Below are 57,404 nucleotides of genomic sequence, written 5' to 3'. Positions count from 1 at the left end.
TGAAAGTCACCGGCACCATTCCGGACTACCTGGATGGGCGCTACCTGCGTAACGGTCCCAACCCGGCCGCCGAGGTGGACCCCGCGACCTACCACCTGTTCAGCGGCGATGCGATGGTGCACGGCCTGTCGTTACGCGACGGGAAGGCGCAGTGGTACCGCAATCGCTGGGTGCGCACCGCGTCGGTGCGCAAGGCATTGGGGGAGGCGGCGGTCGCCGTCGGTACCTCGGCCGGCACATCGCTGATCGGACCCAACACCAATGCGCTCAGTCATGCCGGTCGCACCCTGGCGTTGGTGGAGGGCGGTATCGCCAACTACGAGCTCACCGAGGAGCTGGATACCGTCGGGACCTGCGATTTCCAGGGGACACTGCCGGGCGGATACACCGCCCACCCGAAAATTGATCCCGATACGGGTGAAATGCATGCCGTCTCATACTCTTTCGCGCGCGGGAACACCGTGCAGTATTCAGTCATCGACGTCTCGGGCAGGGCCCGCCGTACGGTTGACATCAAGGTCCACGGTTCTCCGATGATGCACGACTTCACTCTCACCGAGAAGTACGTCGTCTTCTACGACCTGCCCGTCACCCTGGACGCCTCGATGATCACCAAGTCGGTGCCAATGCCGGCGATTCTGCGCAAGCCCGCCCAGCTGGTCATGCAATCCCTGATTGGCAAGATCAAGATCCCCGGCCCGATCGCCGCCAAGGCGAGTCAACTCTCGGGGAAGTCGCCCTCGATTCCGTACTCGTGGAATCCCAAGTACCCGGCCAGAATTGGTGTGATGCCGCGTGAGGGAGGAAAATCCGATGTGCGCTGGTTCGAGATCGAGCCGTGTTACGTGTTCCACCCGCTGAACGGATACTCCGAGATGCGTGACGGCCAGGAAGTCCTGGTGATCGATCTGGTCCGTTACGACTCCATGTTCTCCGCCGACGTACTCGGCCCCAGCGATGCGCGCGGACTGCTTGACCGTTGGGTTATCAACCTGGCCAAGGGCACCGTCACCATGGAGCGTCGTGATGACCGCCATCTCGAGTTCCCCCGGATCAACGAGCAGCTGACGGGTAAGAAGCACCGGTACGGATATCTGCCCTGCATTGCCGGGGCATTCGAGTCCGACGGCAAGGTGGACGGCAGCCTGGTCAAGTTCGATTACCAGACGGGTACCGACAGCCGGACTGCGCTTGATTCGCTCGCGGTGGGTGAGATGTCGTTTGTGCCGAATCCTTCGGGAACTGCCGAAGACGATGGTGTGCTCGTCGGGTTCGGTCTCAGCGCCGGGACGTCCGACGGCAAGTTCGTGGTGCTGGACGCACAGACTCTGGAGCTTGCGGCAACGGTCGATCTGCCACAGCGAGTGCCGGCAGGATTCCATGGGAACTGGGACCCCCGCTAAGACCGTGGACGGCCCCTTGCCGGAGTCGTTGCGCTACACGGACGGACGGTACGTGTTCGAGCGGCGACCGGGACTGGACACCACGGCAGCCCCGCTGGCAGAGCGCCGGCGTTTCGCCGGGGCGCTGCACGCGATACACCGGCCATGGTTCGCGATCCGGGTGCCTCGCGGGGTGGGCATACTGACGACCATCGGCAGAAGATCCGGGAGTCCGCGCATCACGTATGTCAAGGCGGTGCGCGACGGGGATAGGACATATCTGGCCGCGATAACCGGTCGGCACACCCTGTGGGTCAAGAATATTCAGGCCAACCCTCAGGTAAGCCTGAGGCTCACCGACGGAACGTACTCCGGGGTGGCTCGGCCGATCGCACCCGGCGACCCGGTGTATGACGCGGCTCGCGAGCGATTCTGTGGTGTCGTACATCCCTTCGATTACGTCGAAAACATGTTCCACCGCACGGGCTTGCCATCGCGACGCAAGATTGTTGAACTGCATCGCGCCTGGTTCGAGGGCGGGACACCACTCGTCGTCGAACTCGACACACGCGCGTGACGCCGTCGGGAAATCGCCGCTGAAACCGCGCGATCGCGTCACACTCGTGACATGGAGATCACCTCGGCCATCAGCGCCATCCTCGGGGCGTTCGGGCTCTCGGGTGCCGCCGGACTGAACGCTTGGCTGCCGCTGCTCGCGGTGGGTGCCGCCGACCGATTCGGGTGGATCGAGCTCGGGCAGTCGTACGGCTGGCTGTCCTCCACTCCGGCGCTGATCGTCCTTGCGGTCATCTTCGTGCTCGACCTCATCGGCGACAAGATTCCGGCCCTCGACTCGGTCCTGCATGCGATCGGCACATTTATCGCACCGGCGTCGGGAGCCATTCTGTTCACCGCGGAAACGAGCCTTTCCGCGAATCTGCCACCGGCGGTAGGCGCGATTCTCGGCGCCATCACCGCCGGCAGTGTGCATGCCGGCCGAACGGTCGCACGCCCCTTTGTGACGGGCACCACTGCCGGCGTGGGGAATCCAGTGGTCTCGACCGCTGAAGACGGCACCTCGCTGGTGCTGACGATCCTCGCTTTGGCAGTGCCGATTCTTGCGTTTGTCGTGGTGCTGGTGCTTGCGGTCGCACTGGGATGGGTGGCCTTCCGGGCGATCCGCTGGGCGCGTGGCAGGCGCAGAACCGACTCGGCCAGCCCGTAGATAGCTCTCGCGATAACGGCTATCGCAGGACGAATGTGGATGGGGCTCATAGAGTGATCAAGACGAGAGAATGAAGGTGACATGAATCTGGCCGTACGGCACGTCTTTATCGCTTGCGCCGCGCTACTGGTGGCGCGGGTGACCATGCTGGACCATGGTCTGGCGGCGGTGTGGGGAGTGGACCGGGGTGACGACGCCCTCGGCACGGTGGAGTGGGCGACCGTCGCGGGTGACGTGGTAGCAGTGGTGACATTGCTTGTGTTCGCCCGGTTGGGAAATCACATTCGGCCGACGACCTTCCTGGCCGCCGGACTGGTGATCCTTGGCCTGTCGACGGCCGGGTCGTTGATACCGGGATCGGCGACACTACTTGCCTGGGTCATGCTGGTTTCGGCATTGGGCGCCGGGCTGACCGTGGTGGCCTCGATGCTGATCGTGCTGCATTCGACACCTAGACAGGGTCGCGGTCTGTCCTTGGGATTCTGGGTGGCCATGTATCCGTTGGCCATGCTGGCGGGTCAGGTTTTGGATATCAACTCGCCGCAGAACTGGCGCCCGATCACCTACGGGATCCTCGCGGCGACCGTCGTGGTGCTGGTGGTGGTTCTCACCCAGCCGCATCGCGAATTCGTCGGCACCTTCGACACCTTCGACCTCGTTGGCGCCCTGCTGTGGCTAGTGGGGGTATCCGCCCTGGCCTGGCTCCTGATCGACGAAGCCTCGCCGGTGCGCGCCGCGATCCTCGCGATCGTCGCTGTGGTGTCCTTCGGTGCGCTCTTCGCGCAGACGCGGCGCAGGGGCTCGGCGGCACTGATCGCCGCGGACGTGCTGACCCGTCCGGTTGTGCTGGCGGCACTGTTGGCCATCACCGTGCTCACCTTCCTGGTGCGGTTCGCCGACTTCGATCATGCGGCCATGTGGTGGTCGATCGATCGCGAGCAGGCACCCTCAGATACCCCCGCGTTCGCCCTCTTCGTCTCCGGACTGGTCTTGGCTCCGGTCGCCGGGTACCTCATCGACGCGGGCAAGCGCACGCTTGTCGCGGTGCTGGGCGTGGCGTTGCTGGTGGCCGGAGTGGTGGCGACCGTCATCGAACTGGATGCCGCGACGACAGAGGGCGGATTGTTACTGGGCTTGCTGCTATCCGGGGCTGGTATCGCGACGCTGGCCGTCTACCTTTTCTACGCGGTGTTCCATGGGGTTTCGCCGGTGCAGCTGACGGTGGTCGGGGGCCTGGCGGTCACAGCTTCTGCGCTGGGTGTAGTCCTCGGTCAGTTCGTTCGGCAGCGTGCAGAGGTGGATCTGCTGACCGGATACGGCCTCGCCCATCCGAGTGTCTTCGCCGATATCGTCGGGCTGATCGTCGTGCTCATCGCGCTACTGGCCGGGGCACTGCTCATCGTTGAGCGTCGACGGCATGCATCTACGGACGCGGAGCCCGCCGACAAGTAGTCGTGGACGCGAGGGCGGGCGGACTCGCGGAAGACCGGCAGTAGCGTGCAATAGACGCGTAGTGCCTGGTTATCACAGTTAGCCAGTCGACGGGCTGGTCTGGGCACAAACGCGATGCAGCTCCTGGGCATGCGCTAAAGTGATCCGAACCACAGCCTGGCCGGGTTGGTGGTGAAGTGTGCGTGTCGCGGAAGGATCGCCTGGTGGGTGCAGAAGTCTCCGTTGAGGGTTTGACCAAGTCCTTTGGTTCACAACGAATCTGGGAGAACGTCAGCCTGTCCCTGCCGCCGGGTGAAGTCAGCGTGCTGCTGGGGCCGTCCGGTACCGGTAAGTCCGTCTTCCTGAAGTCGCTGATCGGGCTGCTGCGCCCGGAGCAGGGTGCCATCTACGTCGACGGCACCAACATCATGGAGTGCTCCTCCAAGGAGCTCTATGAGATCCGCAAGCTCTTCGGTGTGATGTTCCAGGACGGCGCGCTGTTCGGCTCGATGAACCTGTACGACAACACCGCCTTCCCCTTGCGTGAGCACACCAAGAAGAAGGAATCCGAGATCCGCGACATCGTCATGCAGAAGCTTGACGTCGTGGGTCTGACCGGCCACGAGACCAAGTTTCCCGGCGAGATCTCCGGCGGTATGCGCAAGCGTGCCGGCCTGGCCCGCTCGCTGGTGCTGGATCCGCAGATCATCCTCTGTGACGAGCCGGACTCCGGGCTGGACCCGGTGCGTACCGCCTACCTGAGCCAGCTGCTCATCGACATCAATGCGCAGATCGACGCCACCATCCTGATCGTGACGCACAACATCAACATCGCCCGTACGGTGCCGGACAACATGGGCATGCTGTACCGCCGTCAGCTCGTCATGTTCGGCCCCCGTGAGGTGCTGTTGACCAGCGATGAGCCGGTGATCAAGCAGTTCCTGAACGGCCGCCGTATCGGTCCGATCGGTATGTCCGAGGAGAAGGACGAGGCCACCATGGCCGAGGAGCAGGCGCACCTCGATGCCGGACACCATGACGGTGGTGTCGAGGAGATCGAAGGCGTGCCGCCTCAGATCCAGGCCACGCCGGGTATGCCCGAGCGGGCCGCGGTCGGGCGTCGCCAGGCCCGGGTGCGCGAGATCATGCACCAGCTGCCGCCCAACGCGCAGGCCGCGATCCAGGACAGCTTCGCCGGCACCCACCAGTTTCGTGTGCACGACTTCGGTGACGAGCCCACCGGTGTCACCACCGCCACGCTGGCGCCGCCGCACGCCGAGCCGTCCACCCAGGCCATCGACACGAGCGACGACGACGCTCCCACGGGCCAGATCCCGCCCGTACGCGGGTAGTAGCAACCCGGCGAATGGCCGGGTTGATCGAGTGAGTGCGCCGTTGAGCGGGGGAGACCGCGACGGCCACATCGTGGTGGTGCGAGGCAGGCCGCCCACGTGACACCGACGTCTTGCCGAGGGTATACCGCATGCAGGTCATCACGGTCATTTGCCTGCGCCCGGTATGCGCTCGGCGTTGCGGAGAAAGAAACGCCGAAAATACTGGCGCTATCTCTTGACGGGCGGCGTGCGACGAGTCACTCTGTTTGGCAGCACGGACGTATGCGAATGCAGTGAGGCCGCCAGCCAGCACTGATCCGCGTAATTGACCGGGCAGTTGAAGGCTGCGCGATAGTACGCTATTGTTAGACGTTGCGCTGGCTGCCTCCTGCCCACCTTCCCTCGCCACGACGGTGTTCATTCGTGTTGTGATCGATCGGGTGTGTGTTTGGTCGTTGCTTGCGCAAAACATCGCAGATGCGCGGCAACACTGGAGGACCGATCTTGGCAGTCTCTCGCCAGACTAAGACCGATAACGCAACTACTAACTCCGTACCTGGGGCGCCCAGCCGACTTTCCTTCGCCAAGCTGCGTGAACCGCTCGCGGTTCCCGGCCTGCTGGATGTGCAGACGGAGTCCTTTGAATGGCTGGTTGGCTCACCCCGCTGGCGTGAGGTTGCGACTGCTCGCGGTGAGGTGAACCCGACCGGCGGCCTTGAGGAGATCCTCACGGAGCTTTCGCCGATCGAGGACTTCTCGGGCTCGATGTCGCTGTCCTTCAGCGACCCGCGCTTCGACGAGGTCAAGGCACCCGTCGACGAGTGCAAAGACAAGGACATGACGTACGCGGCTCCGCTGTTCGTCACGGCCGAGTTCATCAACAACAACACCGGCGAGATCAAGAGCCAGACGGTCTTCATGGGTGACTTCCCGATGATGACCGACATGGGCACCTTCATCATCAACGGCACCGAGCGCGTGGTCGTGTCGCAGCTCGTCCGTTCGCCCGGCGTCTACTTCGACGAGAACATCGACAAGTCGACCGAGAAGACCCTGCACAGCGTCAAGGTCATCCCCGGCCGTGGTGCATGGCTCGAGTTCGATGTCGACAAGCGCGACACCGTGGGTGTGCGCATCGATCGCAAGCGTCGTCAGCCCGTCACCGTGCTGCTGAAGGCACTCGGCTGGACCAACGAGCAGATCGTCGAGCGTTTCGGGTTCTCCGAGATCATGATGGGGACCCTGGAGAAGGACAACATCGCCGGTCCCGACGAGGCCCTGCTGGACATCTACCGCAAGCTGCGTCCGGGCGAGCCGCCGACCAAGGAGTCCGCGCAGGCGCTGCTGGAGAACCTGTTCTTCAAGGAGAAGCGTTACGACCTGGCCCGCGTGGGCCGGTACAAGGTGAACAAGAAGCTGGGTCTTGGCGGTGCCAACCCGGCCCTGGTGACTGCCACCACGCTCACCGAGGAAGACGTCGTCGCCACCATCGAGTACCTGGTGCGTCTGCACGAGGGCCAGACCACGATGACCGCCCCCGGCGGCCTCGAGGTCCCGGTCGAGGTCGACGACATCGACCACTTCGGTAACCGTCGTCTGCGTACCGTCGGCGAGCTGATCCAGAACCAGATCCGGGTCGGCCTGTCGCGTATGGAGCGCGTCGTGCGTGAGCGCATGACCACTCAGGACGTCGAGGCGATCACCCCGCAGACCCTGATCAACATCCGTCCCGTCGTGGCGGCGATCAAGGAGTTCTTCGGAACCAGCCAGCTGTCGCAGTTCATGGACCAGAACAACCCGCTGTCGGGTCTGACCCACAAGCGTCGTCTTTCGGCGCTGGGCCCCGGTGGTCTGACCCGTGACCGCGCCGGCCTTGAGGTCCGCGACGTGCACCCCTCGCACTACGGCCGCATGTGCCCGATCGAGACCCCGGAAGGCCCGAACATCGGCCTGATCGGTTCGCTGTCGGTGTACGCGCGGGTCAACCCGTTCGGCTTCATCGAGACGCCGTACCGCAAGGTGTCCGAGGGTGTCGTCACCGACGAGATCCACTACCTGACCGCCGACGAAGAGGACCGCCACGTCGTGGCACAGGCCAACTCGCCTGTGGATGCCGACGGCCGCTTCACCGAGGACAAGATCCTGGTCCGCCGTAAGGGTGGCGAGGTCGAGTTCGTCTCGGCGACCGAGGTGGACTACATGGACGTCTCGCCGCGCCAAATGGTGTCGGTCGCGACCGCCATGATCCCGTTCCTCGAGCACGACGACGCCAACCGTGCCCTCATGGGTGCCAACATGCAGCGCCAGGCGGTTCCGCTGGTGCGCAGCGAGGCCCCGCTGGTCGGTACCGGTATGGAGCTGCGTGCCGCCATCGACGCCGGCGACGTCGTCGTCGCGGAGAAGGCCGGTGTCATCGAAGAGGTGTCCGCCGACTACGTCACCGTGATGGCCGACGACGGCACCCGTCAGAGCTACCGGTTGCGCAAGTTCGCCCGTTCCAACCACGGCACCTGCGCCAACCAGAAGCCCATCGTGGACGAAGGCCAGCGGGTCGAGGTCGGTCAGGTCATCGCCGACGGTCCTTGCACCGAGAACGGCGAAATGGCCCTCGGTAAGAACCTGCTCGTGGCTGTCATGCCGTGGGAAGGCCACAACTACGAGGACGCCATCATCCTGTCCAACCGTCTGGTGGAAGAGGACGTGCTCACCTCGATTCACATCGAAGAGCACGAAATCGATGCGCGCGACACCAAGCTGGGCGCTGAGGAGATCACCCGGGACATCCCGAACGTCTCCGATGAGGTGCTGGCAGATCTCGACGAGCGCGGCATCGTTCGCATCGGCGCCGAGGTCCGCGACGGCGACATCCTCGTCGGCAAGGTCACCCCGAAGGGTGAAACCGAGCTGACCCCCGAGGAGCGCCTGCTGCGTGCCATCTTCGGTGAGAAGGCCCGCGAGGTTCGCGACACCTCCCTCAAGGTGCCGCACGGTGAGTCCGGAAAGGTCATCGGCATCCGCGTCTTCTCGCGTGATGACGACGACGACCTGCCCGCCGGCGTGAACGAGCTCGTTCGCGTGTACGTCGCGCAGAAGCGCAAGATCTCCGACGGTGACAAGCTGGCCGGACGCCACGGCAACAAGGGCGTCATCGGCAAGATCCTGCCCGTCGAGGACATGCCGTTCCTGCCCGATGGCACCCCGGTGGACATCATCCTGAACACCCACGGTGTGCCGCGTCGTATGAACATCGGCCAGATCCTGGAGACCCACCTGGGGTGGGTGGCCAAGACCGGCTGGAACATCGAGGGCAACCCCGAGTGGGCGCAGAACCTCCCCGAGGATCTGCAGTCGGCGCCGGCCGACACCCGCACGGCCACCCCGGTGTTCGACGGCGCCCGCGAGGAGGAGCTGACCGGACTGCTGTCCTCGACGCTGCCCAACCGGGACGGCGAGGTCATGGTGGACGGTGACGGCAAGGCACGGCTGTTCGACGGCCGTAGCGGTGAGCCGTTCCCGTACCCGGTGACCGTCGGCTACATGTACATCCTGAAGCTGCACCACTTGGTCGACGACAAGATTCACGCGCGTTCGACCGGGCCGTACTCGATGATCACCCAGCAGCCGCTCGGTGGTAAGGCGCAGTTCGGTGGTCAGCGATTCGGTGAGATGGAGTGCTGGGCCATGCAGGCCTACGGTGCGGCATACACGCTGCAGGAGCTGTTGACCATCAAGTCCGACGACACCGTCGGTCGCGTGAAGGTCTACGAGGCGATCGTCAAGGGCGAGAACATCCCCGAGCCGGGTATCCCGGAGTCGTTCAAGGTTCTGCTCAAGGAACTCCAGTCGCTGTGCCTGAACGTGGAGGTGCTGTCCAAGGACGGCGCTGCCATCGAAATGCGCGACGGCGACGACGAGGACCTGGAGCGCGCTGCCGCGAACCTGGGAATCAACTTGTCCCGCAACGAATCTGCGTCCATTGAGGACTTCGCCTAACCGATTTCTATCCCGCAAGGGGAAAGGGAGTTTACGTGCTGGACGTCAACTTCTTCGATGAACTCCGTATCGGCCTCGCGTCGGCGGATGACATCCGTAACTGGTCCTTCGGCGAAGTCAAGAAGCCGGAGACCATCAACTACCGCACGCTCAAGCCCGAGAAGGACGGCCTGTTCTGCGAGAAGATCTTCGGACCTACTCGCGACTGGGAGTGCTACTGCGGCAAGTACAAGCGCGTGCGCTTCAAGGGCATCATCTGTGAGCGCTGCGGCGTCGAGGTGACTCGCGCCAAGGTGCGCCGTGAGCGGATGGGCCACATCGAACTGGCCGCCCCGGTCACGCACATCTGGTACTTCAAGGGTGTTCCGTCGCGTCTCGGATACCTGCTCGACCTGGCGCCGAAGGATCTGGAAAAGATCATCTACTTCGCCGCTTACGTCATCACCGCCGTCGACGACGAGCTGCGTCACAACGAGCTCTCGACGCTTGAGGCCGAGATGGAGGTCGAGAAGAAGGCTGTCGCCGATCAGCGCGACGCCGACCTGGAGGCCCGCGCCCAGAAGCTCGAGGCCGACCTGGCCGAGCTCGAGGCCGAGGGTGCCAAGTCCGATGTGCGCCGCAAGGTGCGTGACGGCGGCGAGCGCGAGATGCGCCAGCTGCGCGATCGGTCCCAGCGTGAGCTGGACCGGCTCGACGAGATCTGGACCACCTTCACCAAGCTGGCTCCCAAGCAGCTGATCGTGGACGAGGTGCTCTACCGCGAGCTGGTGGACCGTTACGGCGAGTACTTCACCGGTGCCATGGGTGCCGAGGCCGTCCAGAAGCTCATTCAGACCTTCGATCTCGATGCCGAGGCCGAGAACCTGCGCGAGACCATCCGCAGTGGCAAGGGGCAGAAGAAGCTTCGTGCCCTCAAGCGCCTGAAGGTGGTGGCTGCGTTCCAGAACTCCACCAACAGCCCCGGTGGCATGGTGCTCGACGCGGTACCGGTGATCCCGCCGGAGCTGCGTCCGATGGTTCAGCTCGACGGTGGCCGTTTCGCGACCTCTGACCTGAACGACCTGTACCGCCGCGTGATCAACCGCAACAACCGCCTCAAGCGACTGATCGATCTGGGTGCGCCCGAGATCATCGTCAACAACGAGAAGCGGATGCTGCAGGAGTCCGTGGATGCGCTGTTCGACAATGGCCGTCGTGGACGTCCGGTCACCGGACCGGGTAACCGTCCGCTGAAGTCGCTGTCGGATCTGCTCAAGGGTAAGCAGGGCCGGTTCCGCCAGAACCTGCTCGGTAAGCGCGTTGACTACTCGGGCCGTTCGGTCATCGTGGTCGGCCCGCAGCTCAAGCTGCACCAGTGCGGTCTGCCCAAGCTGATGGCTCTGGAGCTGTTCAAGCCGTTCGTGATGAAGCGTCTGGTCGACCTGAACCACGCGCAGAACATCAAGAGCGCCAAGCGCATGGTGGAGCGTCAGCGCGCTCAGGTGTGGGATGTCCTCGAAGAGGTCATCGCCGAGCACCCGGTGCTGCTGAACCGTGCACCAACGCTGCACCGCCTGGGTATCCAGGCCTTCGAGCCGCAGCTGGTGGAAGGCAAGGCAATTCAGCTGCACCCGCTGGTGTGTGAGGCGTTCAACGCCGACTTCGACGGTGACCAGATGGCCGTGCACCTGCCGCTGTCGGCGGAGGCGCAGGCCGAGGCTCGCATCCTGATGCTGTCCTCGAACAACATCCTGTCGCCCGCGTCGGGCCGCCCGCTGGCCATGCCGCGTCTGGACATGGTGACCGGTCTGTACTTCCTGACCACCGAGGTCCCCGGCGATACCGGTGCGCATGCCCCGGCCGCCAAGGATCAGCCGGAGACCGGTGTTTACAGCTCGCCCGCCGAGGCCATCATGGCCCTGGATCGTGGCGCGCTGAGCGTGCGTGCACCGATCCGGGTGCGGCTGACGCAGCAGCGTCCGCCGGCCGAGGTCGAGGCCGAGCTGTTCGAAAACGGTTGGCAGCCAGGCGATGCCTGGGTCGCCGAGACCACGCTGGGCCGCGTGCTGTTCAACGAACTGCTGCCCCACGGGTACCCGTTCGTGAACAAGCAGATGCACAAGAAGGTGCAGTCGGCGATCATCAACGACCTCGCCGAGCGGTTCCCGATGATCGTGGTTGCGCAGACCGTCGACAAGCTCAAGGACGCCGGTTTCCACTGGGCCACGCGTTCGGGTGTCACGGTCTCGATGGCCGACGTGCTGGTGCCGCCGCAGAAGGCGGAGATCCTGGACCGCTACGAGAAGGAAGCGGAGCGGATCGAAAAGCAGTACCAGCGTGGTGCTTTGAACAACCAGGAGCGTCGCGACGCGCTGGTCAAGATCTGGCAGGAAGCCACCGACGAGGTCGGTAAGGCGCTGGAGGAGCACTACCCGGCCGACAACCCGATCACCTTGCTGCCCAAGTCCGGCGCGACCGGCAACATGACCCAGGTGCGCAACCTGGCGGGCATGAAGGGTCTGGTGACCAACCCGAAGGGTGAGTACATCCCACGGCCGATCAAGTCCTCGTTCCGTGAGGGCCTGACCGTTCTGGAGTACTTCATCAACACGCACGGCGCCCGTAAGGGTCTGGCGGACACCGCGCTTCGCACCGCTGACTCGGGTTACCTGACCCGTCGTCTGGTGGACGTCTCACAGGACGTCATCGTCCGCGAGCACGACTGCGGTACCGAGCGTGGTATCAACGTGACCATCGCCGAGAAGCAGGACGACGGCACGCTGATCCGCGACGCGCACATCGAAACCTCCGCGTACGCACGGACTCTGGCCGCTGACGCGGTGGATGCCGATGGCAACGTGCTGGTGGAGCGTGGACACGACCTGGGTGACCCGGCGATCGAGAAGCTTCTTGCCGCTGGCGTCACCACGGTCAAGGTGCGGTCGGTGCTCACCTGCACCACCGGTACCGGGGTCTGCGCGATGTGCTACGGCCGCTCGATGGCAACCGGCAAGCTCGTCGACATCGGTGAGGCGGCGGGCATCGTGGCCGCACAGTCCATCGGTGAGCCCGGTACCCAGCTGACCATGCGTACCTTCCACCAGGGTGGCGTCGGTGACGACATCACCGGTGGTCTGCCGCGTGTCACCGAGCTGTTCGAGGCGCGAGTTCCCAAGGGCAAGGCGCCAATTGCCGATGTCACCGGACGGGTTCGCCTGGAAGAGGGCGAGCGCTTCTACAAGATCACCATCATCCCGGATGACGGTGGCGAGGAAGTTGTCTACGACAAGCTCTCCAAGCGTCAGCGCCTGCGCGTCTTCAAGCACGAGGACGGTTCGGAGCGTCCGCTGGCCGATGGCGACCACGTCGAGGTCGGACAGCAGCTCATGGAGGGTGCGGCCGATCCGCACGAGGTGCTCCGTGTCATGGGCCCGCGTCAGGTGCAGGTGCACCTGGTCAACGAGGTCCAGGAGGTGTACCGCAGCCAGGGTGTGTCGATCCACGACAAGCACATCGAGGTCATCGTGCGCCAGATGCTGCGTCGCGTGACGATCATCGACTCGGGCGCAACGGAATTCCTGCCCGGCTCGCTCACCGAGCGTGGCGAGTTCGAGACCGCGAACCGTCGCGTGGTGGCCGAGGGCAACGAGCCCGCGGCTGGCCGTCCGGTGCTGATGGGTATCACCAAGGCATCGCTGGCCACCGACTCGTGGCTGTCGGCGGCGTCCTTCCAGGAGACCACTCGCGTGCTGACCGATGCGGCCATCAACTGCCGCAGCGACAGACTGAATGGTCTGAAGGAGAACGTCATCATCGGTAAGTTGATCCCGGCTGGTACCGGTATCAACCGTTACCGCAACATCTCGGTGCAACCGACCGAAGAGGCGCGGGCCGCCGCGTACACGATCCCGTCGTACGAGGATCAGTACTACAGCCCGGACTTCGGTTCCAACACCGGTGCTGCGGTGCCGCTGGACGACTACGGATACAGCGACTACCGCTAGATCGCAAGCAGGAGAAAGGCCCCCGGGGTTACACCCCGGGGGCCTTTCCCTTTCGCCTTGCGGCGATCCACGTGCGCCGCAAGGCACCCCCGGCCACGGCGACGAGAACCACGGGTGCGATGAGCCATTCGAGGACCGCGTCGATCGCGATGATCGGGCCGCGTACCGGGCACTGGTCGCGGAGCTCCGCGTAGAAGAAGCCCTGCACCGAGGTGAGGGCCGCCAGGCTTACCCAAAAGAGCGCCCAGGACCGACTGACGGCGAGCCCCGGGCCGTTCGAATTGAACGGAAGTACCGCGGCGAATATCGGCAATGCCACGCGTCCAATGAACTGTGGGTTGAGCATGCCAGAAGCCTATGTACGTAAGAGAAGTCGGTTCAGCGCATAAATACCTAGCCAGTCCACGCAATTCCACGCGAGTTGTGGACGGTGTGTCCGGGTTTCCCGTGCAATAAGTGTCTGCTCACGCAATGATGTTCCGATGACCGTTGCCAATTCCGAATCCGAGACGCCCGACGCCGGTTACTCACGTGGCCTATCCGCACGCACGGTGCAGATGATCGCAATCGGCGGTGCGATCGGCACCGGCCTGTTCTACGGCGCCGGTGGTGCCATCGAGAAGGCTGGTCCGGCGCTCATCTTGGCGTACCTGGTGGCAGGTCTGGCCATCTTCGTGATCATGCGGGCACTCGGTGAACTGCTGGTCTATCGGCCGGTGTCGGGCAGCATCTCCGAATACGCCGAAGAATTCATGGGGCGCTTCGCCGGATTCGCCAACGGTTGGACGTACTGGGCTGTGTGGGCCACCACCTGTATGGCGGAGATTACCGTCGCCGGGGTCTACATCCAGCGGTGGTGGCCCGGCATTCCGCAGTGGGTCACCGCCCTGGCTGTTCTGCTGATCCTGTTCGCGGCCAACCTGATATCGGTGAAGATCTTCGGCGAGGCCGAGTTCTGGTTCTCGATGATCAAGGTGACGGCGATCGTCGGCATGATCATCATCGGTATCGGTGTGCTGCTTCCCATTGCGGGCCTCGGGCCGGAGTCGGGCCCCACCGTCGCCAATCTGTGGAACGATGGCGGGTTCTTCCCGACCGGATTCAGCCAGGCGCTGCTGAGCTTGCAGATCGTTGTGTTCGCCTATGTCGGTGTTGAGCTCGTGGGTGTGACGGCGGGGGAGGCCGAGAACCCGAAAGTCACCCTGCGCAAGGCGATTAACACCCTGCCGTTCCGCATCGGGCTCTTCTACGTGGGTGCGCTGATCGTCATCCTGTCGATTCAGGGCTGGCGGAACTACCACAAGGGCGAGAGCCCCTTCGTCGCGGTGTTCGAGTACCTGAACATTCCGCAGGCGGCGAACATCGTGAACTTCATCTTGCTGACGGCCGCCCTGTCCTCGTGCAACTCGGGCATCTACTCCACGGGCCGGATGGTGCGCAGCCTGGCGCAACGTGGCGATGCCCCAGTGGGTCTGCAGTCGCTCAGTTCACGGCACGTCCCGATGTTGGCCATCTGCTTTTCCGCGCTGGCCATGGGCATTGGCGTATTCGTGAACTGGCTGTCACCGGACAAGGCGTTCGCCTACATCACGTCGGTATCGACCATCGGCATCATTTTCGTGTGGGGCTCGATCCTGGTGTCCCACTTGATTTACCGGAAGCGGGTCGCGGCCGGCGAGCTGCCTGCTTCGGATTACCGGCTGCCGGGGGCGCCGGTGACGAACATCTTGGCGCTGGCCTTCCTTGCGCTGGTCGTGGTGCTGCTGTTCTTCACGGAGGATGGCCGTACCGCGATCCTGGTGGGCCTGGTGTGGTTCGCGATCGTGGTGCTCGGGTACTTCGTGCACCACGGTGAGCCGGCCCAGCGTGAGAAACAAGACGCCTAAGCGCGGTCGGTATCGAGTCTGACCTCGACGCGCACTGTGTCCCCGGGCCCCTTGCCCAGCTGTTTCTGAATGTCCTTGCGGACCCCGAGTAGGTGCCTGCCGCCATATGGTGCCAGCGATCCCGTGTAGGTCACCGAGGCGTCGAACACGGCGTGCACCGGCACCCTGGCCTTGACTCCGAAGGTGTCGACAGCGGAGAACGGGAACACGATGTAGGCGCCGGGGTCCTCGGGCTGCTCGATCGTCGCCTCGAAGGTGATGGTGCCGGGGTCGCGGTAGTGCACCATGGCGCTTACGAACCGATGAGGTCGTCGATCTGGTTGATCGCCGACGACGCACCTTCGATGACGCCCATGTCCAGTACCTGTTGCAGCGCCTCGGCAGTCTCAAACGTGCTGACGTAGGTCGCCAGGGTGCGGCCGTCCTTTTCGGCGAAGGTGTAGAGGTTCGTCGAGACCGGCATGTTGTCAACCGGATTCAGATCTTCGTCGGAGAAGCCATCCCTGAACGCGAAGCTGTTCGGTTCATCGATGGTCGTGAGCTCCCACCAGCCCGCATACCGTGCGCCATCCGGTCCGGTCATGTAGTAATTCACCCGGCCGCCGGGCGTGAAGTCATGGTCGACGAACGTGGCCGGATAGCTTGGTGGACCCCATACCTTTTCGAGTTGACGCGGGTCGGCATAGATCTGCCAGATCCGGCTGATCGGCGCTTCGAACTCTGCGTCGATGGTGATGGTCAGGGTATCGATATCGTGAGTGACGTTGGTGACGGGCATGATTCAGTCCTTACCTGGTGTCTCGAGCGTCGATGTTGGGTATGCAATGAGTTCGTCGATGCGGGCGATCCTGCCGCGCCAGAACTGCTCAAGCTCGGTGAGCATGGTGCCGACCGAGCGAACCGCTTCCACATCGCCGCTGGCCAGCTGTTCGCGGCCGTTGCGCCTCTTTGTCAGCAGCCCGGACTTCTCCAGCACGGCGACGTGCTTTTGCACTGCGGCGAAACTCATGTCGTAGTTCGCCGCAAGCGTCGAGACCGAGTGCTCGCCGGCCAACACTCGCCGCAGGATGTCGCGTCGGGTGCGGTCGGAGAGTGCATGGAACATGGCGTCAGCCCTGTCCTCATCCGAGTCGGTCACAATTCCAATCTACAACCATTTGGTTGTATGTCAAGGGTGATGTCGGCGGGCGCGACAGGTGTCACGAGAACGGTCGAATTACGTCGTATCGACTGGTGGCCACGGTGTCGATGTTGGCATGGGCTCCAAAGGCTTTGACGCTCTCGAGCATGGCCATCGCGCGTTGGCTCAGCTGCTGTTGATCCGCGGCGCCGTACCAGGCCAGTGGGTCGGTGAGGGCCGCCGCGGGGAACTGCTCGAAGACGATGGCTGAGATCGCGGGTGCGTCGGCCGTGACGGCGCGTACGACCAGGTTCTGTTCATAGCCGATGGTCGACTGCAGCTCGAGCGCGTTGCGGGTATGCACGCCCTGCCACTGCTGACGCCAGGTGTCGAAGGGCATGTCGGCGGGCCTGCGCAGCAATGCGATGTTGGTGAAACCCGTTGACCGCGATCCCGGTTCGGGCTCGGGGGCTGGCAGCGGCACCGACTCTGTCACCAGATATCCGTGTGCATTGGCCGATGCTGCGGCGAGGATTGCCTCGATCTCGCGTATCGCCGGACCATATGACTGCTGAACCCACACGCTGACGGCGGCGGCGAAGGGCGGGTCCAGGGTTACCAGACGCAGGCTCGCGGCACGCACTGCGGCGTCATGCACGCATATGGTCAGGCCATGCGGGCCCGTGGCCCGGATCTTGTCCACAACGTTCGTGCGTAGCTGCTCAGACCACTCATCGGTGGCGGCGTCGAGCGGTTGGCGCAGCACGAAGACGACCTTCTCCACGCTTTTCTTTCTAGCGCACGAGAGGCGCACGGAATGGCATGTGAACAGATCTTGTGCGGTTGTCGTAGAAATGTAACACTGGACGCATGGCCGATACGCATGTCGTCACCAATCAGGTCCCCGCCCTGCGCGACTACAACGCCGCGACCAGTCCCGTGCTGATGGAAGCCCTCATTCGCGAAGGTGGTCAGTGGGGTGTCGACGAGGTTGTCGAGGTCGGTGCGCTCAACGGCACCGACCGCATGCAGCGCGCCGGCGAGTTGGCGAACCGGAACCGTCCGGTGCTGCACACCCACGACCGTTGGGGTCATCGGGTCGATGACATCGAGTTCGACCCGGCCTATCACGAGCTCATGCGGGAAGCAGTCGCTCACGGACTACATGGGGCACCGTGGGCAGACGACCGGCCGGGCGCTCACGTCGTGCGTGCCGCGAAGACCGGCGTATGGACTGCCGATCCAGGCCACATGTGTCCCATCTCGATGACCTACGCAGTGATACCGGCTCTGCGTGCCAATCCCGAGCTGGCGGCCATCTACGAGCCGTTGCTGTCCAGTCGTGTCTACGACCCGGTGCTTTCGGTACCCGCCACCAAGGCAGGGCTGACCGCGGGTATGTCCATGACCGAGAAGCAGGGCGGCTCGGATGTGCGCGCAGGCACCACCACGGCTACGCCGAACGCCGACGGCAGCTATACGTTGGTGGGGCACAAGTGGTTCACCTCGGCGCCGATGTGCGATGTGTTCCTGGTGCTCGCCCAGGCGCCCGGCGGCCTGTCATGTTTCTTCCTCCCGCGGATACTGCCGGACGGCACCCGTAACCGGATGCGGTTGCAGCGCTTGAAGGACAAGCTTGGCAACCATTCCAACGCATCTTCGGAGGTCGAGTACGACGACGCCACGGCATGGCTCGTCGGTGAGGAAGGCAAGGGCGTCAAGACCATCATCGAGATGGTGAACATGACGCGGCTGGACTGCACCCTGGGATCGGCCACCAGCATGCGCACCGGTGTGGCGCTGGCCATGCACCATGCTCAGCATCGCAAGGCCTTCGGTGAGTACCTCATCGACCAGCCACTCATGCGCAACGTGCTCGCGGACCTCGCCATCGAAGCGGAGGCCGCCACCATGGTCGCGATGCGGATGGCGGGTGCCACGGACCGCGCCACGCGCGGTGACGAGACCGAGTCCCTGCTACGCCGTATCGGCTTGGCCGCCAGCAAGTATTGGGTGTGTAAGCGGGCGACCCCACATGCCGGTGAGGCGATGGAATGTCTGGGTGGCAATGGGTACGTCGAGGATTCAGGACTGCCGCGTCTTTATCGTGAAGCACCGCTGATGGGAATCTGGGAAGGCTCGGGGAACGTCAGCGCCCTGGACACGTTGCGCGCCATGGCCACCAAGCCCGAGTGCATCGCGGTGCTGTTCAAGGAGCTTGCGCTCGCCCAGGGCCAGGACGAACGGCTGGACCGCCATATCAGCGGATTGCATTCGCAGCTCGGTGATCTGGATTCGGTTACCTACCGTGCCCGCAAGGTCGCCGAGGACATCTGCCTCGCGCTGCAGGGGGCGCTGCTGGTCCGTCATGGTCATCCGGCGGTCGCACAGGCATTCCTGGCGACCCGGCTTGCCGGTGACTGGGGTGGTGCGTTCGGCACTCTCCCCACCGGACTGGACCTTTCGCCCATCCTGGAGCGGGCGACCGTCAAGTCGGGTAGCTAGCCGGTGGACACACTCAAGACGATGACCTACGAGGTCACCGACCGCGTCGCGCGCATTACCTTCAACCGGCCCGAACAGGGCAACGCCATCATCGCCGAGACCCCACTGGAACTGGCGGCACTGGTGGAGCGTGCCGACCTGGATCCGCAGGTTCACGTCATCCTGGTGTCGGGCAGGGGAGACGGATTCTGCGGGGGCTTCGACCTCAGTGCCTATGCTGAGGCGAACGATGAAGGCATGGCGCAGTATTCAGGCACCGCACTAGATGGTGAGGTGCAGCTGCGCAACCACCTGCCGAACATCAACTGGGACCCCATGCTCGACTACCAGATGATGAGCCGGTTCACCCGCGGCTTCTCCTCGCTGTTGCACGCCAACAAGCCGACCGTGGTGAAGGTGCACGGGTATTGCGTGGCCGGTGGTACCGACATCGCCTTGCATGCCGACCAGTTGATCGTCGCTGCCGATGCCAAGATCGGGTACCCGCCCACCCGGGTATGGGGTGTACCGGCCACCGGGCTGTGGGCGCACAAGCTCGGCGATCAGCGGGCGAAACGTCTTATGCTTACCGGAGATTGTCTGTCGGGTAAGCAGGCATACGAGTGGGGTTTGGCGGTCGAAGCGCCGGAGCCCGATGATCTGGACGAGCGCACCGAGCGATTGGTGGCGCGGATCGCCGCGATGCCGTTGAACCAGTTGATAATGGTCAAGCTCGCATGCAACTCGGTGCTCATCAACCAGGGCATTGCCAATAGCGCCATGGTGGGCACCGTCTTCGACGGCATATCCCGGCACACCGCGGAGGCCCACGCGTTCACGTTCGATGCCATGACGAACGGTTACCGGCAAGCGGTCCGGCATCGTGATGAGCCCTTCGGTGATTACGGCCGCAGGCCCACCGATCTGTAGCGATGACTAACCCGGTCGAGCATCACCCGATGACCGCGCGTTCGGTCATCCTGAGCCTGCTGCTGGGTGCACACCCCGCAGAGCTGTCTGTGCGCGAAATACGTTCACTGACAACCTTGTTCGGAATCAGTGATACCACTGTAAGGGTGGCGCTGACCCGGATGGTCTCTGCGGGAGATCTTGCGCGAACCGAATCGGGATATCGGCTCGCCGAGCGTCTGCAGGCTCGTCAGCTGCGGCAGGACGAGGCCTGCGATCCGCACCGGCGCTCCTGGGACGGAGACTGGACACAGCTGGTTATCACCAGCGTGGGGCGCGATGCGCGTGACCGCAATGACCTGCGAACCACGTTGCGGCAAAGCCGTTTCGGAGAACTGCGCGAGGGAGTGTGGCTGCGTCCGGACAATCTGGACATCGAGCTGCCACCGTCGGTGACCGACCACGTCTGGGTGTTGCAGACCCGGACCGCGACCCCCGAAGCATTGTCCGCTCAGCTGTGGGATCTGCCCGGGTGGTCGCTCTATGCGACGTCCCTGTTGCGGTGGTGGGATCAGGCCGAGGCAATTCCTGCGCGATTTGTGCTGGCTGCGGCGATGGTGCGGCACCTGCTCGCCGACCCGGTGCTGCCGGATGAGTTGTTGCCGACGGACTGGCCGGCCGACGAAATACGTTCCCGTTACCGGGAGTTCAAGGATGAACTGGTGAAACTGCGCGACAATGCTGAGATGGAGGAGGCCTCCCTGTGAGTGAGAATGCTGTTCGCGTAGAGAAGGCAGGACCGGTGACCACGGTCATTCTCAACCGCCCTCACGCTCGTAATGCCGTTGACGGCCCGACCGCCGCGGCGCTGCTCGCGGCGTTCGCCGAGTTCGACGCCGACCCGGAGGCGTCCGTGGCGGTGCTCTGGGGTGATGGCGGAACATTCTGTGCCGGAGCAGATCTCAAGGCCATGGGCACCGACCGTGGAAATGAACTGCACCCGCAGGGCCCCGGTCCGATGGGCCCGTCACGGCTGCGGCTGTCCAAGCCGGTGATCGCTGCGATATCGGGCCATGCCGTCGCCGGTGGTATCGAGCTCGCGTTGTGGTGTGACCTTCGGGTGGTCGAGGAGGACGCCGTCCTGGGGGTGTTCTGCAGGCGCTGGGGCGTGCCGCTCATCGATGGCGGGACGATCAGATTGCCGCGGTTGATCGGGCACTCGCGTGCCATGGACCTCATCCTCACCGGGCGTCCCGTCGCCGCACCAGAGGCGCTGGACATCGGCCTGGCCAATCGCGTGGTACCTCGTGGGCAGGCCCGAGCTGCCGCCGAGGCGTTGGCGGCGGAGATCGCGGCATTCCCCCAGCAATGTGTGCGAGCAGACCGCGATTCGGCGATCGCGCAGTGGGGGATGGCCGAGGACGCGGCATTGGATAACGAGTTCGGCAGCATCGAGCGGGTGGCGGCCGAGGCGCTGGAGGGAGCCGGCCGGTTTGCCGCGGGTGCCGGCCGCCATGGAGCCGGGGTCTGAGCTGTCTGAGCCCGGGGCAGTAGTAGCGCCGACACACTCAGACTTCAGGGAGACCCACGGGATACGGACGTACTGTGGACACCGTGAGTGTGCGGATGGTTCCGGTATCGGCCCTGGTTGTTGCCGCCGTGGTGCTGGCTGGCTGCTCGCCGCGGTCCTCCGGGGGTGACGACGACGGCGGATCTCCCGATGTGCAGGTGACCACGGTTCCCGAGGTGAACAACGGGCCCGGTAAGGGTTTCAAACTCGGCGACTGCGGTGGCATGACCGATGCGGAAGTCACTGCAGCGGTGGGTAATCCAGCACTCAAGCGCGATGTGGATAGCCTGCTTGGCTGCCGGTGGTCCACCGGCCCCGGAACCGGAGATACGTCTTTGTCGCTGTACTGGTATCGGGGCAGCTCGGCACAGAAGGAGGCGTCCGTCGCGCGAAACCTCGGACATACGGTGGAATCGGTGACCACCAAGTCCTATCCCGGTTACCGCGTGAGCAATGTCGGGTTGTGTGAGCTGTCCGCGGGATCCGGGCCCGATTTCCTGCATTGGTCCCTGCAATCGGGAGACGTCAAAAACGACCCGTGCAAGGCCGTCGAGACCCTGATGGACTCACTGCTCAGCAAGGTAGGCAAGCAATGAAACGGATTGTCGGCGCGCTTGCCGCAGCGGCGCTGCTCCTCGTCAGCCCCACCGGGTGTGCGCGCACCGTCGACGGTTCCGCCGTCGCTCCGGGAGAGTCACTGAACTCCAACGAGCGAGGCGAGAACGACAAGCTGGACCCCTACGGATTCGCAAACGGCCAGTGTGGTCCGCTCGATGAGAAGACGATCGTGGAGACCGTCAAGGCTGCCCAGGTCTACCAGAATTTCTTTGGGGCACTGTGCTATTGGGTCGCAGCCGATGATGCGGGAAATCTCATCGACCTCTTGTACGCCTACTACGAGGGCGGTGACGTCGACCGCGATCGCACGTCGGCCGACGGGATGGGACAGAAGACCGCCGACATTACGATCAACGGCCGCAAGGGGTTCACCAGCACTGGCCCCGGCGGGGGCTGCGGGGTGACGGTTCCGGCCGGTACCGGTTCGTTGACCTGGTGGGTTCAGTACCGCAAGGGCGGCGATAGTTGCGCTGCTGCTCGCCAACTGGTCGAACACATCGTGCAGACGGTGTTGTGAGCGGTGGCTAGGAAGCCTTCTGAATGGTGTTGTTGCTTCCGTAGTTGTTGACCTTGGGTTCGCCCGTCTTGTAGGTCAGCTTGTTCCCGTAGCCGGTCACCGTCACTTCGGTTTTCAGCTCGTCGAACGTGACGGTGTTCGAGAAACCCGAGACGGTGACCTTGTCACAGGTGCCGGTGATGGTGAGGGTGTTGTTGGCGCCCGTGATGTTCAGGCGCTTGCCCTCGTCGCACGCGGCGGTCGTGGTTTGGCCGAAGTACCCGATCACCGTCTCATCCCCGATATCGACCTTGGCAGAGGTCGGTGTGGAGGGGCTGGACGAGGCCGAGGTGGACGGCGGAGTCCAGGTGCCGGGCGTCGGATTGCTCGAACCCGGTTTGATGGCACCGCAGCCCGTCAGTCCGAGCGCGACGAGGGCCAGGACCACATGATGGCGGGACATGACATCGATTATCCGGAGTTTTGGATGACGGCAGGGGGTTAGCCGGGAATGCGGTCGATGAAATTCATCATGCCCAGCTCGCGCCCGCGATCGATGACTGCCGGTTCACCGGACTTGTAGAGGACCTTCTGGTTGAAGCCGTAGACAGTGATGTCGTTGACCACGTTGTCGGCGATGATCGTGTTGGAGGACCCCTGCACTGAGATGGCGTAGCAGCTGCCGAGAGCGGTGATGACGTTCTGCGACCCGTTCACAAAGACGGTCGAATCGCTGCAATCGATAGTGGTCACGAGCCCGTACTGGGTGATGTGGGTGTCGCCGTTCTTCACCAGGCGAATGTTGTCTGCGAGGTCCGAACGGCCCGCCGACGAACTCGCCAACGCGGCGATGCCGGCGGTCGCCAGGACGGCGACCAGCGCTCGCTGCCCCACGGAAACTAGAACGTGTGTCATTTCAGCGTCCAGGTCACCCGATGAGAATAAGGCACCGGGCGCCACGACAGACTCGATGGGCTGACAAACACAAAGGTGACGATGGGGGAGATAGGGTCATAGCAGGCCATCTGCTCCACAAGGCCGCACCAAAGAGCACTGCACTAGAACGACTCACCCCCAGAAGGTGGACCACACGTGACGACCGAGCCCGCAACCGCGCACCGCAGGAACTCTGCGCGGGCAACACGGCTCAACCGCGACATGGTCATCAACGCCGCCTTGTCCTTCTTGGATCGGGCCGGCTGGGATGCGCTGACGATCAACGCGTTGGCCGTCGAGCTCGGCACGAAGGGTCCCTCGCTCTATAACCATGTGGACAGCCTTGATGATCTGCGCCACGAGGTGCGTGACCGGGTATTGGCCGAGATCGTGGGCATGCTGCACACCGTGAGCTCGGGGCGCACCAGCGAGGACGCGATCCTGGCGATGGCCGGCGCGTACCGCAGTTACGCACACCACCACCCCGGTAGATATGCCGCACTGACCAGGATGCCGTTCCTGGACGCCGTGAACCGTCCGACCATCGACGCACGCGAGCTGGCCAAGCCCGCGACCGAGGCCATCGGCGTCTACGGGCTCAATGAGGACACCGCCTTCCATGCGGGCGTCGAGCTGTGGGCCGCGATGCACGGCTTCGTCATGTTGGAGATGACGGGCTTCATGGCGGGCATCGAGATGGATCCCGATGTCGCGTTTACGGAGATGGTGCACCGCTTCGCGTCGGGTCTTGCCGAGCGCAAGTAGGCAAGTTGCCCGCGCATCGGTGAGTTGTCGATGACCTGCGCTTTGTCGCTGGTAGGCGAGTTTGTCTCACCGTGATCAGCCCTGGTATGGTAGGGCGCTGTGCCTGGCCGATGGCCACCACTGGGTTACCCAGCGGGGGTCAGATAGGGCGCCAGGTCAATTCGCATGCCCAGAGGGTGAAGGAGTTTTTCTTCGCGGCCGCGGTGCGTGCGACACGCCCGGCCTCGGGATACCGATACGGGCGAAAACCGCAGGACAACAGGGCCTTCATATGGGCTCGCAGTGCTAGAGCCCAGTAGTAGCTAGAGACAGAAAGCCGGTACATGCCAACCATCAACCAGCTGGTCCGTAAGGGTCGCCGGGACAAGATCGCCAAGGTGAAGACCGCGGCCCTTAAGGGCAGCCCGCAGCGCCGTGGCGTGTGCACCCGCGTCTACACCACCACCCCGAAGAAGCCGAACTCGGCGCTGCGGAAGGTGGCCCGTGTGCGGCTGACCAGCGCGGTGGAGGTCACCGCTTACATCCCGGGTGAGGGCCACAACCTGCAGGAGCACTCGATGGTGCTCGTGCGTGGTGGTCGTGTGAAGGACCTCCCCGGTGTGCGCTACAAGATCATCCGCGGCTCGCTGGACACCCAGGGAGTCAAGAACCGCAAGCAGGCTCGCAGCCGCTACGGCGCCAAGAAGGAGAAGAGCTAATGCCGCGTAAGGGACCCGCGCCGTCGCGCCCCCTGGTCAACGACCCGGTTTACAGTTCGCAGCTGGTTACCCAGCTCGTCAACAAGGTGCTGCTCGATGGCAAGAAGTCCATCGCCGAGCGCATCGTTTACGGCGCCCTGGAGCAGGCCCGGGACAAGACCGGCACCGATCCGGTCGTCACCCTCAAGCGCGCCATGGACAACGTGAAGCCCGCCCTCGAGGTGCGCAGCCGTCGCGTCGGTGGTGCCACCTACCAGGTGCCGGTCGAGGTGCGTCCCGATCGCTCCACCACCCTGGCCCTGCGCTGGCTGGTGAGCTTCTCGCGCGCTCGTCGTGAGAAGACCATGGTCGAGCGGCTTGCCAACGAGATCCTGGACGCCAGCAATGGCCTGGGCGCATCGGTGAAGCGCCGCGAGGATGTCCACAAGATGGCCGAGGCCAACCGGGCGTTCGCGCACTACCGCTGGTGATCTGACGGGCCTCACTTCACGGCGAGGCCCGCCCAGTTCGTCAATCCCCAATTCGAAGCGAAAGAGCGGAAACTTCTGTGGCACAGGAAGTGCTGACCGACCTGAACAAGGTCCGCAACTTCGGCATCATGGCCCACATCGATGCCGGCAAGACCACCACGACCGAACGCATCCTCTTCTACACCGGTATCACGTACAAGATCGGTGAGGTCCACGACGGCGCAGCCACCATGGACTGGATGGAGCAGGAGCAGGAGCGCGGCATCACCATCACGTCGGCCGCGACGACCGCTTACTGGAAAGAAAACCAGCTCAACATCATCGACACCCCTGGGCACGTCGACTTCACCGTTGAGGTCGAGCGCAACCTGCGTGTCTTGGACGGAGCCGTGGCGGTCTTCGATGGCAAGGAAGGCGTGGAGCCGCAGTCCGAGCAGGTGTGGCGTCAGGCCGACCGCTACGACGTTCCGCGCATCTGTTTCGTGAACAAGATGGACAAGCTGGGCGCCGACTTCTACTTCACCGTGAAGACCATCGAGGATCGTCTCGGTGCGCGCGCGCTGCCCATCCAGCTGCCGATCGGTGCCGAGAACGACTTCGAAGGCATCATCGACCTGGTCGAGATGAACGCCAAGGTGTGGCGTGGCGAGACCAAGATGGGCGAGAGCTACGAGACCGTAGAGATCCCCGCTGAGCTCAAGGACAAGGCCGACGAGTACCGCGCAGCGCTGCTCGAGGCCGTTGCCGAGACCGATGAAGAGCTGCTGGAGAAGTACCTGGGCGGCGAAGAGCTGACCATCGACGAGATCAAGGCTGCGATCCGCAAGCTGACCATCACGTCCGAGGCCTACCCGGTGCTGTGCGGCAGCGCGTTCAAGAACAAGGGCGTACAGCCCATGCTCGACGCGGTCATCGATTACCTGCCGTCGCCGCTGGACGTCGGTGCCACCACCGGTCATGTCCCGGGCAAGGAAGAAGAGCTCATCACGCGTGAGCCCAACACCTCCGAGCCGTTCAGTGCGCTGGCGTTCAAGGTGGCCACCCACCCGTTCTTCGGCAAGCTGATCTACATCCGTGTGTACTCGGGCAAGGTCGACTCCGGTGCTCAGGTGGTCAACTCCACCAAGGGCAAGAAGGAGCGTCTGGGCAAGCTGTTCCAGATGCACTCCAACAAGGAGAACCCGGTCGAGTCCGCCGCCGCGGGCCACATCTACGCGGTTATCGGTCTCAAGGACACCACCACCGGTGACACCCTGTGCGATCCGAACAACCAGATCGTGCTGGAGTCGATGACCTTCCCGGATCCGGTTATCCAGGTGGCCATCGAGCCGAAGACCAAGAGCGACCAGGAGAAGCTGGGCACCGCGATCCAGAAGCTGGCCGAAGAGGATCCGACCTTCAAGGTCAAGCTGGACCAGGAGACCGGTCAGACGATCATCGGTGGCATGGGCGAGCTCCACTTGGACATCCTGGTGGACCGCATGCGCCGCGAGTTCAAGGTCGAGGCCAACGTCGGTAAGCCGCAGGTGGCCTACCGCGAGACGATCCGCAAGACGGTCGAGAACGTCGAATTCACCCACAAGAAGCAGACGGGTGGATCGGGCCAGTTCGCGAAGGTGATCATCAGCCTCGAGCCGCTGGTGGATGCCGAGGACGGCGCCACCTACGAGTTCTCGAACAAGGTCACCGGTGGACGCGTTCCGCGCGAGTACATCCCGTCGGTGGATGCCGGTGCGCAGGACGCCATGCAATACGGCATCCTGGCCGGCTACCCGCTGGTGAACATCAAGGTCACCCTGCTCGACGGTGCGTACCACGACGTTGACTCGTCGGAAATGGCGTTCAAGATCGCCGGTTCGCAGGCTCTGAAGAAGGCCGCCCAGTCGGCCCAGCCGGTCATCCTCGAGCCGATCATGGCTGTCGAGGTCACCACCCCCGAGGACTACATGGGTGATGTGATCGGCGACCTGAACTCCCGCCGTGGCCAGATCCAGGCTATGGAGGAGCGCAGCGGTGCTCGTGTCGTCAAGGCACAGGTTCCGCTGTCGGAGATGTTCGGCTACGTCGGCGACCTTCGGTCGAAGACCCAGGGCCGGGCTAACTACTCCATGGTGTTTGACTCGTACGCCGAAGTTCCGGCGAACGTGTCGAAGGAGATCATCGCGAAGGCAACGGGCGAATAGTCCGCCGGAGCACCGCGCCCCTGGCGCAACACTGTAAGTAACAACAACAAGAGTCCAGGAGGACACAAGTGGCGAAGGCGAAGTTCGAGCGGACGAAGCCGCACGTCAACATCGGGACCATCGGTCACGTTGACCACGGCAAGACCACTCTCACTGCAGCTATCACCAAGGTGCTGCATGACAAGTACCCCGATTTGAACGAGGCGTCGGCCTTCGACCAGATCGACAACGCTCCCGAAGAGAAGGCTCGTGGTATCACGATCAACATCTCGCACGTGGAGTACCAGACCGAGAAGCGTCACTACGCACACGTTGACGCCCCCGGTCACGCTGACTACATCAAGAACATGATCACCGGTGCCGCCCAGATGGACGGCGCGATCCTGGTGGTCGCCGCGACGGACGGCCCCATGCCGCAGACTCGCGAGCACGTGCTGCTCGCTCGTCAGGTCGGTGTGCCCTACATCCTGGTCGCGCTGAACAAGTCCGACATGGTGGACGACGAGGAGCTCCTCGAGCTCGTCGAGATGGAAGTTCGTGAGCTGCTGAGCAGCCAGGACTTCGACGGTGACAACGCTCCCGTGGTTCGCGTCTCCGCGCTCAAGGCGCTCGAGGGCGACGCCGAGTGGGCCAAGACCGTTGGCGATCTGATGGACGCTGTTGACGAGTCGATCCCGGACCCGGTTCGCGAGACCGACAAGCCGTTCCTGATGCCCGTTGAAGACGTGTTCACCATCACCGGTCGTGGCACCGTGGTGACCGGCCGCGTCGAGCGTGGCGTGATCAACGTGAACGAGGACGTCGAGATCGTCGGCATCAAGGACACCGTCACCAAGACGACCGTCACCGGTGTCGAGATGTTCCGCAAGCTGCTCGATCAGGGTCAGGCCGGCGACAACGTTGGTCTGCTGGTCCGTGGTGTGAAGCGTGAGGACGTCGAGCGTGGCCAGGTTGTGGTCAAGCCCGGCACCACCACCCCGCACACCGAGTTCGACGGCAGCGTCTACATCCTGTCCAAGGACGAAGGCGGCCGTCACACGCCGTTCTTCAACAACTACCGCCCGCAGTTCTACTTCCGTACCACGGACGTGACCGGCGTGGTGACTCTGCCCGAGGGCACCGAGATGGTGATGCCCGGTGACAACACCGACATCTCCGTCAAGCTGATCCAGCCGGTGGCCATGGACGAGGGTCTGCGTTTCGCGATCCGTGAAGGTGGCCGTACCGTCGGCGCCGGTCGCGTGACCAAGATCCACAAGTGATCTAAAGACGCCAAGAAAACGGCGCTCACCCTTCAGGGGTGGGCGCCGTTTTCGTGTTTTCTCCTCGCCCAGAGGGAATCTGGCGAGGGCCTTGGCCGGTTTCGTCCCGTGAGACTCCCGCTCGGCGGAACTGGTCAGCGGGCGAAAGCGTGCCCGGAGGTGTTGTTGTCGTGCATCGTGTATGTCGACGCCACCTTGGCGCGCTTCTCGATCAATTCGGATAAAAGATTGTTCACCGCACTGGGATTGGGGTTGAAGGCATCCAGCCGGTGGCGCACCAAGCCGATTCCGGGCAGCCGGTCCAGCACCGCGGACGCGTTGGCATTGACCGTGGCGGCCCTGCTGAACAGCCAGCCCGAGAGCCGATGGTTGATGCCGTCAAAGGTTGTGCCCTGGAAGAATTCGTCCATTGCCGCGGGTCCCATCAGCATGGAGCCGGGTCCGGCGAGCACTTCCGCGAAGAGGCGCCGGACGGGTCCGGTACGCGCGCCGGACATGCCCGTGGCCAGTGCTTCGATCAGCTCGACGCGCCAGCGTGAGGCATCTCCGGAACGGGCCAGCAGGTAGTCGAGATTGCGCATGGCGTCGATGCCCGTGCGCGGCAGCAGGTCTTCGGTGACGCCGAACATCAGCGCCCATCGCAGCAGGTAATGCCATACGTCATCGATTTCCCTTAGCGTGCAAGATCTTCCGAGTCGGTAGTCGACAAGGAGCGCGCCGAGCATTGCCTCGATGAATCCGCACATGGACGCGTTGGAGATGGGAGCGCCGTATTCGGCGAAGTTGTCCTCGCCCCAGGCGCTGCGCAGGCCCCGCCGCGCCAGTGCGTGCACCAGACGAACGCGCATCGTCAGCTTGATCTGTTCGGAGCCGGGTACCAACCCGTCACGGTCGAAGATCATGGAGAAGAACCGATTCGTCTCTGCCAGCCGTTGGGCGCTCTGATAACGGAACCGGCCGGTGGCGCCGGTGGCTGCCGACACATCGGAGTTCATGACGGTGTCGAATACCGCGAAGGTCGCCATGACGGCGGTGGTTGCGGTGGTCACCTGGCGCGCCCGCAGCCGGCCCCGTTCCGCCTTGGCTGGATCCCACCATGGCGGCACGCGGTAGGCATCCGCGAACAGTGCACGCAGCGCCTCGGGAGGATCATCCAGGCTGTCGACGCCATGCTCGACGGCCTGTTCGAACAGTGCCCGGGCCTGAGCGGACCCGAGCTCGTGAAACAGCTCGGCGACGGCGTCCATCGGCTCGTCGCCCTGCCACATGTGATCGTCGAACAGGCGGGTCGCCGGGGTGGGGGTCACCTCGTCCTCGACGTCGAACCAGGGATCGAACAAATAGTGTCGGCAGTGGCGCCAGATCCACCCGAATTCGTTCTTGCCCTCGGGAATTGGGCGTAGATCCATGCCCGGCCGGAAGTAGTAGTCGAACGGGTGCGGATCGCCAGACAGTGGTTTGTCGACCACGGTGAGTTCGGGCATCCGGGCACCTCCTGGTTGTTGACGTCGACGTCATTGACAACGTGCATTGTCAATATTAGGCCGCGCGGGGAGAGCTCACAAGAGCGGACATCGCGGCTAGCTGGCGAAGGCATGCCCGGAGGTGTTGGTGTCGTGCATCGTGTAGGTGGAGCTGACCTTGTGGAGCCTCTCGAGAACGTTGAAGACCGGGTTGATGAGAAGGCTGGGGTTCGGTATCAGCCGTCCGTAGGTGATGCGGCGGATCCAGTTGATTCCTGGCAACCGATCGCGGATGGCGGCGGTATGCCCGCCGGCTGTCGCGACGGCTTTGACGATCGTGCCCGGGAGTCGATGGGGTATCCGTTCGAACTGGGTGTCGCGTAGGAATTCGTCCATCGCTTGCGATCCCATGAGAACCGAACCGGGACCGCCAATGACGGTCGAATACAGCAGGTCGCCTATTCGGTTCTGGAACCCGCCGGTAGTCAGCGAGGATAGGACTTCCACAAGTTCCACTCGCCATTTCGATGCTTCGCCGGATCGTGCCAGCAGGTAGTCGAGGTTGTGCATCGCCTCGATGCCAGACTTGGGGCACAAGGTCTCTGTCACGCCGAATAACAACGCCCATCGAGACATGTAGTGCCACACATCATCGATCTCCTTGAGTGTGCACGGTCGGCCGAATCGTTGGTCGAGCACCAATCCACCCAGCGCCCCGGCCTCGATGAATCCGCACATTGACGAGTTGGGAATCGGCGCACCAAATCTCGCATAGTTATCTGGACCCCATGCGGATCGAAGGCCCTTGCGGGCCAACGAATGTACAAGCCGCACGCGTAGGGTCAGCTTCATCTGTGGTGACCCGGGCCGCATGGCATCCCGATCGAACAGGGTGGCGAAGAACCTGCCGGTCTCGATCTGTCGTTGCGGACCCTGGTCGCGGAATCTTCCGGTGGCGCCTGTCGATGTCGAAACATCGGAGTTCATGACGGTGTCGAATACACCGAATGTGGCCATGATGAGGAAGGTGGGGACGGTGGTCCGATACAGCCGTTGTCGTCCACGTTCTGCCTTGGCGGGGTCCCACCATTCGGGCACTCGGTATGCGTCCTCCAGAAGGGCGCGCAGTTCGTCCGGCGGGTCGTCCAGGGAATCAATGCCATCGGTGATGGCCTGCTCGAACAGGGGGCGTGCGCGTGCCGAGCCCATCCGTTCGAACATGGCCACCACGGCATCCATCAGCTCGTCGCCTTGCCACATGTGATCGTCGAACAGGCGGGTCAGTGGCGTGGGGGTGACGTCGTCTTCGACGTCGAACCAGTTGTCGAACAGCACGTGTCGGCAGTGACGCCAGATCCAGCCGAACTCGTTCTTGCCCTCGGGAATTGGGCGTAGATCCATGCCCGGCCGGTGGTAGTAGTCGTACGGATGGGGATCGCGGGCCGACGGGCTGTCGACGGCGGTGAGCTTGGGCATGGTGAATGCCTCCTATCCGGCAATGTCGGCATCGTTGACAACATGTATTGCCAATATTAGGGGCTGGCTGGATCCCGCACAAGATGCCGCGCAGGTGGAGGATGATGAGCGCCATGAACGTGGTCGGACGCTTTCTGAAAATCCTGGCCTTCTCGTTGATCTGCGGGATCGTCGGGCCGATATTCATCGTGATGTATTACGTGATCGACCAACCCGCGACGAGTTGGATGCTGTACAGCGGCGTCGGTATCACCATTGGGATCGTGGTGTTGGCGTTCGTGCTGACGCTGGTCTTCACTCGAGCCGATGAGGCGCGTAAGCTGTTGGAGGCCAACGGAATTCTCGCGCTTGCCGACGTAATTGCGGCCAATGAGACCGGCATGAGGGTCAACGATCAGCCGGTCATCAAGCTGACGCTTCAGGTGCACGGGGACGGGATCGCCCCGTTCCGCGCCGAGACGAGGACCCGGGTGTCGGTGCTGCAGGTACCTGCCCTCTCGCGCGGCAAGCTCGTTGTGCTCGTCGCGCCCGGCACCGAGCAGTTTCAGATCGATTGGCAGCGCACCGCGTTACTCAGCGGTCAGGTACCGGCCAAGTTCACCAGCTCGTCGCAGGGCCGCGAGTATGACCTGACCGGCCAGGCCGGCCCACTCTTCGAGATCATGAAGGTTCTCAAGGCCAACGGCATTGGCACCGATGGAGTGGTGGACATCCGTTCTAATCCGGTTGTCCGCCAACAGATTGACGCCATTCTGCGCAAGACGGAGGGAGCTGAGCGGGCCTCGTCGGCCGAGCCTGGCCCCGGTGGCTCCGTATCCGACCGGCTTGCCGAGCTCGATCGGTTGAAGCTGGCATCACTGGTGTCCGAAGCGGAATACAACACCAAACGTGCGGAGATCCTCGCCGATCTCTAGGCCGATGGCGCGGCCCAGGGGATGGTGGCGTGCACCTCGATCGCCTTGCGGTGGTTCACGCTTCCTGATGACAGTGTTCATTTGTCCGCTGAGCGGTCCTGAATCTGGAACACGTTCTAGTGCTGCTGCTAGCCTGGCTTCAAGTGCAAAGGAGCAGACATGGCGGATCAGCCCTTGGCTGGAAAAGTGGCCTTCGTAACCGGAGCGGCTCGTGGGCAGGGACGGCAGCATGCCGTCCGGCTGGCCCAGGCGGGCGCGGACATCGTTGCGATCGACGTGTGTGCCCCCGTGTCGGAGTATGCGGGGTACGAGGCTGCGACACCGGAAGACCTCAAGGAAACGGTGCGGCTCGTGGAGGCTGCCGGGCGCAAGATCATCGCCGAGCAGGCCGATGTCCGCAACGGCGCGGCACTGCAGAGTGTGGTCGAGGAGGCCGTTGCCCAGTTCGGGCACATTGACATCCTCATCGCCAATGCTGGAGTGCTCAGCTGGGGCAGGTTGTGGGAGATGCCCGACCAGCAGTGGGAAGACGTCATCGACACCAACCTCACTGGCACCTGGAAGACCGTGAAAGCCGTTGTGCCGACGATGATCAAGGCCGGCAACGGCGGTTCGATCGTGATCGTCAGCTCGGTGTCCGGGCTCAAGGGCACTCCGGGTAACGGCGCCTATGTCGCCTCGAAGTTCGGCCTGACCGGACTCACCAAGTCGTTGACGATCGAACTGGCCGAGTACGGCATCCGGGTCAACTCGATCCATCCGTACGGGGTGACCACGCCGATGATCACCGGCGACGCCATGATGAAGTTACTGGCCGAACATCCCAATTATCTGCCGAGTATTGCGCCGATGCCGTTGTCGCCCACCAAGATGCTCGAGCCCGATGAGATCTCCGATGTGGTGGTGTGGCTGGCGGGCGACGCCTCCGGCACGTTGGCCGGTGCTCAGGTGCCCGTCGACAAGGGGCACCTGACCTACTGAGACAGCTCTAGCCCGGCATCACCACGACGGGAACCGGGCTGTGCCTGACGATCTTGGTTGCGCGGGACCCCAGGAAGACGCGGGCAACCGTGCTGTGGGGGCGGCTGCCGAGCACCAATAGCTCGCCGTCGAGCCACTCGGCGTTGTCCAAGGCGTCGTCCCAGCTGTCGCCGGTGACGACCTTGAGCTCGACCTCGGATTCGATCACTCCGTCCTGACGCAGTCCGGCCAGCGCCTCTTCGGACTGGGCGACCCAGCTGGCGAGCACCGCGTCCTCGGCCTCGGGGCCCACCCCGGCCGTCAGCATGGTGCGGCCGCGTACGGCGAAGGTGACCACGCGCAGCGGCGCGTGCAGACGTTGTGTCAGCCGAACCGCTTGGTGTACAACGTCAACCGCATCCTCTGTGCCCGGGTATCCGCAGGTGACCCGGCTGACCGTGCCGGCCTTCGAACCGCGGTAACCGCGGGGGCTGATGGCCAGGGGGACGGGGGAGGAGTGCAACAGCCGGTCCCCGGTCGAGCCCAGCACCACTTGCCCGAGGCTTCCTTCCGAGGCGGAGCCCACGACGAGTACATCCGCGTCAGAGTCCTCCACCGCTTCCAGCAGCCCGCCGGACACCGAGCGATGAGCCACGTTGTGGAATGTGACATCGATTCCGGCGCTGATCTTTTCAAGATACGCAGCGGCCTCGGACTTCGAATCGTCGGAGAGCTTCTGAGCCCATTGCGCGTACTCGGCGTCGATCTTGGCTTTCGACAGTGTGGTCCACGGCTTCGGTACCACGGTGGTGACTGTCAGGGAGGTCTCCAGAACGCGGGCAGATTCGACAGCCAGGTGCAGGGCGCCCTTGCCGCCCTTGCCCGAGAGATATCCGACGACGACGGTCATACCGGTTCCTTCTCGGGCAGTTCGGCTGGGTCGTTGGGTGCGTCGTTCAGCGCGCTGTGGTGCCGTCCCCACACCAGGTAGAACACCAGCACCACGGCAACCCATGACCCGAACGCGATCCAGGTGACCCAGGGCAGGCTGAACAGGATGTAGCCGCAGGCAATCACGGACAGAACCGGAGTGACCGGGTAGCCGGGAACACGGAAGGCGCGCGGCAGCTCGGGTTCTCGGATCCGCAGGATGATGACACCGATCGACACCACGATGAACGCGGTGAGGGTGCCGATCGACACCATGTTCGCGAGGCTGTTCAGCGGTACGAAGGCGGCCATGAGGCCCACGACGATCGCGACGATGATCGTGTTGTTCACCGGTGTCAGCGTGCGGGGATTGACCTGCGCGAAGACCGAGGGCAGCAGGCCGTCGCGGCCGATGGCGAACAGGATGCGGGTCTGGCCGTACATCGAGACCAGGGTGATCGAGAAGATCGAAATGACCGCGCCGACCGCGAGGAAGGTACTGGCAGAGGTACTTCCGGTGACCTTGTCCAGAATCAGGGCCAGGCCGGCGGACTGTCCCTCGAACTCCCGCCACGGCTGTGCGCCGAGTGCGGCAAGGGCGACCACGAGGTAGAAGGCGGTGACGATGAGGAGTGCGGCGATGAGCGCGCGCGGCATCGTGCGTTGCGGGTCCTTCACTTCCTCGCCGGCGGTGGACACCGTGTCCAACCCGACATAGGTGAAGAAGATCGTTCCGGCTGCGGCGCCGATACCGCTGACGCCGAACGGCGCGAAGTCGGAGAAGTTACCCGCCTGAAACGCGGTGAACGCGATGATCGCGAAGACCGTCAGAACGGCGAGTTTGAGCAGCACCATGACCGTGTTCACGAGCGCGGACTCACTGGTTCCACGGATGAGCAGGATCGCGCACATGACAATCAGGACCACGGCCGGCAGGTTGAGCCAGGCATGCGGCACTCCCGGATCGACGTTGTCCCAGGGGGCGGCGCTGATCGCGTGCGGCAGATGCGATCCGAAGACATTGACCAGAAGCTTGTCGAGGTACTGGCTCCAGCCCACCGCGACCGCGGCCGCTGATACGCCGTACTCCAGCAGCAGACAGGCGGCCACCACCATCGCTGCCAGCTCGCCCAACGTGGTGTACGCGTAGGAGAACGAGGAACCCGATACCGGTACCGCGGAGGCCAACTCGGCATAGCAGAGCGCTGCCAGTCCTGCGGCGAGACCAGCGACCAGGAACGAGGCCATCACCGCGGGGCCTGCCTTGGGCACGGATTCGGCCAAGATGAAGAAGATGCCGGTGCCCACCGTGGCGCCGACGCCGATCATGGTGAGTTGGAATGTCCCCATCGATTGCCTCAGATGCCCGCCGGCGCCGTGGGCAGTGGGAGCCCCCGACGTGGGACGGCGCCGCAGCAGCTGCTGGGCAAGGCTGGGTGACGAGGGTGCCATTGTGCCTCCTGGGGCCGGGCGAAACCTACCGGCTTTTGGCCAGCGCATCAGCGAACTGGCCTATTGCCCAATCGATTTCGTCCTCGGTGATGACAAGGGGTGGTGCAAACCGGAGAGTCGCGCCATGCGTGTCCTTCACTAAGACGCCACACTCTGCCATGCGCAGACTGATTTGTCTTCCGGTTGCCAGATTCGGATCGATGTCGACCCCGGCCCACAGCCCCAGTGAACGCACCTCGGTGACGCCGTGGCCGATCAGAGCATCCAGGCGTCGTCGCAGATGCCCACCGTGAACCGCCGCCCGCCGCTGGAACTCACCACGCTCGAGGATTGCCACGACTGTCGATCCGATGGCTGCGGCCAACGGATTTCCACCGAAGGTGGAGCCGTGTTCGCCTGGATGCAGCACGCCAAGCACGTCGACGTCGGCGACCACGGCGGAGACAGGGACCACGCCACCGCCCAGCGCCTTACCCAGTAGGTAGACGTCCGGGACCACGTTCCAGTGGTCACACGCGAACATCTTGCCGGTGCGCGCGAGCCCGGCCTGGATCTCGTCGGCGATGAACAGCACATTGTTCTCGGTGCACATTGCGCGGACCGCGGGCAGGTAGTCGTCGGGCGGAATGATGATGCCGGCCTCGCCCTGAACCGGTTCGAGCAGGACGGCGACGGTGTTGTCGTCGATCGCCCGTGCCAGCGCAGCGATGTCGCCGAACGGCACCATGCGGAAGCCGGGTGTGAACGGGCCAAATCCGCCGCGCGCCGTCTCGTCGGAGGAGAAACTTACGATGCTGATGGTCCGGCCGTGGAAGTTGTTGTGAGCCACCACGATGTTGGCCTGTCCGGCGGGCACTCCCTTGACGTCGGTGCCCCATTTACGGGCGACCTTGATGCCACTTTCCACCGCCTCGGCCCCGGTGTTCATCGGCAGCACCATGCCCTTGCCGCAGAGGCGGGCGAGGTCGCGACAGAACCTGCCGAGACGATCCGAATGAAATGCCCGGCTTACCAGGGTCACCGTGTCGAGCTGAGCGTGGGCGGCCGCGAGAATCTCGGGGTTGCCGTGGCCGAAGTTCACCGCCGAGTAGGCGGCCAGACAATCCAGATAGCGCTTGCCGTCCACGTCTTCGATCCACGCGCCCTCGGCGCGGTGGGCGACGACCGGTAGCGGCGCATAGTTGTGTGCGCCGTACTGCTCGGCCAACTCGATGTATTCGGCGCTCTTGTATGAGTCGGGTGACATGCCGGGGGCCTCCGTGACGGTCACGAGTGCAGCTCCAGCGTGCAGCATTTCACCGAACCGCCACCCTTGAGAAGCTCGGAGAGATCGATACCGATCGGTTCGAATCCGGCGGTGCGGAGTTGTTCGGCGAATCCGGTCGCGGTGGCGGGCAGCATGACGTGGCGACCGTCGGACACCGCGTTCATCCCGAGCACGTAGGCGTCGGTCGAGCTGGCGATGATCGCGTTGGGGTACATGAACTGCAGCCGGGCTTGCGAGGCCTCACTGAACGCCTGCGGGTAGTACGCCACGGTCTGCGGATCCAGTACGGCCAGCGCGGTATCCAGGTGATAGAACCGCGGATCGACGAGCTCCAGTGTTACCACGGGAATGTCGAGCATTCGCGCCACTTCCACATGAGACCGGACGTCGGTGCGGAAACCCGTGCCGGCCAACATGACGTCGCCCGCCAGCAGGAAGTCGCCCTGGCCCTCATTGGTGTACCGGGTATGCATGGCGCGCAGTCCGTGCACACGCATCCATTCGGCATGTGCGGCGGATTCGCCGGCGCGTTCGCGGTGGGTGAACCGTGCGACAACGGCGTTGCCCCGCAGCACGACTCCGCCGTTGGCCGCGTAGACCATGTCCGGTAGGCCCGCTACGGGAGGCAGGATGTCCACCGTGTGGCCCAGGCGTTCGTAGGTGGCGCGCAACGTATCCCACTGGGCGGTGGCCAACGTCGGATCGACCGGGTTGGATATGTCCATCCAGGGATTGATCGCGTATTCCACGGTGTAGTACGTCGGCGGCACCATCACGTAGTGACGCGTCGTCGGTGTTCTGTCTGGCTGTTGGATGGGGGAGCCGGCCGGGTGTCCACCCTCGTGCACAACGGTCATGCGCTGAGCGTAGGAGAGGCAATTTCCGCAATCAATCTCTATACGTTGTCTGAGTCACCGCGATTCATTGCGTCCAGGCTGTGAATTTGGCATTCTATTGCAGAACTGAGCAAGGTTGCCGGAGGAGGAACGTGAATGGCCGAGCTCGATGCCACCGATGAGCGGATTGTGACGCTGTTGATGCGCAATGCTCGGGCGACGTACGCCGAGATCGGTGAGGAGGTCAACCTGTCGGCCCCCGCGGTCAAGCGTCGTGTCGACCGGCTGGTTGCGACGGGGGTGATCAAGGGGTTCACCACCGTGGTGGATCGCGCTGCCGTGGGCTGGAACACCGAGGCCTACGTCCAGGTGTACTGCCAGGGCACCATCACGCCGGAAGCCTTGCGGCGGGCATGGATCGACATTCCCGAGGTCGTCAGTGCCGCGACGGTGACCGGAACCTCCGATGCGATGTTGCGGGTGCTGGCACGCGATATCCAGCACCTCGAGCGTGCGCTGGAACGCATCCGTGCCAGTGGGGACATCGACCGCACCGAGAGCATCGTGGTGCTTTCCAACCTGGTGGACCGGGCGCAGGTCCAGGGGTAAGAGGCAGGGGCGATAGGCCTGACATTGCCCGTGTCCAGTCGTGTAAGAAGAAACCCATGAGCGATGCGGATCGAGGGGTACTGATCATCGGCGGCGGGCTGGGGGCGGTACGAACCGCCGAACAGTTACGCCGCGCCGAGTTCTCCGGGCCGATCACCATCGTGAGCAGCGAGGCGCACTTGCCCTACGACCGTCCGCCGCTGTCCAAGGACGTCTTGCGGGACGCGGAGAAGACAATCGATGCGGTAGTGCTCAAGCCGCGAGAGTTTTACGACGAGAAGCAGATTGAGCTGCGACTCGGTGCCAAGGTGGTCGCGCTGGACCCTGCTGCCCGGACGGCCACGCTGGATGACGGCAGCACCCTGGAGTACGGAGAGGCCGTCATCGCGACCGGCCTCGTTCCCCGGCGTATCGCTGCCTTCCCCGAGCTGGACGGCATCCACGTCCTGCGCACCGCCGATGACAGCTTCGCGCTGCGAGGCGACGCCGAGAAGGCGCGGCGAGCGGTGGTGGTCGGGGCCGGATTCATCGGGTGTGAGGTCGCGTCCACATTGCGTGCCAACGGAGTTGATGTGGTTCTCGTCGAACCGCAACCGGCTCCGCTGCTGGCGGCGATCGGACAGCAGCTCGGCGACCTGGTTGCCCGGCTGCATCGCAATGAGGGCGTAGACGTTCGGGTGGGAGTAGGCGTAGACGCGGTCGAGGGAGACGGGCGGGTTCAGTCCGTCACCTTGTCCGACGGCACGCGCCTGGACTCCGATCTCGTCGTGCTGGGTATCGGGAGCCGGCCCGCCACGGACTGGTTGGACGGGTCGGGCGTCGAGGTGAACAACGGCGTGGTGTGCGATGCGGTGGGCCGTACCGGCACCCCGCATGTCTGGGCGTTGGGCGATGTCGCCGCGTGGGCGGATGCTGACGGCCGCCCCAGCCGGGTGGAGCATTGGAGCAATGTCGCCGATCAAGTCCGCGCGCTCGTACCCGCCTTACTCGGTCAAGAGCCGGCGGCGAATGCGGCTGCCGTGCCGTACTTTTGGAGCGATCAGTACGACGTGAAGATCCAGTCGCTCGGACATCTCGGCGACGCGGATACCGTGCATCTCATTTCCGATGACGGCCGGAAATTCCTGGCATATCTGGAGCGCGACGGTGTGCTCACCGGCGTCGTCGGCTGCGGGATGGCCGGCCCGGTGATGAAGATGCGGGCCAAGATCGCCGCGGGAACGCCCATCGCCGACGTGCTGGAGTAGCGCCTGTTCCTTGCGCCCGCGAGCTCAGTCCAGCCCGCGCAGGCCCACCTCTGCGGCATCGAGGCCCTTGCCGAGCAGTGTGGTGAGCGTGGCGGACTCGTCGGCGAGCCATTGTTCGTAAGCGGCGAGTGCCACTCCGAGCAGGGTCCAGGCAACGGTCTGCGGTAAGAGGGTGCCGGGATCGGTGCCGGTGCGTGCGGCCACGAACTGCGCGATGACGTCGCGCCAGCCGGTGTACATCAGCATCGAGTATGCCTGTAACGCAGGGACTTCCAAGATCAGCCGCATCCGCATGCGGTGGCGCGGGGTCTCATCGGCCGGAAAGTCGTTGAATGTCAGCAATGCCTGGCGCAGGGCCGTGCTGATATCCACCGTGTCCGGTGTCTTCTCCAGCAGTGCGCGCATCACCTCAAGGTGGGAGTCGAAGTCTCCCCACACGATTGCGTTCTTGGAGCTGTAGTAACGAAACACCGTACGCCGGGCGATACCGGCCGCTGCGGCGATGTCGTCGACGCTCACGTCGTCGAAGTTGCGCTGCGCGAACAGTGCCATGGCAACTGCGGTGATCTCATCCCGGGTTGTCGAAGGGCGCCGTCCCACGCGCGCCGGCTGCGCACTCATGCCGAGAACTGTGCCATTTCCTGCCACCCTCTTCCCTTTCTGCACTCGATGCCATTATTATCGTGATCGTTGCCACAGTCCAGACTCACAAGGGAGTGAACAGATGGCCGAGCCCACCACTGTCGCCGGACAGACCACCGACACCGAGTTGGTGCAGGAATCGCTGGTCGAAGAGGTGTCGATCGACGGGATGTGCGGCGTCTACTGAGACGCCCCACCTCGATGAGCGCCATGATTGACGAGGCGCCCTCCGGTTTCGATTGGACCCGGCCCTGGCAGTTGCACCCCCAGGTGTCGTTGCGCCCCGAGCCGTTTGGGGCGCTGCTCTACCACTTCGGCACCCGCAAGCTGTCCTTCCTGAAGAACCGCACCCTGCTGCAGATCGTGCAATCGCTTCCCGACCACACCAGCGCTGAGAATGCTTGGCGCGCCGCCGGTGTCGAAGACGGCCAGGCCGCTGCATACCAGCGGGCACTGGCCGTGCTGGCGGATTCGACGATGATCGTGACCCGAGAGGACGCTTGATGAGCGCTCCCGCTGTACCCCGCCTGGTGGATCAGTTCGAACAGGGACTGGATGCTCCCATCTGCCTCACCTGGGAACTGACCTACGCCTGCAACCTGTCCTGTGTGCACTGCCTGTCATCGTCGGGCAAGCGTGATCCGCGCGAGCTGTCCACCGCGCAGTGCAAGGGCATCATCGACGAGCTCGAACGCATGCAGGTGTTCTACGTGAACATTGGTGGCGGGGAACCCACTGTGCGCTCAGACTTTTGGGAGCTCGTCGACTATGCGACCGAGCACCATGTAGGGGTCAAGTTCTCGACCAACGGTGTGCGCATCACCGAGGAGGTGGCGGCGCGGCTGGCCGCGAGCGATTACGTCGATGTGCAGATCTCGCTGGACGGCGCGACCGCAGAGGTGAACGACGCCGTGCGCGGCGCGGGATCGTTCGCCATGGCGGTACGCGCGCTGGAGAATCTGGCTGCCGCCGGCTTCAAGGACGCCAAGATCTCGGTGGTGGTCACTCGTCACAACGTGGACCAGCTCGACGAGTTCGCGGATCTGGCGGCAAAATACGGTGCAACGCTGCGGATTACACGGTTGCGGCCTTCTGGGCGCGGTGCCGATGTGTGGGACGAACTGCACCCCACCCCTGCGCAGCAGCGTCAGTTGTACGACTGGCTGGTGCTCAATGGTGAGCGGGTGCTCACGGGTGATTCCTTCTTCCACCTGTCGGCGTACGGCGATGGCTCCGGTGGTTTGCCAGGCCTGAACATGTGCGGTGCTGGCCGGGTGGTGTGCCTGATCGATCCGGTCGGTGATGTCTACGCGTGCCCATTTGCCATCCACGATCGGTTCATGGCCGGAAATGTGGTGTCTGATGGTGGATTTGATGAGGTGTGGAAGCACTCACAGTTGTTCAACGAGTTGCGCGAGCCACAGTCCGCGGGCGCGTGCGGCAGCTGTGGACATTATGACAGCTGCCGGGGCGGCTGTATGGCGGCGAAGTTCTTTACCGGCTTGCCGATGGATGGACCCGACCCGGAATGCGTACAGGGCTACGGCGAGGCGGCCCTGGCCGCAGATCGCGTCGTGCCCAAACCCAGTGGGGACCATTCGCATTCGAAGGGTAAACGCAGCCCGGCCTCGGGCCCAGTTGCGCTGACCCTGACTCGCCGGCCCCCATCGCGCGCGTGCGACGAGAACCCCCTTTCCAACGTACGAGCAGGACGGTAGATGGCGCGCAACACATGGTTCGAAACGGTCGCGATTGCCCAGCAGCGGGCCAAGAAGCGGCTGCCGAAGTCCGTCTACAGCTCGCTGATCTCGGCCAGTGAGAAGGGGCTGACGGTCAGCGACAACGTCGAGGCGTTCGGGGAGCTTGGATTCGAGCCCCACGTCGTCGGCATTCAGCCGGACCGTGAACTGTCGACAACAGTGTTGGGGCAAGAGATTTCACTGCCGGTGATGATTTCGCCAACCGGCGTTCAGGCGGTGGATCCCGATGGTGAGGTGGCTGTGGCGCGGGCGGCCGCCGCGCGTGGAACCGCCATGGGGCTGTCGTCCTTTGCGAGCAAGCCCATCGAGGACGTGGTGGCTGCCAATCCGAAGACGCACTTTCAGATCTACTGGCTGGGCGGACGCGACGATGTGGCTCGGCGCATCCAGCGCGCGAAAGATGCTGGAGCGGTGGGGCTTATCGCCACCCTGGACTGGAGCTTCTCGCACGGTCGCGACTGGGGGAGCCCGTCCATACCCGAGAAGATGAACCTGCGGTCGATGATCCGGCTGGCGCCGGAAGTGGTGACCAAGCCCGGCTGGCTGTGGTCGTTCGGCAAGGGCATGAACATCCCGGACCTGCGGGTGCCGAACCAGGCGGCCCGCGGCGAGGCCGGCCCGCCGTTCTTCGACGCTTACGGGCAGTGGATGGGAACCCCGGCGCCCACCTGGGACGACGTGCGGTGGATGCGTGAGCAGTGGGACGGTCCGTTCATGCTCAAGGGTGTGATGCGCATCGATGACGCCAAACATGCTGTAGATTGCGGTGTTTCGGCGATATCGGTGTCTAATCACGGTGGTAACAACCTCGACGGAACACCTGCGTCGATTCGGGCATTGCCGGGCATCGCAGCGGCCGTCGGTGGTGATGTCGAGGTGCTGCTCGATGGTGGCATCCGGCGGGGCAGTGACGTCGTCAAGGCGTTGGCCCTTGGTGCCCGTGCGGTGATGATCGGACGCGCGTACCTCTGGGGCCTCGCGGCCGCCGGTCAGGCCGGTGTCGAGAACGTCCTGGACATCATGCGTGGCGGCATCGACTCGGCGCTGATGGGACTTGGCAAAAAGTCTGTGCACGAACTATCGCCAGATGATCTTTTGATCCCCGAGGGATTTGCTCGGGGCCTGGGGCGGCACTAGTTCAGCGCAGCGCGAATCGAACGCGGTGGCGGCGTCGTCGATGTGGCGGCAGGGACTGGCGTGACAATCGGTGCGAAATAGCGCCTAGCGCATAAGCCGACGGCCAGCAAGGATGTAAAGACCTCGATCGTGTGCGCCAACTTTGGATGCATTTGACGTGAATTCGGCCTACCATCGGCGGGTGGCTGTTCCGACTGTCTTGAGCACCGCCATCTCTCCGGAGCTCGCAGACGCGGCCATTACGCTGTTCACTCCGCTCGGCTCAACCGAGCAGCACGGGCCGCACTTGCCGCTGGACACCGACACCCGCATTGCCAACGCTGTGGCTACCGCGGCGGCCGGGGAGCTGGCGGCCGATACGGGTCAGGGTCGGACCGCTCTCGCCCCGGCCATCGCGTACGGATCCAGCGGAGAACATCAATCCTTCGCTGGAACGATCTCGATCGGGACCGAGGCGCTGACTCAGGTCCTGGTTGAGTACGCCCGGTCAGCCACACAGTGGTGCCGGCGCATCGTCTTCGTGAACGGTCACGGCGGGAATATCGAGGCGACGGTCTCCGCAGTGCGGCTGCTGCGTTCCGAGGGGCGCGATATCGCATGGTGGGCATGTGCGGTCGAAGGCGGCGACGCTCATGCCGGACACGTGGAAACGTCTCTACTGCTACATATTTCACCGGAGAACGTGCGTCGTGAGGAAGTGCTCGCCGGAAATTCGGCACCGCTGCGCGAACTGATGGCGCCTATGCGTGCGGGCGGAGTAGCGGCGGTGAGCGCCATCGGTGTGCTCGGAGATCCGACCACCGCCAGCAGCCAGGAAGGCGCACGGATGCTCGCGACGATGACTCGACAATGCGCCGACGCGGTGCGCCGTTGGACACCCGACGCGGACGGGCGGCTGGTATGACCACCAGTGACGAGCCGGCGCAGGGCGTGTCCGCACCGCACGGACGGTTACCCGACGGATTCGCGGTACAGGTGGATCGGCGCGTTCGCGTTCTCGACGAGGGCTCGGCGCTACTGGGTGGCTCCCCAACCCGGCTGCTGCGATTGGCTCCGGCCGCGCGGACCCTGCTTTCCGGTGGACGGCTCGAGGTCCGTGACGCGACCAGCGCGCAGCTTGCCCGGACGCTGTTGGATGCGACCGTCGCTCACCCCCGGCCCACGGGTGGGCCCGGATATCGAGACGTGACCGTCGTTATTCCTTGCCTTAACAATGGATTTGGCCTTCGTCGGCTGCTACGGGCGTTACGCGGGATGCGCGTGATCGTCATCGACGACGGTTCCACCATTCCGATCCTGGAGTGCGATCTGGAGGGCATGCACTGTGACGTGACGGTGGTACGTCACGAAGAGAGTCAGGGCCCGGCAGCGGCCCGCAATACCGGGCTGAAGCTGGCGACCACGGATTTCGTCGCCTTCCTTGACTCGGATGTGGTGCCCAGGCGCGGCTGGCTGGAGGCACTGTTGGGGCATTTCAGTGATCCGGCTGTTGCTCTGGTTGCCCCTCGGATTGTGGGATTAGTCTTGAGCGACAACGCGATTGCTCGCTATGAGGCGGTCAGGTCCTCGTTGGACCTCGGCCTTCGTGAGGCGCCCGTCGTTCCGTACGGCCCGGTGTCGTATGTCCCCAGTGCGGCGATCGTGGTTCGCCGGGCCGCGATAGACGATATCGGTGGGTTCGACGAATCGCTGCGATGCGGTGAAGACGTGGATCTGTGCTGGCGGCTGATCGAGGCGGGGTCTCGGCTTCGGTACGAACCGGTGTCCCATGTGGCTCATGATCATCGACTGACACTTCGAGAATGGTTTGCGCGCAAAGCATTTTATGGAATGAGCGCTGCGCCGCTGTCGACGCGTCACCCCGACAAGGTGGCGCCGATGGTCATCTCGCGATGGACACTGCTGGTGTGGATTCTGGCGGCGGTGGGTTCTGGGATGGGCTATCTGGCCGCGGCGGGCATGGCCGCGCTCGCGGCCGGGCGTGTCGCGCGGACATTGCGGGGAGTGGACACCCCGCCGCGTGACGTCCTTCGGGTGGCCACCCAGGGTGTGGGCGGTGCTGCGTTGCAGATCGCGTCCGCGTTGTGCCGCCATTACTGGCCATTGGCGTTGGTGGCCGCCGCACTCTCGCGGCGCAGTCGCCAAGTGCTCGTGGTGGCCGCCATCGTTGACGGCGTGGTGGATTGGATGAAGCGCAACGACAACTCGGCGTCTCCCGATGATCGCATCGGCCTGCTCGAGTACGTATTGCTGAAGCGTCTTGACGACATCGCCTACGGGATTGGCTTGTGGTCGGGGATCGTGCAGGAGCGCGATCTCGGTGCGCTTCGACCGGAATTACGGCCCTGAGTAGGCCGATCCACGCGGATGCGCTCATCGTGGGCGCGGGCAGCGCGGGTTCGATTCTGGCCAGCCGCCTTTCTGAAGACCCGTCGTTTCGTGTGGTGCTGGTCGAGGCCGGGCCGGCGGCCTCGGCGGACGAGGACGGTGTGCGCGACGGGTACCGTCTGCCGATCGGCCCGGACAGTCAGATAGCCACCTACTACTGGGCCACGTTGACATCCACCGGTGATCAGGCCGAGTTGGTGCGCGGATCGGTGGTGGGTGGCTCCGGCGCGATCAACGGCGGTTACTTCGTGCGGGGCCGGCCCACGGATTTCGATGGATGGTCGGTGCCGGGGTGGGACTGGGTGGATGTGCGTGATGACTTTCGCGCGATGGAGACTGATCGTGACTTTCGGGATGATCCGCTACACGGCTCATCGGGACCCATACCGATCGGGCGCAGGCACGAACAGAGTGCCGCGGGAAGAGAACTGGCGGATCTCGCCGTCAAAGCCGGCTATCCGGCGGTGGCAGACCTCAACGGCAAGGCCGGTGTCGGGGTGGGATTGGTGCCACTCAACATCGACAGCGGCATGCGGATCGGGCCGGCGCGTGCGTATCTGGAGGGAGCGGGCTGGCGCCCCAATCTCGCGGTGTACTCCGGTACTCGTGTATTGCGGGTGCTGTGTGGTGGCGGGCGTGCCACCGGGGTGCAGGTGGCGGTGGGGAGCTCGGTGCGAACTCTGACCGCTGATCGAATCATATTGAGCGCGGGTGCGATTGAGAGCGCCAAGCTGCTACTGCTCTCCGGGGTGGGACCGGCCGATGACCTGCGCGCGGTGGGGGTCGAGCCCATTGTCGACCTACCCGGTGTGGGGACCCGCGTGATGGACCACGCGGAGTGGGTGCTCGACACCGGCGATGGTGGGCAGCCGGGGTACCCCGTACTGGACACCGTCTTGCACACCGACCGTCAGATGGGTCTCGAGATACGCCCGTACACAATAGGATTCGCTGCCATGGCAGGTGCTCAGGTGAATGGCGCCGATGCCAGGCAGATCGGCGTAGCGTTGATGACCCCGAGGTGCCGGGGTCGAGTCGAATTACGTTCGGCCGATCCTGCAGCGCCGGTGTACATCGACTTGAGGTACGACAGCGAGACCGCCGATATGGATCGCTTGCGGGACGGAGTCCGTCTGGTGTCCGAGCTGTACGGTCGGCGGTTCGGTGGTCCGCGGTGGTCCACATCGCAACATCTGTGCGCGACCGCACCCATGGGTAATGACGAGGACAAGTACGCGGTCGTCGACAAGTACTGTCGTGTCAGGGGAATCGACGGGCTCTTCGTCATCGACGGGTCGATCATGCCGACCATTCCGAGCCGCGGACCGGCGGCCACAATTGCGATGATCGGGCATCGAGCGGCCCAGTTTGTTGCGTGGTCGTAACGAGGATGCGAATCTTGGCGTCTACCGCACACGAGCACGCCATCGGCCGCACAATTGGACGATGTCAACTCCCGATGACACCGTCAGTCCACATCCGGAGGCCGCGCACGATCATGCGGGTGTCCAATCGCATCTCGAGGGTGCCGACTACCTCGCGCGGCGGCAGCTGAGGTCGGGGACCGCCGGCTGGGTGCTACTGGCCGGGCTCGGCGTGAGCTACGTGATCTCCGGCGATTACGCGGGCTGGAACACCGGCCTGAGCAAGGGAGGTTTCGGTGGCATGGCCATCGCGGCGGTAGTCATCGCCGCGATGTATCTGTCGATGGTGCTCAGCATGGCAGAGATGTCGTCGGCGCTACCCACCGCGGGTGGTGGTTACACCTTCGCCCGGCGTGCCCTGGGCCCATGGGGTGGATTCGCAACCGGGACGGCGATTCTCATTGAGTACGCGATAGCTCCGGCCGCCATTGCCACGTTCATCGGAAGTTACGTCCAATCACTGCATCTGTTCGGGCTCAAGGACGGATGGTGGATCTACCTGGCTGTGTATGCGATCTTCATAGGGATTCATCTCAGTGGTGCGGGCGAGGCGCTCAGGACGATGTTCATCATCACCGGGATCGCGCTCGTAGGCCTGATCACCTTTGCGATCGGCGCCGTCGGCCGATTCGACGCGAAGAACCTGACCAACATTCCTGTGGATGAAACAGCAGCGGGCGCATCGGCATTACTGCCCTACGGGTATTTGGGAATCTGGGCGGCGGTGCCGTTCGCGATCTGGTTGTTCCTGGCGATCGAGGGCGTGCCGCTTGCGGCCGAGGAAGCGCGAGATCCCGCGAAGAACATCCCACGCGGCATCGTGATGGCGATGCTGGTGCTTGTTGTCACCGGGACGGTCGTGCTGTTCCTGGTGCCCGGCGCGGGCGGTGCCGAGGCGATGGGACAGTCGGGTAATCCCTTGGTCGAGGCGCTGGGAACCACCACGGTCGCCAAGGCGGTCAACTACATCGGGCTGGCCGGCCTCATCGCCAGCTTCTTCTCGATCGTGTACGCCTACAGCCGGCAGACCTTTGCGTTGTCCCGTGCCGGTTATCTGCCGACCCGGCTATCGGTCACCAACAGCCGCAAGGCTCCCGTGCTGGCATTGATCGTGCCGGGAGTCATCGGATTCCTCTTGTCGCTCAGTGGCAAAGGCGCGATGTTGCTCAACATGGCGGTTTTCGGTGCGGCGCTGAGCTATGTGCTGATGATGGTCAGTCACATTGTGCTGCGTGTTCGCGAGCCCGAGATGCAGCGGCCGTACCGAACCCCAGGCGGCATCGCCACCAGCGGGTTCGCACTGGTGATCGCGTGTGCGGCGGTAGTGGCGACTTTCATCGTCGATACCACCGCGGCTTTTGCCACGTTCGGGGTGTTCATCCTGTTTATGGCGTACTTTGGGCTCTATAGCCGACACCACTTGGTCGCCAACTCCCCGGACGAAGAGTTCGCGGCGCTTGCAGAAGCCGAGAACGAATTGAAATAGGCATATTATGAGCACTTTTCGCCACACCGCAGGGCCGGTCACCTACCAGTTCGGATCGCTCGCCGAGGTTCTCGCGAAGGCCTCGCCGCCCCGATCCGGCGACGAGCTCGCGGGCTGTGCGGCGCAGTCGGATGCCGAGCGGGCCGCCGCACGCTGGGCGCTCGCCGAGGTGCCGCTGATGACGTTCCTCTCCGAGGAGATCGTCCCGTACGACACCGACGAGGTCACCCGGCTCATCATCGACAGCCATGATGCGGAGGCCTTTGCCGTCATCTCACACCTCACTGTCGGCGATTTCCGCGACTGGCTACTGGAGACGATCACCAAACCGCATGGGGCACAGTCGCTCAAAGATATTTCCGCTGGACTGACCCCTGAGATGGTGGCAGCCGTCAGCAAGCTGATGCGTAATCAGGACCTCATCGCAGTCGGCGCCGCGGTACGTAACCACAGCGCCTTCCGCACCACCATCGGTCTACCGGGCACTTTGGCGACCCGATTGCAGCCCAACCATCCTACCGACGACGCACGGGGTATCGCCGCCGCCACCCTCGACGGCCTGCTGCTGGGATGCGGTGATGCCGTCATCGGCATCAACCCCGCGACGGACTCCCCGCATGCCGCGGCCGACCTACTGCGCCTCATCGACGACATCCGATTGCGATTCGATATCCCCACACAATCGTGTGTGCTGGCACATGTGACCACCACGATGGAACTCATCGAACGAAATCTACCGGTGGACTTGGTATTCCAGTCGATTGCCGGGACCGAAGGCGCCAACGAGAGCTTCGGGGTCAACCTTGCACTGCTGCGTGAGGCGAACGAGGCCGGGCGTTCGTTGGGGCGCGGCACCGTGGGCAACAACGTCATGTACCTGGAGACGGGGCAGGGATCAGCGCTCTCTGCCGGAGCCCATATCGGGGTGGGCGGCGTTGCCGTTGATCAGCAGACACTGGAGGCCAGGGCATACGCGGTCGCGCGCGAGGTGGAGCCGCTGTTGGTCAATACCGTCGTGGGATTCATTGGGCCGGAATATCTTTACGACGGCAAGCAGATCATCAGGGCCGGGCTGGAGGATCACTTCTGCGGCAAGCTGCTGGGACTTCCGATGGGGGTGGACGTCTGCTACACCAATCACGCCGAGGCCGATTCAGATGACATGGATGTGCTGCTGACGGTGCTCACCGCCGCGGGGGTTGCATTCGTCATCGCCGTGCCCGGAGCCGATGACGTCATGCTTGGGTATCAGAGCCTGTCCTTTCACGATGCGCTGTTCGCGCGCCGTACATTCGGCCTGCGGCCGGCGCCGGAGTTCAACGAATGGCTTGAGCGCATGGGGATGCTGGAGCGTGACGGTGGGCTGCGTGAAATCGCGGTCAGCGACTCGCCATTGCGAGCGCTGTTATGAGCGATGTCGCGAGCAACGGTGCCGCACACGATATCTGGGACACGCTGCGTCGATCCACGCAGTCCCGAATCGGGTTGGGGCGCAGCGGTGATGCGTTGCCGACCACTCGAGTGCTGGAGTTCGGGACCGCGCACGCGGCCGCCCGGGACGCGGTGCACACGCCCCTGGATGCGCGCGCCCTGGCCGGACGCATCGACGGACTCGGGTTGGGTACGCCGCTGTTGGTGACCAGCCGGGCCGGCGATCGATCCGAATACCTGCGCCGTCCTGACCTGGGGCGGGCGCCCGCCGACGGCGCACTGGATGTGCTCTCCGATTCCAACGCCGATATCGGCATCGTGCTCGCCGACGGTCTATCGCCGCGAGCCCTCGACGACCACGGGGTGCAGCTATTGCAGGCGCTGCACCAGCGGCTTCGCGGGTACTCGATCGCGCCACTCGTCATCGCGACGCAGGCGCGGGTGGCACTGGGGGATCACATTGGTGCCGCGCTGGGCGTCGATACGGTGCTGGTGCTCATCGGCGAACGCCCGGGGCTGTCGGTGGCCGACAGCGTCGGTATCTACCTCACACACAATCCGATGGTGGGATGCACTGATGCACAACGTAATTGTGTATCCAATATTCATCCTCCGGAGGGGCTGGGTTATGACCAGGCGGCGCAGGTCGTCTCCGCTCTGGTAGCGGGGGCGCGTGAGATCGGCCGTTCCGGTGTTGACCTCAAGGACATGACGGGCGCGGGTAACCAGATCGAGGGGGCCGGTCCGGCATTGCCCACGTAGCGGGAGGCCCTCCGGGGCCAACCGGGTGGTTGGTTACCATCGGCTGATGGCCCTCGACCCTCGCACGCCGGTCCTCGTCGGTACCGGACAGGTCAACCAGCGCACAGACGCCGACAGCCCGTTCTCCGAGATCCCCGAGCCCATCGAGCTCATGGAGCGAGCGGCCCGGCTGGCCGCCGAGGACGCGGGGGCGCTGGACCTGCTCACGGCCGTCGACACGGTGTCGGTGGCGAACATCTTCTCGTGGAAGTACCGCGACCCCGGTGCGCTCCTCGGCGAACGTCTGGGTGCGGCGCCCAAGCGGACGTTCTACACCGGTCCCAGCGGCAACTCGCCGCAGCTGTTGGTCAACCACGCGGCTGCCGACATTCTGGCCGGGGACGCCGATGTGGTTCTCATCGGTGGGGCCGAGATGTGGCGCTCACGCAACAAGATGATGGCCACGGGAGTGCAACCGTCGTGGACCACTCAAGACGAATCCATCGCCGAACCAACCATTCTCGGCGGCCGGATGGATCAGGTGGGCGGCGCCGAGACCACCATCGGCCTCATCTCTCCCGGCCACGTGTACCCACTGTTCGAGCAGGCGATCCGGGTTGCCAATGGTGTGTCCATCGCGGAACATCGGACCGCCATCTCTCAGCTGTGGCAGCGGTTCAACGCGGTGGCAGTACACAACGCTCACGCCTGGTCCAACGACGCATACACCGCCGAGGAGATCGCTACGCCGGGTCCCGACAATCGGTGGATCAGCTCGCCCTACACCAAGCTGATGAACTCCAACAACATGGTCGAGCAGGGTGCGGTGCTGCTGCTGACGTCCGTAGAAACAGCGCGACGGCTCGGAATTCCGGAGGACCGCTGGATATTTCCGCTCGCGGGCAGCCAGGCCAACGACACTTTCGCGCTCAGTGAACGCGATGAGCTGCACCGGTCTCCGGCCATCCGCCTCGCGGGAAGACGTGCGTTCGACATCGCCGGGCTGAGCACCGACGATGTGGACCTGATCGACATCTACTCGTGTTTCCCCTCGGCGGTGCAGGTTGCAGCCACCGAGTTGGGGCTGGCGCTCGATGATCCTGCGCGGCCGCTGACGGTCACCGGTGGGCTCACGTTCGCCGGTGGTCCCTGGTGCAACTACGTCACCCACTCCATCGCCACCATGGCAGAGCGGCTCCGTGAACTCCCGGGTGCGAAGGGGCTGATCACGGCCAACGGCGGATACCTGACCAAACACGCGTTCGGAATCTACGGAACCGAGCCGCCCGCATCCGGGTTCAGGTACGAGGACGTGCAGGCAGAGGTCGATCAGGAGCCCAAAACTGAGGCAGCCGACGGGTATTCGGGGGCAGCGACCGTCGAGGCCTGGACCGTCAACTACGGACGAGACGGATCTCCATTCCAGACGTTCGTGAGTGTCCGCACGCCCGCGGGGGCGCGTACCTTCGCCAAGATCGAAGACCGGGATGCGGCGGCGCAGATCGCGGATACCGATATCGCAGGCGCGTCAATCGAAGTCGCGGCAGACGGGTCGGCCCGGCTCAGTTAGTACCGGCCGCTACCGCAAGCTGTAGCGGATGGGCAGGTGCTTGATGCCCCCGACGAATATGGTGGACATCCGCTCGACATCCCCGTCGATCTCGATGGATTCCAGCCGGGGCAGCAGTGCCGAGAAGAAACTGTTGACCTCCATCCGCGCCAGCGCGGCACCCAGGCAGAAGTGCACGCCGAATCCGAACGCCAAGTGTTTGTTGGGATCTCGACTCACATCGAAGGTGAACGGATTACCGAAGGTGTCTTCATCGCGATTACCCGAGGGGTAAGAGAGCAGCACCGAATCACCCTCAGCGATGGGGACACCGCGAATCTCGGTATCGGCCGTCGCGGTTCGCATGAACTCCTTGACCGGCGTCACCCATCGGATCATCTCGTCGACTGCCAGCGGCATGAGATCGGGATTCTCGCGCAGCCGTGCCAGCTGGTCCGGATGCTGCAGCAGGGCTTCGAGCCCACCGGCGATGGTGGCGCTGGTGGTGTCGTGCCCGGCGGTGGCGATAATCGTGTAGTACGAGGCGGTGTCGACGTCGCTGAGCAGCTCACCGTCGACCTTCGCGTTGGCGATCGTTGATGCCAGGTCATCGGTGGGGTTCTCGCGGCGGGACGCAGTCAGACCGCTGAAGTATCCGAAGAAGTCCAGCAGGGCCAGCAGCTGCTCCTCCGGAGTGGCGCCGCGCTGGAACTCGGTGTCATCGCCGCCGAAGAGCTCCTGGGTGAGCTTGAGCATCCGGTCGAAGTCCGATTCGGGAATCCCGAGCAGAGACATGATGACGTACAGCGGGAAGTGCACCGCGACGTCCTGCGCGAAATCGCAGGTGCCGCCGGCCTCCATCAATTTGTTCACGTATCGGGTGGCCAGTTCGTCGGTGCGGAGTTTCATGTCCCGCATGGCCTTTGGCCGGAACCAGTCGGCTCCGATGGCGCGCAACACGCGATGCTTGGGATCGTCGATATGCACCAGGGTCTTGAGCTCGATCCCCATGGCCGCCTGCTTGTCCAGCTCGGCCTCTTGCTCGAGGTTCATCAGCAGCGGACGCGGTTCGTTGATCCAGAGCGTGTTGTCGCGCTCGACGTCCATGATGTCGTCGTGCTTGGTGACCGCCCAGAACGGTCGATAGTTGTCGGTGACGACTCTCGCCACGGGCTGTTCATGCCGTAACAGGGTCAGCGCGTCGTGCAGGCGGGGCTCGTCGGCATAGGCGGTCGGATCGGCCAATACTCGGCCGGCTTCCTCGATTTCAGACAGTGCGGTGGCCATAGCCGGAGTGTGCGCGCGGCGCACCATAGATTTGTCTATAACGGCAAAATTTGGCTGCCGAAGGTGTTTAGGCGGGGGTCACCCAGGTGGTGATCTCCGCCTTCACCACTTCCTTGCCGTCACGATCGGTGATGCTGATCGGCACCACCACGTCGGTGCCCTCGGTGATCGAGGCGAAGTCCAGGCCCTCCAACTTGGCGACCGCGCGCAGCGAGGTGGTGGCCTTACCGAGGTACTGCACATTCATCGCCTTGGGAATCCACCGATGTGAGGACGGGGTGGTGGCCTCCATCAACATGCCCATCGCGACCTCGGCCAGGTTGCATGCGGCGATCGCATGGAATGTCTTGAGATGGTTGTAGACGAAGTACCACTTGGGGGCGGTCACCTCGCAGTAGCCCGGCTCCATCCGGTGCACATGCGGCACCACGGAGGCGAAGTAGGGGACACGGGCCATCATGGCGGCGGAGAACAGGGCGGAGCCGCCGGGCTTGTTCTGCAGACGCTGCCAGGCCTTATAGGTGGGAGATGCACTCACAGCACGTACCTTACTCGAAAGTAAGATGACTGCGAACCCGGCCGCCGACTCCTCCTCGATTCACGGCCAGAGCCGGGTGCGCTCCCATCCGTCGTCAGTGCGCTGGTAACTCAGCCGCAGATGTTTCCGGTCGCGGGAGCCCTGCCAGAACTCCACCTGCGTGGGCCGTACCGAGTACGACACCCACTCAACCGGTGCCAGCTCCGGGTCGTCTGCCAACTTCCGGTGGGCCTTGTCGAGCTCGGCGTCGATTTCCGCGGCGTCCGCCAGTGGCTGGCTCTGCCGCAGTGTCAAGGCCATGGCGCGGGATCCGATGGGCCTGCTCAGGAAGTCGGCAGCGCTCGCCTGTGCACCGTCGTCGACAACCGTGCCCACCACTCGCACCTGCCGCACCACCGCCGGCCAGTGAAAGGTCAGCGCCGCGACAGGATGCGATGACAGATCGCGGCCCTTCTGACTCACCGAGCTCGCCGCGAAGTGCCAGCCGTTCTCGTCGATGGCCTTCACGATCAGCACCCGTGCACGCGGTGCACCCTGCGCATCGACCGTCGAGATCGTCATCGCGTGCGGTTCGGGAACGCCTGCCTGCACCGCCTGCTCGATCCATTCGGCGAACAAGGGGTGCGGTTCGTCAGGGGTGCCGTCGATGTTGAACGGTGGGGCACTGCCGGAGAGGACGGGCAGTGCCCGCAGAAATGAACGCCCTCCATCGGCTTCTGACCAGCGCACGTCACGACCTCCTCAACGGATCTTGTACTAGCGTTCCAGAGGTCCCCGGATGCGCAGGTCAGGGGCTCGCAGTTGCTGCTGCCGGGTGGGTGCACCAGGGATTTGGCCGCAGCCGCGGGATAAGGCATACTGTTCGGGTTGCCGTGAACCGGTTGCAGTGCCTTGGGTCGCCCATGGTGCGCTGCGAACGGTGACGGCGAACCACAAGCGCCCTTACGGGCGCGTCGGCCCAGTCCAAGCGACGAGAATTTTCGACGCGGACGACTGCGCGCGAGGGCGACACGCCCGACCGCGGGGGTCGGTGAACTACGACAGGTAAACAGCGGCGGTATCGGGTGGTGCGCTTCGGCGCGCTCCGGACCAGTGATAGTAGAGGTAGGAAGCGTGGCGGGACAGAAGATCCGCATCAGGCTCAAGGCCTACGACCATGAGGCCATTGATGCCTCTGCGCGCAAGATTGTTGAGACGGTGACCCGTACCGGCGCGAGTGTCGTTGGACCTGTGCCGCTGCCAACCGAGAAGAACGTGTATTGCGTTATCCGGTCGCCGCACAAGTACAAGGATTCGCGCGAGCACTTCGAGATGCGCACCCACAAGCGGCTCATCGACATCCTCGACCCGACGCCGAAGACGGTTGACGCGCTCATGCGCATCGACCTGCCGGCCAGCGTCGACGTGAACATCCAGTAGGAGAACCAGAAACCATGGCAAGAAAAGGAATTCTGGGCACCAAGCTGGGTATGACACAGGTGTTCGACGACAACAACCGGGTTGTCCCGGTGACCGTCGTCAAGGCCGGACCCAATGTGGTGACCCGCATCCGCACCCCCGAGCAGGATGGCTACAGCGCCGTTCAGCTGGCGTTCGGTGAGATCAGCCCGCGCAAGGTGACCAAGCCGGTCACCGGTCAGTTCGCTGCCGCGGGTATCAACCCCCGTCGCCACCTGGCCGAGCTGCGTCTGGACGACGAGGCCGCTGCCGCCGAGTACGAGGTCGGCCAGGAGCTGACCGCCGAGATCTTCAGTGATGGCGCGTACGTGGACGTCACCGGAACCTCGAAGGGTAAGGGCTTCGCCGGAACCATGAAGCGTCACGGCTTCAGTGGTCAGGGCGCAAGCCACGGTGCGCAGGCCGTGCACCGTCGTCCCGGCTCGATCGGTGGCTGCGCCACCCCGGGTCGTGTCTTCAAGGGCACGCGGATGTCCGGACGTATGGGTAGCGATCGCGTCACCACGCAGAACCTGGTGGTGCACAAGGTTGATGCTGAGAACGGCGTACTGCTGATCAAGGGTGCCATCCCCGGACGTAAGGGTGGCCTGGTTGTGGTCCGCACCGCTGTCAAGCGAGGTGAGAAGTAGTGTCTGAGGATTTTTTGAAGATCGCAGTCAAGGCTCCGGGCGGCAAGACGGACGGCTCTATCGAGCTGCCGGCCGAATTGTTCGACGCCCCAGCCAATATCGCGCTGCTGCACCAGGTGGTGACCGCTCAGTTGGCCGCAGGCCGTCAGGGCACCCACTCCACCAAGACGCGTGGCCTGGTGTCCGGTGGTGGCAAGAAGCCTTACCGCCAGAAGGGAACCGGCCGTGCCCGTCAGGGTTCGACCCGCGCCCCGCAGTTCACCGGTGGTGGCATCGTCCACGGCCCGCAGCCGCGTGACTACAGCCAGCGCACGCCCAAGAAGATGATCGCCGCCGCCCTGCGCGGTGCGCTGTCTGACCGGGCTCGCAACGGCCGGATCCACGCGATCACCGAACTGGTTGCCGGACAAGAGCCCTCGACCAAGAGCGCCAAGTCGTTCCTGGCCGAGATCAGCGACCGCAAGCAGGTACTGGTGGTGCTGGGCCGCGACGATCTGACTTCGGTCAAGAGCGTCCGGAACCTGCCGAACGTGCATGTGCTGGCCTACGACCAGCTCAATACCTATGACGTGCTGAAGGCCGATGACGTGGTGTTCAGCGTCGAGGCCCTCAACGGCTTCATCAACGCCAAGAAGAAAGAGGAGGTGTCGGCCTGATGGCAACCATCGCTGACCCCCGCGACATCATCCTGGCCCCGGTGATCTCGGAGAAGTCGTACTCGTTGATCGAAGACAACGTGTACACCTTCATCGTCCACCCGGACTCGAACAAGACGCAGATCAAGATCGCCATCGAGCAGATCTTCAGCGTCAAGGTCTCCTCGGTGAACACCGCCAACCGGCAGGGCAAGCGCAAGCGCACCCGCACCGGTTTCGGACAGCGCAAGAGCACCAAGCGCGCCATCGTCACCCTGGCACCGGGTAGCAAGCCGATCGACCTGTTTGGAGCCCCCGCGTAGTCGGGGAGTAGAGGACTAGAGAAGACATGGCTATTCGCAAGTACAAGCCGACGACCCCCGGTCGCCGCGGCTCGAGC

General features: G+C 64.0%; 56 protein-coding genes (2 of these 56 running past the window's edge). 39 read left to right on the top strand and 17 right to left on the bottom strand.

Features of this window, described 5'->3' with window-relative positions:
* The 7 genes from HBA99_RS19705 to HBA99_RS19675 form a co-directional block, all read left to right on the top strand.
* On the top strand, positions 1-1,403 hold the 3' portion of the coding sequence (locus HBA99_RS19705) for a carotenoid oxygenase family protein (protein ID WP_070952069.1). Its footprint begins 91 nt before the window's first position; only the last 1,403 of its 1,494 coding nucleotides appear in the window; the start codon falls outside the window, past its left edge; its stop codon occupies positions 1,401-1,403.
* Positions 1,381-1,959, top strand: a complete 579-nt coding sequence (locus tag HBA99_RS19700) for a nitroreductase family deazaflavin-dependent oxidoreductase (RefSeq protein ID WP_081347685.1) — start codon at positions 1,381-1,383, stop codon at positions 1,957-1,959. The genes HBA99_RS19705 and HBA99_RS19700 overlap by 23 nt, the downstream gene beginning before the upstream one ends.
* A gap of 51 nt (positions 1,960-2,010) precedes the next feature.
* The gene (locus tag HBA99_RS19695; RefSeq protein WP_070952070.1) at positions 2,011-2,607 is read left to right on the top strand and encodes a DUF4126 domain-containing protein; all 597 of its coding nucleotides are present in this window, start codon (positions 2,011-2,013) and stop codon (positions 2,605-2,607) included.
* Positions 2,608-2,688: 81 nt separating this feature from the next.
* Positions 2,689-4,059 (top strand): MFS transporter, encoded by a 1,371-nt coding sequence (locus HBA99_RS19690; RefSeq protein ID WP_070952071.1) that lies wholly within the window; start codon positions 2,689-2,691, stop codon positions 4,057-4,059.
* 203 nt (positions 4,060-4,262) lie between these two features.
* The gene (locus HBA99_RS19685) at positions 4,263-5,390 is read left to right on the top strand and encodes an ABC transporter ATP-binding protein (RefSeq protein ID WP_070952449.1); all 1,128 of its coding nucleotides are present in this window, start codon (positions 4,263-4,265) and stop codon (positions 5,388-5,390) included.
* Between the two features lie 459 nt (positions 5,391-5,849).
* Positions 5,850-9,365 carry a DNA-directed RNA polymerase subunit beta gene (gene rpoB, locus HBA99_RS19680; RefSeq protein WP_109394871.1) on the top strand — a complete coding sequence of 1,172 codons (3,516 nt, stop codon included), beginning with the start codon at positions 5,850-5,852 and terminating at the stop codon, positions 9,363-9,365.
* Positions 9,366-9,400: 35 nt separating this feature from the next.
* Positions 9,401-13,348, top strand: a complete 3,948-nt coding sequence (locus tag HBA99_RS19675) for a DNA-directed RNA polymerase subunit beta' (protein WP_030096649.1) — start codon at positions 9,401-9,403, stop codon at positions 13,346-13,348.
* A 28-nt stretch (positions 13,349-13,376) separates the two neighbouring features.
* On the opposite strand, the gene HBA99_RS19670 is transcribed toward HBA99_RS19675, so the two are convergent.
* Positions 13,377-13,694 carry a hypothetical protein gene (locus HBA99_RS19670; protein WP_070952072.1) on the bottom strand — a complete coding sequence of 106 codons (318 nt, stop codon included), beginning with the start codon at positions 13,692-13,694 and terminating at the stop codon, positions 13,377-13,379.
* A 136-nt stretch (positions 13,695-13,830) separates the two neighbouring features.
* On the opposite strand from HBA99_RS19670, the gene HBA99_RS19665 reads away from it, so the two are divergent.
* Complete coding sequence (locus tag HBA99_RS19665; protein WP_046254691.1) at positions 13,831-15,234, top strand: amino acid permease; 1,404 nt, start codon at positions 13,831-13,833, stop codon at positions 15,232-15,234.
* Here the strand turns inward: HBA99_RS19665 and HBA99_RS19660 are convergent.
* The 4 genes from HBA99_RS19660 to HBA99_RS19645 all read right to left on the bottom strand — a co-directional run bounded on the left by HBA99_RS19660 (position 15,231) and on the right by HBA99_RS19645 (position 17,138).
* On the bottom strand, positions 15,231-15,521 hold the full coding sequence (locus tag HBA99_RS19660; RefSeq protein WP_070952073.1) for a DUF1905 domain-containing protein: 291 nt from the start codon (positions 15,519-15,521) through the stop codon (positions 15,231-15,233). The genes HBA99_RS19665 and HBA99_RS19660 overlap by 4 nt on opposite strands.
* A 5-nt stretch (positions 15,522-15,526) precedes the next feature.
* Positions 15,527-16,012, bottom strand: a complete 486-nt coding sequence (locus HBA99_RS19655) for an SRPBCC family protein (RefSeq protein ID WP_030096653.1) — start codon at positions 16,010-16,012, stop codon at positions 15,527-15,529.
* 3 nt (positions 16,013-16,015) lie between these two features.
* Positions 16,016-16,372 carry an ArsR/SmtB family transcription factor gene (locus tag HBA99_RS19650; protein ID WP_057967442.1) on the bottom strand — a complete coding sequence of 119 codons (357 nt, stop codon included), beginning with the start codon at positions 16,370-16,372 and terminating at the stop codon, positions 16,016-16,018.
* 61 nt (positions 16,373-16,433) lie between these two features.
* Positions 16,434-17,138: a hypothetical protein gene (locus tag HBA99_RS19645; RefSeq protein WP_070922962.1), complete on the bottom strand. Its 705-nt coding sequence runs from the start codon at positions 17,136-17,138 to the stop codon at positions 16,434-16,436.
* Between the two features lie 86 nt (positions 17,139-17,224).
* On the opposite strand from HBA99_RS19645, the gene HBA99_RS19640 reads away from it, so the two are divergent.
* The 6 genes from HBA99_RS19640 (at position 17,225) to HBA99_RS19615 (ending at position 22,452) form a co-directional block, all read left to right on the top strand.
* Complete coding sequence (locus HBA99_RS19640; protein ID WP_070932935.1) at positions 17,225-18,859, top strand: acyl-CoA dehydrogenase family protein; 1,635 nt, start codon at positions 17,225-17,227, stop codon at positions 18,857-18,859.
* A 21-nt stretch (positions 18,860-18,880) separates the two neighbouring features.
* Complete coding sequence (locus tag HBA99_RS19635) at positions 18,881-19,768, top strand: crotonase/enoyl-CoA hydratase family protein (RefSeq protein WP_070952450.1); 888 nt, start codon at positions 18,881-18,883, stop codon at positions 19,766-19,768.
* Between the two features lie 2 nt (positions 19,769-19,770).
* Positions 19,771-20,514 carry a PaaX family transcriptional regulator C-terminal domain-containing protein gene (locus HBA99_RS19630; RefSeq protein WP_070932937.1) on the top strand — a complete coding sequence of 248 codons (744 nt, stop codon included), beginning with the start codon at positions 19,771-19,773 and terminating at the stop codon, positions 20,512-20,514.
* A complete protein-coding gene (locus HBA99_RS19625) occupies positions 20,511-21,278 on the top strand; it encodes a crotonase/enoyl-CoA hydratase family protein (RefSeq protein WP_070922959.1) in 768 nt (255 codons plus the stop codon). Before HBA99_RS19630 ends, HBA99_RS19625 begins: the two co-directional genes overlap by 4 nt.
* 74 nt (positions 21,279-21,352) lie before the next feature.
* Positions 21,353-21,913, top strand: coding sequence for a DUF3558 family protein (locus HBA99_RS19620; protein ID WP_046254683.1), 561 nt, complete (start codon positions 21,353-21,355; stop codon positions 21,911-21,913).
* Complete coding sequence (locus HBA99_RS19615; RefSeq protein WP_057967447.1) at positions 21,910-22,452, top strand: DUF3558 domain-containing protein; 543 nt, start codon at positions 21,910-21,912, stop codon at positions 22,450-22,452. The genes HBA99_RS19620 and HBA99_RS19615 overlap by 4 nt, the downstream gene beginning before the upstream one ends.
* A 7-nt stretch (positions 22,453-22,459) precedes the next feature.
* Here HBA99_RS19615 and HBA99_RS19610 read toward each other — a convergent pair whose 3' ends face one another.
* On the bottom strand, positions 22,460-22,894 hold the full coding sequence (locus HBA99_RS19610; protein ID WP_070932939.1) for a DUF3060 domain-containing protein: 435 nt from the start codon (positions 22,892-22,894) through the stop codon (positions 22,460-22,462).
* Positions 22,895-22,932: 38 nt separating this feature from the next.
* A complete protein-coding gene (locus HBA99_RS19605; protein ID WP_057967515.1) occupies positions 22,933-23,346 on the bottom strand; it encodes a DUF3060 domain-containing protein in 414 nt (137 codons plus the stop codon).
* Between the two features lie 177 nt (positions 23,347-23,523).
* On the opposite strand from HBA99_RS19605, the gene HBA99_RS19600 reads away from it, so the two are divergent.
* From HBA99_RS19600 to tuf, 5 genes are all read left to right on the top strand, one after another.
* Positions 23,524-24,132: a TetR/AcrR family transcriptional regulator gene (locus HBA99_RS19600; protein ID WP_070952074.1), complete on the top strand. Its 609-nt coding sequence runs from the start codon at positions 23,524-23,526 to the stop codon at positions 24,130-24,132.
* A 323-nt stretch (positions 24,133-24,455) separates the two neighbouring features.
* Positions 24,456-24,830 (top strand): 30S ribosomal protein S12, encoded by a 375-nt coding sequence (gene rpsL / locus HBA99_RS19595; protein ID WP_003929602.1) that lies wholly within the window; start codon positions 24,456-24,458, stop codon positions 24,828-24,830.
* Positions 24,830-25,300 (top strand): 30S ribosomal protein S7, encoded by a 471-nt coding sequence (gene rpsG / locus HBA99_RS19590; protein ID WP_030096665.1) that lies wholly within the window; start codon positions 24,830-24,832, stop codon positions 25,298-25,300. Before rpsL ends, rpsG begins: the two co-directional genes overlap by 1 nt.
* Before the next feature lie 77 nt (positions 25,301-25,377).
* Positions 25,378-27,483, top strand: a complete 2,106-nt coding sequence (gene fusA / locus HBA99_RS19585) for an elongation factor G (protein ID WP_030096666.1) — start codon at positions 25,378-25,380, stop codon at positions 27,481-27,483.
* Positions 27,484-27,551: 68 nt separating this feature from the next.
* A complete protein-coding gene (gene tuf, locus HBA99_RS19580) occupies positions 27,552-28,745 on the top strand; it encodes an elongation factor Tu (RefSeq protein WP_070952075.1) in 1,194 nt (397 codons plus the stop codon).
* A gap of 134 nt (positions 28,746-28,879) precedes the next feature.
* On the opposite strand, the gene HBA99_RS19575 is transcribed toward tuf, so the two are convergent.
* Together HBA99_RS19575 and HBA99_RS19570 are read right to left on the bottom strand one after the other, a co-directional pair.
* Positions 28,880-30,229, bottom strand: a complete 1,350-nt coding sequence (locus HBA99_RS19575; RefSeq protein ID WP_070952076.1) for an oxygenase MpaB family protein — start codon at positions 30,227-30,229, stop codon at positions 28,880-28,882.
* Between the two features lie 96 nt (positions 30,230-30,325).
* On the bottom strand, positions 30,326-31,684 hold the full coding sequence (locus HBA99_RS19570; RefSeq protein ID WP_070952077.1) for an oxygenase MpaB family protein: 1,359 nt from the start codon (positions 31,682-31,684) through the stop codon (positions 30,326-30,328).
* A gap of 113 nt (positions 31,685-31,797) precedes the next feature.
* On the opposite strand from HBA99_RS19570, the gene HBA99_RS19565 reads away from it, so the two are divergent.
* Together HBA99_RS19565 and HBA99_RS19560 are read left to right on the top strand one after the other, a co-directional pair.
* The gene (locus tag HBA99_RS19565; RefSeq protein WP_109494272.1) at positions 31,798-32,598 is read left to right on the top strand and encodes a hypothetical protein; all 801 of its coding nucleotides are present in this window, start codon (positions 31,798-31,800) and stop codon (positions 32,596-32,598) included.
* Positions 32,599-32,757: 159 nt separating this feature from the next.
* Entirely contained in the window at positions 32,758-33,579 is an 822-nt protein-coding gene (locus HBA99_RS19560; protein WP_057967453.1) for a mycofactocin-coupled SDR family oxidoreductase, read from the top strand.
* 7 nt (positions 33,580-33,586) lie between these two features.
* On the opposite strand, the gene HBA99_RS19555 is transcribed toward HBA99_RS19560, so the two are convergent.
* Genes HBA99_RS19555 through ddaH form a run of 4 tightly spaced genes read right to left on the bottom strand, consistent with a single transcriptional unit; the run spans position 33,587 to position 38,064 of the window.
* On the bottom strand, positions 33,587-34,468 hold the full coding sequence (locus tag HBA99_RS19555) for a universal stress protein (protein WP_070952079.1): 882 nt from the start codon (positions 34,466-34,468) through the stop codon (positions 33,587-33,589).
* Positions 34,465-35,940 (bottom strand): APC family permease, encoded by a 1,476-nt coding sequence (locus HBA99_RS19550; RefSeq protein ID WP_070922955.1) that lies wholly within the window; start codon positions 35,938-35,940, stop codon positions 34,465-34,467. The genes HBA99_RS19555 and HBA99_RS19550 overlap by 4 nt, the downstream gene beginning before the upstream one ends.
* Positions 35,941-35,965: 25 nt before the next feature.
* Positions 35,966-37,186 (bottom strand): ornithine--oxo-acid transaminase, encoded by a 1,221-nt coding sequence (gene rocD / locus HBA99_RS19545; RefSeq protein ID WP_081347743.1) that lies wholly within the window; start codon positions 37,184-37,186, stop codon positions 35,966-35,968.
* 20 nt (positions 37,187-37,206) lie between these two features.
* Positions 37,207-38,064, bottom strand: a complete 858-nt coding sequence (ddaH, locus tag HBA99_RS19540) for a dimethylargininase (protein WP_109494274.1) — start codon at positions 38,062-38,064, stop codon at positions 37,207-37,209.
* 135 nt (positions 38,065-38,199) lie between these two features.
* On the opposite strand from ddaH, the gene HBA99_RS19535 reads away from it, so the two are divergent.
* Both HBA99_RS19535 and HBA99_RS19530 read left to right on the top strand, forming a co-directional pair.
* A complete protein-coding gene (locus tag HBA99_RS19535) occupies positions 38,200-38,652 on the top strand; it encodes an Rv2324 family transcriptional regulator (RefSeq protein ID WP_070952081.1) in 453 nt (150 codons plus the stop codon).
* Positions 38,653-38,708: 56 nt separating this feature from the next.
* Positions 38,709-39,899 (top strand): NAD(P)/FAD-dependent oxidoreductase, encoded by a 1,191-nt coding sequence (locus HBA99_RS19530; protein WP_057967455.1) that lies wholly within the window; start codon positions 38,709-38,711, stop codon positions 39,897-39,899.
* A gap of 24 nt (positions 39,900-39,923) precedes the next feature.
* Here the strand turns inward: HBA99_RS19530 and mftR are convergent, their stop codons facing one another.
* Entirely contained in the window at positions 39,924-40,520 is a 597-nt protein-coding gene (gene mftR / locus HBA99_RS19525) for a mycofactocin system transcriptional regulator (protein WP_057967456.1), read from the bottom strand.
* A 103-nt stretch (positions 40,521-40,623) separates the two neighbouring features.
* Here mftR and mftA point away from each other — a divergent pair, with 103 nt between their 5' ends.
* The 11 genes from mftA to HBA99_RS19470 all read left to right on the top strand — a co-directional run bounded on the left by mftA (position 40,624) and on the right by HBA99_RS19470 (position 52,478).
* On the top strand, positions 40,624-40,728 hold the full coding sequence (gene mftA / locus HBA99_RS19520; protein WP_030096679.1) for a mycofactocin precursor MftA: 105 nt from the start codon (positions 40,624-40,626) through the stop codon (positions 40,726-40,728).
* Between the two features lie 14 nt (positions 40,729-40,742).
* Complete coding sequence (mftB, locus tag HBA99_RS19515; protein ID WP_057967457.1) at positions 40,743-41,045, top strand: mycofactocin biosynthesis chaperone MftB; 303 nt, start codon at positions 40,743-40,745, stop codon at positions 41,043-41,045.
* Positions 41,045-42,259, top strand: coding sequence for a mycofactocin radical SAM maturase (gene mftC / locus HBA99_RS19510; RefSeq protein ID WP_057967458.1), 1,215 nt, complete (start codon positions 41,045-41,047; stop codon positions 42,257-42,259). The genes mftB and mftC overlap by 1 nt, the downstream gene beginning before the upstream one ends.
* Positions 42,260-43,438, top strand: coding sequence for a pre-mycofactocin synthase MftD (gene mftD / locus HBA99_RS19505; protein WP_070922953.1), 1,179 nt, complete (start codon positions 42,260-42,262; stop codon positions 43,436-43,438). It abuts the gene before it with no gap.
* Positions 43,439-43,595: 157 nt separating this feature from the next.
* Positions 43,596-44,342, top strand: a complete 747-nt coding sequence (gene mftE, locus HBA99_RS19500; RefSeq protein ID WP_057967460.1) for a mycofactocin biosynthesis peptidyl-dipeptidase MftE — start codon at positions 43,596-43,598, stop codon at positions 44,340-44,342.
* The gene (gene mftF / locus HBA99_RS19495) at positions 44,339-45,787 is read left to right on the top strand and encodes a mycofactocin biosynthesis glycosyltransferase MftF (RefSeq protein ID WP_081347686.1); all 1,449 of its coding nucleotides are present in this window, start codon (positions 44,339-44,341) and stop codon (positions 45,785-45,787) included. Before mftE ends, mftF begins: the two co-directional genes overlap by 4 nt.
* 8 nt (positions 45,788-45,795) lie before the next feature.
* Complete coding sequence (mftG, locus tag HBA99_RS19490; protein WP_474200002.1) at positions 45,796-47,211, top strand: mycofactocin dehydrogenase MftG; 1,416 nt, start codon at positions 45,796-45,798, stop codon at positions 47,209-47,211.
* Positions 47,212-47,272: 61 nt separating this feature from the next.
* The gene (eat, locus tag HBA99_RS19485) at positions 47,273-48,736 is read left to right on the top strand and encodes an ethanolamine permease (protein ID WP_057967462.1); all 1,464 of its coding nucleotides are present in this window, start codon (positions 47,273-47,275) and stop codon (positions 48,734-48,736) included.
* 7 nt (positions 48,737-48,743) lie between these two features.
* Entirely contained in the window at positions 48,744-50,147 is a 1,404-nt protein-coding gene (locus HBA99_RS19480; RefSeq protein ID WP_070952083.1) for an ethanolamine ammonia-lyase subunit EutB, read from the top strand.
* A complete protein-coding gene (gene eutC / locus HBA99_RS19475) occupies positions 50,144-50,929 on the top strand; it encodes an ethanolamine ammonia-lyase subunit EutC (protein WP_070920862.1) in 786 nt (261 codons plus the stop codon). The genes HBA99_RS19480 and eutC overlap by 4 nt, the downstream gene beginning before the upstream one ends.
* A gap of 46 nt (positions 50,930-50,975) precedes the next feature.
* The gene (locus HBA99_RS19470; protein WP_070952453.1) at positions 50,976-52,478 is read left to right on the top strand and encodes an acetyl-CoA acetyltransferase; all 1,503 of its coding nucleotides are present in this window, start codon (positions 50,976-50,978) and stop codon (positions 52,476-52,478) included.
* 9 nt (positions 52,479-52,487) lie between these two features.
* On the opposite strand, the gene HBA99_RS19465 is transcribed toward HBA99_RS19470, so the two are convergent.
* The 3 genes from HBA99_RS19465 to HBA99_RS19455 form a co-directional block, all read right to left on the bottom strand.
* Positions 52,488-53,744, bottom strand: a complete 1,257-nt coding sequence (locus HBA99_RS19465; protein ID WP_057967466.1) for a cytochrome P450 — start codon at positions 53,742-53,744, stop codon at positions 52,488-52,490.
* Positions 53,745-53,811: 67 nt separating this feature from the next.
* Positions 53,812-54,282: a hotdog fold domain-containing protein gene (locus tag HBA99_RS19460; RefSeq protein WP_057967467.1), complete on the bottom strand. Its 471-nt coding sequence runs from the start codon at positions 54,280-54,282 to the stop codon at positions 53,812-53,814.
* Between the two features lie 60 nt (positions 54,283-54,342).
* Positions 54,343-55,011 (bottom strand): pyridoxine/pyridoxamine 5'-phosphate oxidase, encoded by a 669-nt coding sequence (locus HBA99_RS19455; RefSeq protein ID WP_070952084.1) that lies wholly within the window; start codon positions 55,009-55,011, stop codon positions 54,343-54,345.
* A 384-nt stretch (positions 55,012-55,395) separates the two neighbouring features.
* Here HBA99_RS19455 and rpsJ point away from each other — a divergent pair, with 384 nt between their 5' ends.
* The 5 genes in view from rpsJ to rplB are tightly spaced (at most 26 nt apart) and all read left to right on the top strand, a layout consistent with a single transcriptional unit that may run on beyond the window.
* On the top strand, positions 55,396-55,701 hold the full coding sequence (gene rpsJ, locus HBA99_RS19450; protein ID WP_003883485.1) for a 30S ribosomal protein S10: 306 nt from the start codon (positions 55,396-55,398) through the stop codon (positions 55,699-55,701).
* 14 nt (positions 55,702-55,715) lie between these two features.
* A complete protein-coding gene (gene rplC / locus HBA99_RS19445; RefSeq protein ID WP_030096693.1) occupies positions 55,716-56,369 on the top strand; it encodes a 50S ribosomal protein L3 in 654 nt (217 codons plus the stop codon).
* A 14-nt stretch (positions 56,370-56,383) separates the two neighbouring features.
* Positions 56,384-57,025 carry a 50S ribosomal protein L4 gene (rplD, locus tag HBA99_RS19440; protein ID WP_030096694.1) on the top strand — a complete coding sequence of 214 codons (642 nt, stop codon included), beginning with the start codon at positions 56,384-56,386 and terminating at the stop codon, positions 57,023-57,025.
* On the top strand, positions 57,025-57,327 hold the full coding sequence (gene rplW / locus HBA99_RS19435) for a 50S ribosomal protein L23 (RefSeq protein ID WP_005055645.1): 303 nt from the start codon (positions 57,025-57,027) through the stop codon (positions 57,325-57,327). Before rplD ends, rplW begins: the two co-directional genes overlap by 1 nt.
* Positions 57,328-57,353: 26 nt before the next feature.
* Positions 57,354-57,404, top strand: partial view of a 50S ribosomal protein L2 gene (rplB, locus tag HBA99_RS19430; protein WP_030096695.1) — the beginning only. 786 nt of this gene lie beyond the right edge of the window; 51 of the gene's 837 nt are visible here — the first part of the coding sequence; the start codon lies at positions 57,354-57,356; its stop codon lies off the right edge, out of view.

The sequence above is a fragment of the Mycobacteroides chelonae genome (assembly GCF_016767715.1).
GTDB classification, from domain to species: domain Bacteria; phylum Actinomycetota; class Actinomycetes; order Mycobacteriales; family Mycobacteriaceae; genus Mycobacterium; species Mycobacterium gwanakae.
Note: the sequence above shows the minus strand (reverse complement) of the source record. Positions and strands in the feature narration are given on the sequence as shown.

Bases quoted from the DNA above. Each gene is read 5' to 3' on its own strand.
- HBA99_RS19480 (WP_070952083.1), top strand. From the start codon at position 48,744: ATGAGCACTTTTCGCCACACCGCAGGGCCGGTCACCTACCAGTTCGGA.
- eutC (WP_070920862.1), top strand. From the start codon at position 50,144: ATGAGCGATGTCGCGAGCAACGGTGCCGCACACGATATCTGGGACACG.
- HBA99_RS19610 (WP_070932939.1), bottom strand. From the start codon at position 22,894: ATGTCCCGCCATCATGTGGTCCTGGCCCTCGTCGCGCTCGGACTGACG.
- mftA (WP_030096679.1), top strand. From the start codon at position 40,624: ATGGCCGAGCCCACCACTGTCGCCGGACAGACCACCGACACCGAGTTG.
- mftF (WP_081347686.1), top strand. From the start codon at position 44,339: ATGACCACCAGTGACGAGCCGGCGCAGGGCGTGTCCGCACCGCACGGA.
- rplW (WP_005055645.1), top strand. From the start codon at position 57,025: ATGGCAACCATCGCTGACCCCCGCGACATCATCCTGGCCCCGGTGATC.
- HBA99_RS19655 (WP_030096653.1), bottom strand. From the start codon at position 16,012: ATGCCCGTCACCAACGTCACTCACGATATCGATACCCTGACCATCACC.
- HBA99_RS19530 (WP_057967455.1), top strand. From the start codon at position 38,709: ATGAGCGATGCGGATCGAGGGGTACTGATCATCGGCGGCGGGCTGGGG.
- HBA99_RS19700 (WP_081347685.1), top strand. From the start codon at position 1,381: ATGGGAACTGGGACCCCCGCTAAGACCGTGGACGGCCCCTTGCCGGAG.
- mftB (WP_057967457.1), top strand. From the start codon at position 40,743: ATGAGCGCCATGATTGACGAGGCGCCCTCCGGTTTCGATTGGACCCGG.
- HBA99_RS19640 (WP_070932935.1), top strand. From the start codon at position 17,225: ATGGCCGATACGCATGTCGTCACCAATCAGGTCCCCGCCCTGCGCGAC.
- rocD (WP_081347743.1), bottom strand. From the start codon at position 37,186: ATGTCACCCGACTCATACAAGAGCGCCGAATACATCGAGTTGGCCGAG.
- mftD (WP_070922953.1), top strand. From the start codon at position 42,260: ATGGCGCGCAACACATGGTTCGAAACGGTCGCGATTGCCCAGCAGCGG.
- HBA99_RS19565 (WP_109494272.1), top strand. From the start codon at position 31,798: ATGAACGTGGTCGGACGCTTTCTGAAAATCCTGGCCTTCTCGTTGATC.
- HBA99_RS19535 (WP_070952081.1), top strand. From the start codon at position 38,200: ATGGCCGAGCTCGATGCCACCGATGAGCGGATTGTGACGCTGTTGATG.
- HBA99_RS19615 (WP_057967447.1), top strand. From the start codon at position 21,910: ATGAAACGGATTGTCGGCGCGCTTGCCGCAGCGGCGCTGCTCCTCGTC.
- HBA99_RS19575 (WP_070952076.1), bottom strand. From the start codon at position 30,229: ATGCCCGAACTCACCGTGGTCGACAAACCACTGTCTGGCGATCCGCAC.
- HBA99_RS19570 (WP_070952077.1), bottom strand. From the start codon at position 31,684: ATGCCCAAGCTCACCGCCGTCGACAGCCCGTCGGCCCGCGATCCCCAT.
- mftC (WP_057967458.1), top strand. From the start codon at position 41,045: ATGAGCGCTCCCGCTGTACCCCGCCTGGTGGATCAGTTCGAACAGGGA.
- HBA99_RS19465 (WP_057967466.1), bottom strand. From the start codon at position 53,744: ATGGCCACCGCACTGTCTGAAATCGAGGAAGCCGGCCGAGTATTGGCC.
- rpoB (WP_109394871.1), top strand. From the start codon at position 5,850: ATGCGCGGCAACACTGGAGGACCGATCTTGGCAGTCTCTCGCCAGACT.
- HBA99_RS19630 (WP_070932937.1), top strand. From the start codon at position 19,771: ATGACTAACCCGGTCGAGCATCACCCGATGACCGCGCGTTCGGTCATC.
- HBA99_RS19550 (WP_070922955.1), bottom strand. From the start codon at position 35,940: ATGGCACCCTCGTCACCCAGCCTTGCCCAGCAGCTGCTGCGGCGCCGT.
- rplC (WP_030096693.1), top strand. From the start codon at position 55,716: ATGGCAAGAAAAGGAATTCTGGGCACCAAGCTGGGTATGACACAGGTG.
- HBA99_RS19470 (WP_070952453.1), top strand. From the start codon at position 50,976: ATGGCCCTCGACCCTCGCACGCCGGTCCTCGTCGGTACCGGACAGGTC.
- HBA99_RS19665 (WP_046254691.1), top strand. From the start codon at position 13,831: ATGACCGTTGCCAATTCCGAATCCGAGACGCCCGACGCCGGTTACTCA.
- rpsL (WP_003929602.1), top strand. From the start codon at position 24,456: ATGCCAACCATCAACCAGCTGGTCCGTAAGGGTCGCCGGGACAAGATC.
- HBA99_RS19670 (WP_070952072.1), bottom strand. From the start codon at position 13,694: ATGCTCAACCCACAGTTCATTGGACGCGTGGCATTGCCGATATTCGCC.
- HBA99_RS19635 (WP_070952450.1), top strand. From the start codon at position 18,881: ATGACCTACGAGGTCACCGACCGCGTCGCGCGCATTACCTTCAACCGG.
- HBA99_RS19660 (WP_070952073.1), bottom strand. From the start codon at position 15,521: ATGGTGCACTACCGCGACCCCGGCACCATCACCTTCGAGGCGACGATC.
- HBA99_RS19690 (WP_070952071.1), top strand. From the start codon at position 2,689: ATGAATCTGGCCGTACGGCACGTCTTTATCGCTTGCGCCGCGCTACTG.
- ddaH (WP_109494274.1), bottom strand. From the start codon at position 38,064: ATGACCGTTGTGCACGAGGGTGGACACCCGGCCGGCTCCCCCATCCAA.
- HBA99_RS19555 (WP_070952079.1), bottom strand. From the start codon at position 34,468: ATGACCGTCGTCGTCGGATATCTCTCGGGCAAGGGCGGCAAGGGCGCC.
- HBA99_RS19605 (WP_057967515.1), bottom strand. From the start codon at position 23,346: ATGACACACGTTCTAGTTTCCGTGGGGCAGCGAGCGCTGGTCGCCGTC.
- eat (WP_057967462.1), top strand. From the start codon at position 47,273: ATGTCAACTCCCGATGACACCGTCAGTCCACATCCGGAGGCCGCGCAC.
- HBA99_RS19695 (WP_070952070.1), top strand. From the start codon at position 2,011: ATGGAGATCACCTCGGCCATCAGCGCCATCCTCGGGGCGTTCGGGCTC.
- mftR (WP_057967456.1), bottom strand. From the start codon at position 40,520: ATGAGTGCGCAGCCGGCGCGCGTGGGACGGCGCCCTTCGACAACCCGG.
- HBA99_RS19560 (WP_057967453.1), top strand. From the start codon at position 32,758: ATGGCGGATCAGCCCTTGGCTGGAAAAGTGGCCTTCGTAACCGGAGCG.
- rpsG (WP_030096665.1), top strand. From the start codon at position 24,830: ATGCCGCGTAAGGGACCCGCGCCGTCGCGCCCCCTGGTCAACGACCCG.